Genomic DNA, 56,109 nt, shown 5'->3' on the forward strand with positions numbered 1-56,109 from the left:
CCCACCCCCTTCCCCCCCCCCCCCCCCCCCCCCCCCCCCCCCCCCCCCCCCCCCCCCTCCCCCCCCCCCCACCCCCCCCCCTCCCCCCCCCTCCCCCCCCCCCCCGCGGCCGTTTGTTTGTTTGTCTGTCTGTCACGGGACCGGCGCACCAGGCCGGTCCCCGCTCACGGTCCGTCAGCCGTTGCGCTTCCAGCGCGGCTTGTCCTCACGGCGGCCGAAGCCCGTACCACGGTGGTCGTCACGGCGGCCGTAGGGCCGCTCGTGACCGCCGGACCGGAAACCCGGACGGTCGTCGCGCCGGTCACGGTTGAACGGCCGGTCACTGCCCCGGTGCCCGCCCCGCTCGTCCCGGCGGAAACCACCCCGGTCGTCACGGCGCTCGAACCCACGGCTGCCACGGTCACGGTCCCGGTCGAACGGACGGCGCTCCTCGCGCCGCTCGAAACCACGACCGCCCCGCTCACCCCGGTCACCCCGGTCACCCCGGTCGTCACGGCGCTCGAACCCGCGGCTGCCACGGTCACGGTCCCGGTCGAACGGACGGCGCTCGTCGCGCCGCTCGAAACCACGGCCACCCCGCTCACCCCGGTCACCCCGGTCGTCACGGCGCTCGAACCCACGGTCCCGGTCACGGTCGCGGTCGAACGGACGGCGCTCCTCGCGGCGCTCGAAACCACGGCCACCCCGCTCACCCCGGTCGCCCCGGTCGTCACGGCGCTCGAAGCCCCGCCGCTCCCGGCGCTCGTACGACGCCGAACCCGCCGTACGCTCCTCGCGCTCGCGCACCACCGGCTCCGGCTCCGCGGCCACCGGCGCCTCCACCACGGCCTCCGCCGCGGCCGCCTGGGCCTCGGCCACCGCCGCCTCCGGGTCCTCACCGCGCTCACGCGCGACCCGGGCGACCAGCCGGTCCGCCTCCTCGCGCAGCTCGCCCGCCCGGCGCTGGGCACGCTCGAGCTGCTTGGTCAGCTGGGCGACCTCCCGCTCGGCCTGCTGGGCGGCGTTCGCCGCGGACTCGGCCTGCACCTCGGTCATGGACCGGGCACCGGTGATCTCGGCGACCTCCGGGTCGAAGGCAGCCCCGCCCTGGATGATGTGACGCGCGGCATCGACACCCGCGTCCTCCATCAGCCGGAAGATCTGCCGGCGCTGGTGCGGCAGCGACAGGGACACCACCGTGCCGGTACGGCCCGCACGCGCGGTACGGCCCGCCCGGTGCAGATAGTCCTTGTGGTCGCCCGCCGGGTCCACGTTCAGCACCAGGTCGATGCCGTCCACGTGGATGCCGCGCGCGGCCACGTCCGTCGCGACCAGGACGTTGACGTACCCGTCCTTGAAGTCGGCCAGCGTGCGCGTGCGCGCGCCCTGGGTCATGCCGCCGTGCAGCGCGTCCGCCTTCACACCCGCCTCACGCAGCTGCTCGGCGACCCGGTCGGCGCCGAGCTGGGTGCGGACGAAGATGATCGTGCGGCCCTTGCGGGACGCGATCGCGGCCGTGACCGGCGCCTTGTCCTTGGGCTTCACGATGAGGATGTGGTGCGACATGGTCGTCACCGCGCCCTGGGCCGCGTCCACCTCGTGGGAGACCGGGTTGTTCAGGTAGCGGTCGACGAGGGTCTGGATCTCGTTCTCCATCGTCGCGGAGAACAGCATCCGCTGACCGCCCGCCGGAACCTGGTCGAGCAGCTCGGTCACCTCGGGCAGGAAGCCCAGGTCCGACATCTGGTCGGCCTCGTCCAGAACGGTGATCTGCACGTCCTCCAGCGAGCACGCGCCGCGGTTGATGATGTCGCGCAGCCGGCCCGGCGTGGCGACGAGGATGTCGACGCCGCGCTCCAGGGCGTAGATCTGGTTGCCCATCGACGTACCGCCGCAGACGACCTTCATCCTCAGGCCGAGGACGTCACCGTAGGGCTGGAGGGCGTCGGCGACCTGCATGGCGAGCTCACGGGTCGGCGTGAGGATCACGGCGCGGGGCTTGTGCTTCTCGGTGCGGCCACCGGCCAGCGTGGTCAGCGTCGGCAGACCGAACGACAGGGTCTTGCCGGAGCCGGTGCGGCCACGGCCGAGGATGTCCTTGCCGCCCAGGGCGTCCGGGATGGTCGCGGCCTGGATCGGGAAGGGAACCGTCACACCGTTCTGCGCCAGCTTGCGCACGACGCCCTCGGGCAGACCGAGGTCGGCGAAGGTGATCTGGGGGGACTGGGGGGTGGTGTCAGCGGCCTCGAGGGCCTCGGTCGCCACGTCCACGAGTTCGTTCTCGTTCTCGGACACGACGATCTGATCAGTGCTGGACACGGACATGCGAATGCGAAACCTTCCGGAGTCTCGTCGGCACGCGCCCGTCAACTCCGTGATTCGCTCACGACCGCCTCAATGCGGTCCGCCACGGCAAGGGAGAGTACGCGCCACACGGCGCGCTCTGCGGTGGCGCCGGGCAAATGGGATCAAACGATCTACCACCATACGCACCCCCTGCCCCTCAACGCAAACCGACCCCATCACAGCAGGTCAGCGCCACCTCTGCTCAGGCAGGCACCCCCGCCGCAGGCGCCGGCTCCCGCTGGGCCAGCTGCGTCCCCGTCTCCTCGTGCGCCGAGGAGGACGGCTCCGCCGACGGGGGCGGCGGCGACGCCGGCGTCGGCTGCTCACTCGGTGTCGGCTGCGGCTCCACCGTCGGCGGCTCGGAAGGCGCCACCGTGCCCGGCGGACTGGGCGGCACCGGCTTTCCCGGCTTCCCCGGCTTCCCCGGCGCCGGCGACCCACTGGCCGCCGCGGACGGCGTCGCCGAGGCCGACGCCGACTTCCCGTGCTTCTTCTTCCCCCCGTGCCCGTGCTTGCCGCCCCCCGGCCCACCGCCGAACCCGAGACCACCGCCCGCGCCCCCCGGCCCCCCGTCCGGCGCCTCACCGCCCCGCTGCCCCACCGAGTGCGAGGGCCTGACCCGGCCGGCGTCGTCACCCACGCTCACACATCCCGCGGCGACGGACACCGCCAGCACCGTGACGGCCAGACGGACGGGTACGTACAAGGGGCGCACGGCGGCCACCTCCGGAGACAAGAAAGGGAGTCAACCTCCCCAACTCCCGCCGCACGCAAGAGGACACGCCCCGCGTTCGAATCAACACCCGACCGTTCACCCGCAGCGGGTCACCCGTACCCGAGAGCATGCAGCCGCGCATCGTCGATACCGAAATGGTGAGCGACCTCGTGCACCACCGTGACCTCCGTCTCCGCCACCACGTCCTCCCGGGTCTCGCACATCCGCAGCGTCGGACCCCGGTACACCGTGATCCGGTCCGGCAGCACCCCCGCGTACCACTCGCCGCGCTCCGTCAACGGCGTCCCCTCGTACAGCCCCAGCAACTCCGGATCATCCGCCGGCGGCTCGTCCTCCACGAACACCGCCACGTTGTCCATCAACCGCGCCAACTCCGGCGGAATCCGGTCGAGCGCCTCGGCAACCAGTTCCTCGAACTCCTCACGCGTCATCTCCAGCACAGGGTCATTGTCGGGTACGACACCGCCACAGCAGCCGTACGAGCGGTACCGGAACGGCGAGCCGTACGAGAGCGGCGAACCGTCGCATATCCACGCCGCCCCCTGGGCATACGGCCCCAATGGCCCGCGTCCCCGTCGCAGCCCTGAACCGCATGCTGAACCGGAACCACGACCGCACACACCTCCGCCGCGCCAAGGCGCCCGCGCTCCCCGACCTCGAACTCGCCACCCGACCCCACCCCTGGCTCCGCGCCCTCGGCCTCACCGCGGTGGTCCTCGTCGGTGCCTGGCTCGGCCTGCTCGTCGTGGGAAACGTCCGCGTCCCGGTCGGCCCCATGAACACGACGATGGCGCTACGCCCCTCCCTCACCGGCGGCACCAAGATCAACGTCTCCCCGCTCGGCGCCCTCACCCTCGACAGCCACGCCGCCCCCGTCCGCCTCGACGTCAACGTCGACCAGCTCGACCCGCTGCGCTCCCAGGCCCTCGTCGACCACCCCGAACGCATCTCCGGCCTCCAGGACGAAGTCGCCCACGACGTCGAACACGGCACCCTCGACCTCGCCGTGCGCTCCTGCGTCGCCGTCGTCACCGGCGCCACGGCCCTCGGCCTCGCCGTCTACCGCCGCCCCCGCCGCGCCCTCGCCGCAGGCGGGCTGGCCCTCACGCTCCTCGCCGCCTCCGGCGCCACCGCGTACGCCACCTGGAACCCCAAGTCCGTGCTGGAACCCAAGTTCTCCGGCCTGCTGTCCTCCGCGCCGTCCCTGGTCGGCAACGCCCGCAGCATCGTCACGGAATTCGACGTCTACCAGAAGGAGCTCGCACGCCTCGTCACGAACGTGACCAAGCTCTACGACGTCACGTCCACACTCCCGGCCTACCAGCCGGACCCCTCGACCCTCCGGGTCCTGCACGTCTCCGACATCCATCTCAACCCCGCCAGCTGGAAGATCATCGCCTCGCTGGTCAAGCAGTACAACGTGAACGTGATCGTCGACTCCGGCGACACCATGGACCACGGCACCGCGGCGGAGAACGGCTTCCTGGACCCGATCAGGGACCTGGGCGCCCCCTATGTCTGGGTCCGCGGCAACCACGACTCCGCGACCACCCAGCGCTACCTGCAGCGCATGAAGAACGTGCACGTGCTCGACGACGGTCACGCCGAGACCGTCGCCGGCCTGCGCTTCGCCGGCATCGGCGACCCTCAGTTCACCCCCGACCGCACCACCGTCCCGGGCGGCGACACCGCCGAAGAACAGGCGGGCGACCGACTCGCCGACGCCCTGCGCACCCAGCGGGCCGCCGGCACCCCGGTCGACGTCGCGATCGCCCACGAGCCCGCCGCCGCCCGGCGGACCGACGGCCAGGTGCCCCTGGTGCTCTGCGGCCACCTCCACCACGAGGACACGGAAGTGCTGAAGCACGGCACCCGGCTGCGCATGGAGGGCTCCACCGGCGGCAGCGGCCTGCGCGCGGTCGAGCACGACTACCCGGCCCCCATCGAGGCCTCGATCCTCTACTTCGACCGCGACACCCGCCGCCTCCAGGCCTGGGACGCGATCAAACTGGGCGGCCTGGGCCTGACAACAGCCGAGGTCAGCCGCCACCTCCCCGAGGACAACCTCCCCGGCGCCACGCCCACCCCGACGACACCGTCCCCCACCGCGCCATAAACCGTTTTGGCGATACTCCCCGCCATCCCATATGCTTCTCACGTCCCCGACGCGCTGAGAAGCGCCCAGGCGGGCCGATAGCCCTCATCGTCTAGCGGCCTAGGACGCCGCCCTTTCAAGGCGGTAGCACGGGTTCGAATCCCGTTGGGGGCACGCAAGATCGTGTGCGACACTGTTGCACACACAGCATGGTCCTGTGGAGCAGTTTGGAGTGCTCGCCACCCTGTCAAGGTGGAGGCCGCGGGTTCAAATCCCGTCAGGACCGCTGAGGTTTCACGTGAAACCTCGTGGCTGGGTAGCTCAGTTGGTACGAGCGTCCGCCTGAAAAGCGGAAGGTCGCCGGTTCGACCCCGGCCCCAGCCACAGCCAGAAGGCCCCGTTCGACGAACGGGGCCTTCGTCGTACGTGGCTGCGAGGACGGGGACGATGAGCCAGGGGGTCGCGGTGGCGCAGGAAACCGAGCTGGAGAAGGACCGGGCGCGGTACGGACTGCTCGCGGTCATCGTCAGCAATCTCGTCATCGCCGGGGTCGCGATCTTCGGCGTATGGCGGCTGGACGGCGACAAGTCCGTGATCGTCGGCATCCTGAGCGCCGCGTTCACCGCGGTCAGCGGCATGACGACCGCCTACCTGGGCATCAAGGCCGTCTCCAACACCGCGCGCTCACTCGCCCTCGGCAACGGGGCCTCCCGGCGGAACCCCGAACCCGCCCACTCGGAACCGCCCGCCCAGCGCACTTCCTAGCCCGGTCGGCCCGTCGGCGGCAGGAACGGGAAGGCGTGCCGGGGCCCGGTCAAATCGTTCGCGTGTTTTTCGGGCGGGGTGAGATCCTGGACCGCGTATGTCTACGCATCCAGCCCCTGTCCTTGGCGCCCTCGCCTCCCGTCTGACCGAGCTGTCGCTGCGCGATGCGCACCGGCTCGGGCGGCGGCTCGAGGGTGCGCGAAAGATCCGTAAGCCGGAGGCCCGCGCCGCCGTCCTCGCCGAGATCGAGGCGGAGGTCGGCAAGGCCGAGGCCGGCATGGCCGAACGGCGCGTTCGCGTGCCCGCCGTCACGTACCCCGAGCAGCTGCCCGTCAGCCAGAAGAAGGACGAGATCGCGGCCGCGATCCGCGATCACCAGGTGGTGATCGTCGCCGGTGAGACGGGGTCCGGCAAGACGACGCAGATTCCGAAGATCTGTCTGGAGCTGGGCCGGGGTGTGCGCGGGATGATCGGGCACACCCAGCCGCGTCGCATCGCGGCTCGTACGGTCGCCGAGCGGGTGGCGGACGAGCTGGGGACGCCGTTGGGTGAGGCGGTCGGCTGGAAGGTCCGGTTCACGGATCAGGTGAATCCGGAGGCCACCTTCGTCAAGCTGATGACGGACGGCATTCTGCTGGCGGAGATCCAGACGGACCGCGAGCTGCGCGCCTACGACACGATCATCATCGACGAGGCGCACGAGCGGTCTCTCAACATCGACTTCCTGCTGGGCTATCTGGCCCAGCTCCTGCCGCGCAGGCCGGATCTCAAGGTCGTCATCACGTCGGCGACGATCGATCCGGAGCGGTTCTCGCGGCACTTCGGGGATGCGCCGATCGTGGAGGTCAGCGGCCGGACGTATCCGGTGGAGGTGCGGTACCGGCCTCTGCTGGAGGAGGACTCCGAGGACGTCGACCGGGATCAGATCACGGCGATCACGGATGCCGTGGAGGAGCTGATGGGCGAGGGTCAGGGGGACATCCTCGTCTTTCTCTCCGGTGAGCGGGAGATCCGGGACACGGCGGACGCGCTGGAGAAGAAGAAGTACAGGTTCACCGAGGTGCTGCCGCTGTATGCGCGGTTGTCGCATGCCGAGCAGCATCGGGTGTTCCAGCCCCACACGGGGCGCAGGATCGTTCTGGCGACCAATGTGGCGGAGACGTCGCTGACGGTGCCGGGGATCAAGTACGTCATCGACCCGGGTTTCGCGCGTATCAGCCGGTACAGCCACCGTACGAAGGTGCAGCGGCTGCCGATCGAGCCGGTCTCGCAGGCCAGTGCGAACCAGCGCAAGGGCCGGTGCGGGCGGACGTCCGACGGCGTCTGTATCCGGCTGTACAGCGAGGAGGACTTCCTCGCGCGGCCGGAGTTCACGGATGCCGAGATCCTGCGGACGAACCTGGCGTCGGTCATTCTGCAGATGACCGCCGCCGGCCTGGGCGACATCGAGAAGTTCCCGTTCATCGATCCGCCGGATCACCGCAACATCCGGGACGGTGTGCAGCTGCTGCAGGAGCTGGGCGCGCTGGATCCGGCGCAGAAGGATCCGCGCAAGCGGCTCACGGACACCGGCCGGAAGCTGGCCCAGCTGCCGGTGGACCCGCGTCTGGCGCGAATGGTGCTGGAGGCGGACCGCAACGGCTGTGTCCGCGAGGTGATGGTGATCGCGGCGGCGCTGTCGATCCAGGATCCGCGGGAGCGCCCCGCGGAGAAGCAGGCGCAGGCGGATCAGCAGCACGCCCGGTTCAAGGACGAGACGAGCGACTTCCTGGCGTATCTCAACCTGTGGCGGTACGTACGTGAGCAGCAGAAGGAGCGGGGTTCCAGTTCCTTCCGGCGGATGTGCAAGCAGGAGTACCTGAATTTCCTGCGCATTCGCGAATGGCAGGACATCTATACGCAGCTGCGCACGGTGGCCAAGCAGATGGGCATCCATCTGAACGAGGAGGACGCTCCGGCCGACCGTGTGCACACCTCTCTCCTCGCCGGTCTCCTGTCCCACATCGGGATGAAGGACGTCAAGGACGGCAACAAGAACGAGTACCTGGGCGCGCGCGGCGCCAAGTTCGCGATCTTCCCGGGTTCGGCGCTGTTCCGGAAGCAGCCGAGGTTCGTGATGTCGGCGGAGCTGGTGGAGACGTCCAGGCTCTGGGCGCGGGTCAACGCGAGGATCGAGCCGGAGTGGGTCGAGCCGCTGGCCGGGCATCTGCTGAAACGGACGTACAGCGAGCCGCACTGGGAGAAGGACCAGGCGGCGGTGATGGCGTACGAGAAGGTGACGTTGTACGGCGTCCCGATCGTGGCGCAGCGGAAGGTGAACTACGGCCGGATCGACCCGGAGGTCTCCAGGGAGCTTTTCATCCGCAACGCGCTGGTGGAGGGTGACTGGCGCACGCATCACAAGTTCTTCGCCGACAACCGCCGGCTCCTCAGTGAGGTGGAGGAGTTGGAGCACCGGGCGCGGCGCCGGGACATCGTGGTGGACGACGAGACGCTGTTCGACTTCTACGACCAGCGGGTGCCGGAGCATGTCGTCTCGGGTGCGCACTTCGACTCCTGGTGGAAGCGGAAGCGGCATGAGCAGCCGGACTTCCTGGACTTCGAGCGGGAGATGCTGATCCGGGAGTCGGCGGAGGCGGTCACGAAGGCCGACTATCCGGACTCGTGGCGGCAGGGGCAGTTGAAGTTCCGGGTGACGTACCAGTTCGAGCCGGGTGCGGATGCGGACGGTGTGACGGTCCACATTCCGCTGCAGGTGCTCAACCAGGTGACGGACGAGGGCTTCGACTGGCAGATCCCGGGTCTGCGTGAGGAGGTGGTGACGGAGCTGATCCGTTCCCTTCCGAAGCCGATCCGCCGCAACTACGTGCCCGCGCCGAACTACGCGAAGGCGTTCCTGGAGAAGGCGGAGCCTGTGCGGGAGCCGCTGACCGCGGTAATGGCGCGGGAGCTGAAGCGGATGGTGGGGGTGCCGTTCGAGGCGGAGGACTTCGACTGGTCGAAGGTCCCGGACCATCTGAAGATCACGTTCAGGATCGTGGACGAGCGGCGCCGGAAGCTGGCGGAGGACAAGGATCTTCAGGCGCTGAAGCTGCGGTTGAAGCCGAAGGCGCGCAAGGCGCTGTCCCAGGCGGCGGCCGCGACGGCGTCCCGTGAGGGCGGGGAGTCCCTGGAGCGTTCGGGGCTGACGGACTGGACGATCGGCACGCTGTCGCGGGTGTTCGAGACGCGTCGGGCCGGGCAGCCCGTGAAGGCGTATCCGGCGCTGGTGGACGACGGTGACACGGTGTCGGTGCGGCTGTTCGACACGGAGGCGGAGCAGGCGGAGGCGATGTGGCGGGGCACGCGCCGGCTGATCCTGCGCAACATCCCCGTCAGTCCGGCGAAATACGCGAGCGATCGCCTGACGAACGCGCAGAAGCTGGGGCTGTCGGCGAATCCGCACGGGTCGGTCCAGGCGTTGTTCGACGACTGCGCGACGGCCGCGGCCGACAAGCTGATCGGGGACTTCGGGGGGCCGGCGTGGGACGAGGAGTCGTACCGGAAGCTGTACGACAAGGTGCGGGCGGAGATCGTCGACACGACGGTGCGTACGGTCGCCCAGGTGCAGCAGGTTCTCGCAGCCTGGCAGGCGTGTGAGCGGCGCCTGAAGGCGGTGTCCAGCCCGGCTCTGCTGGCGAACCTGACGGACGTCCGCAAGCAGTTGGACGCCCTGGTGAAGCCCGGGTTCGTGACGTGGGCGGGGATACGGCGGCTGCCGGACCTCATGCGGTACCTGGTGGCCGCGGACCGCCGTCTGCAGCAGATGCCGACGGGGGTCCAGCGGGACACCACCCGCATGGAGAAGGTGCACGAGATGCAGGACGAGTACGCCTGGCTGCTGGAGCAGCTGCCGCAGGGGCGGCCGGTGCCGCAGCAGGTGCTGGAGATCCGCTGGATGCTGGAGGAGTTGCGGGTCAGTTATTTCGCGCACGCGCTGGGCACGGCGTACCCCGTCTCCGACAAGCGGATCGTGAAGGCGATCGACGCGGCCGCACCGTAGCCGTTCGGACACAGGGGGTGAGTTCGACCAGGCGGCCCGCCTCCTGTACAGTCTCTTCTCGCAGCGCAACGCAGGAAAGCAAGCGCCGCGACACCTGGTCCTGTGGAGCAGTTTGGAGTGCTCGCCACCCTGTCAAGGTGGAGGCCGCGGGTTCAAATCCCGTCAGGACCGCAGAACGAAGGCCCTCATCCACCCGGATGGGGGCCTTCGCCATACCCCCACCGCCCAAGGCCGCGCCCGCGGCGGAGCCGCAACCAAACACAGGAAATCCCGTCAGGACCGCCGAAGCCAAGGCCCCCACCCATCCGGACAGGGGCCTTCGCCATACCCCCACCGCCCAAGGCCGCGCCCGCGGTCCGCAGTAGGCGCGCCGAACCCGTCAGGGTCCCCGTAACCGCCCCTCGAACGGAGCCGCCGGAGGGAACCCCCTTCTCTGCCCCAACACCGCGCTGTGCGGCCGCTGGTGGGGTTGACGGGGTCACATTCGGTCGGTACCCAGGGAGCAGGGCCCGTTCCCCTGTGAGGCCCCTGGAGGTGGCGTATGGCGGCATCGGCCAGGCACGAGACGCGGGCGCTGTTGAGGGCGCATCTGTCGGCCGCCTCGTCCTACCGGCATCTGACCCGCCACTGCCCCATCTGTCATCACCTGCTGCGCCTGGCGATGGACGCCGGCCCCCGCCCCCAGGAAGCGGCGGAGGAGGAGGCCGTGGAGGACGAGGTGCCCCACGCCGCCCACTAACCCACGCGCCCACATCCGGGCAAGCCGGTCAGGGTGTGACGGGAGTCACCGCATGAGTTTTTGAAAGTGCGGTACTTACCGCACTCCTACAACTGGTCAATTTAATATGTGCAATTGCACCAGCCCGGCGGGCCCACGCGCAGCGGTTCCGACACCCCTCCCCAGACTTCCACAAGCCCGCTCACGGCGGAGCACCCCCCAACACACGGATCGCGCTGGACCCGGCGGAGTCCAGCGCGATCGACGACGCACCCTGTGTCGCTGCCTACGGCGTTCTGTTCGGCTTGGGCGTGGGCCCTGTTGGGGCAGGTCCCGCGTCGCTTGGAGCTAGGGTTCCGGGCACTGCGGCGAGTTGGGGGACCAACCGTTTCGCCCGGTTATGCAGTTGTTCAGGCCTCGCTGCGCTGCTGCGGGATGCCCGCCAGCAGGGCGCGGACCTCGGCCTCGCGGTAGCGGCGATGCCCGCCGAGCGTACGGATGGACGTGAGCTTGCCGGCCTTCGCCCACCGCGTGACCGTCTTGGGGTCGACACGGAACATGGTGGCGACCTCAGCCGGGGTCAGCAGCGGCTCGGCATCAGGGGTGCGAGCGGTCATGAGCGGCCTCCTCGGGAGAACCGACGTTCTCGGTTCTTTCCTCTAAATTCTGCACCTTGACCCGCGTTGCCCGAAATGGCGGACGCGAGTCGAGTCGGTTATAGGACGAACGGCTTGTCCTCGGCACTACAACTACACCATCTGTCCAGCCGCGTCGGCCAAACCGATGGAATTGCCCTCCCAGGTAGTCATCAGCCGCGGAAGCCGATGGACCATGCCATAGCGGACAGTCACGCCACTGTGACGATCAGTCACAGGACGATCAGGAGTCACCAGACCCCCCAAAGCGTGCAATGCTGAGATTCCGCCCAGAGTGGAGCACAGTTGGGCGGAAGGAGCCCTCCCCGGACTCCTTGTCCTATTTTGGCACGAGGGGCGGCAACTAGGGCAAGACTCTTGTAAGTGCCGTCCATCACCCTTGAGACAAAAGCCCGGATCGGGACCAACGTCCCGTCAGGTGACCTAAGTGGGGTAGACCGTACGTCCTCCAGCGGCATTTGGGCCGTGACGTACGTCACTCAGTTCGCGGAACGCCGGTCCCGCACCGCCCGCCACCGCTCCACCAGCCGCCCATAGGCCTCGCCTGCGGCGCTCCCGTCGCCCCTGCGCAGCGCCTCGATGCCGTCGGCGACGTCCGCCGCGGAGTGGTCGTCCTCCAGCTCGCCGGCCGGCAGCGCGTGCACCAGGCCGCCGTAGTCCAGCTCGACCAGCGAACGCGGGTGGAACTCCTCCAGCCAGCGGCCGACGTCCACCAGGCCGTCGATGAGCGGCCCCTCCTCCAGGGTGTCCTTGAGGGTGCGCAGCGCCCGTGCGACCCGCCGCCGGGCCTGCACCATGGGCGTGCGGTAGCGCAGCATCGGGGGCACCTCGGCGGTGCCCTTGTCGTACCGGCGTTCCTCGTCGGAGACGAGCACGAACCAGTTCAGCGGGATCTGCCAGGTCGCGGTGCGGATCCAGGGCCGGGCGTCGGGGTTGCGGGCGAGCCAGCGCTCGTAGTCCTGGGCGGCCTGGAGGCGCACCAGGGGCGGCAGCACCGCGTCCAGCACCGGCGGGGGCAGCTCGGCGCCCAGGTCGCCGAGGGCCTGCCAGCCGCGCAGCCGGGTACGCCAGGGACACACGCACAGGACGCCGTCGGTCTCCAGCACGAAGGCGTCGGCGCTCTCGTGCACGGGCACCGGGATCGGCGGGGTGGGCAGCAGGTCGGCGAGCGAGCGGCGCAGTTCGTCCTGGTAGGTGGGGCGGTCGGGGCGGCGGGCGTAGCGGGCCCAGTGGGTGCGCTCGGGCTCCGGGAAGGCGGCCAGCGGCTCGTACACACGCAGGTACGCGGCATAGGGGACGACCACGGAGGACACCTTGGGCACGCCTGCTCCCTCCCCATCGGACCCGGCTCGAAACCACTGCAAATCGTGCCACGGTCATGCGTGCGCGCAGGGCTCGGAAGAGTGATCCTGAACACTGCGCGGATGGTGCGGTGACCGAGGCTCTACGCTCATGCCACGGCCCCGCCACCCGCACGGGGCCCGACCCCACTCGCCGCTACTTACACAGGAGTCACCACAGTGACCGACGTAACCGGCGCACCTGCTGATGTCCTGCACACCCTGTTCCACTCGGAGCAGGGGGGCCATGAGCAGGTCGTGCTCTGTCAGGACCGCGCGACCGGCCTGAAGGCCGTGATCGCCATCCACTCCACCGCCCTCGGCCCCGCGCTGGGCGGTACCCGCTTCTACCCGTATGCGAACGAGTCCGCGGCCGTCGCCGACGCCCTCAACCTCGCGCGCGGGATGTCGTACAAGAACGCCATGGCCGGGCTGGACCACGGCGGTGGCAAGGCCGTGATCATCGGTGACCCGGAGCGCGACAAGACCGAGGAGCTGCTGCTCGCCTACGGCCGGATGGTCGCCTCGCTCGGCGGCCGCTACGTCACCGCCTGCGACGTGGGCACGTACGTCGCCGACATGGACGTGGTGGCCCGCGAGTGCCGCTGGACCACCGGCCGCTCCCCGGAGAGCGGCGGCGCCGGCGACTCCTCCGTCCTCACCGCCTTCGGTGTCTACCAGGGCATGCGCGCCTCCGCCCAGCAGCTCTGGGGCGACCCTTCGCTGCGCGGGCGCCGGGTGGGCATCGCCGGAGTCGGCAAGGTCGGCCACCACCTGGTCCGGCATCTGCTGGACGAGGGCGCCGAGGTGGTGATCACGGACGTGCGCCCGGAGGCCGTGCGGCGGATCCTCGACCAGCAGCCCGAGGGGGTGACGGCCGTGGCCGACACCGAGACGCTGATCCGCGTGGAGGGGCTGGACATCTACGCCCCCTGCGCCCTCGGCGGCGCGCTGAACGACCAGTCCGTGCCGGTGCTCACCGCCCAGGTGGTGTGCGGCGCCGCCAACAACCAGCTCGCCCACCCGGGTGTGGAGAAGGACCTCGCCGACCGCGGGATCCTCTACGCGCCGGACTACGTGGTGAACGCGGGCGGGGTGATCCAGGTGGCCGACGAGCTGCACGGGTTCGATTTCGCGCGGTGCAAGGCGAAGGCGGCGAAGATCTTCGACACCACCCTCGCAATCTTTGCACGTGCGAAGGATGACGGGATCCCGCCGGCCGCCGCGGCCGACCGGATCGCCGAGCAGCGCATGGCGGACGCGCGCGCCGTCCGCTGAGCCCCGCACCCCGAAAGGCCGCGATCGGGTGTCCGATCGCACAAGTGAGCGGTACCCGCCGGCGGGAACTTCGAGAGAACTCTCACTTCCACCGGCGGGTCGTACCCCGATAAGTGGTTAAAATCGCCACTGACCAGCGAGGACAGGGCACCTCGAGGGTCCTGTGCACACGCGCGTGCTGCGGGCGACGTACCGTATGGGCGCGGGCTCAGGTACCGTGGAAGCCCTACGGACCGGCCTCTCTACGGAGAGTCCGTTCCGGATCATGAACGCGTGTCAGACTCTGGGGCCGTCGAGCCCCGTCGTTGAGGGGGTCGAGCCATGGGGCGCGGCCGGGCCAAGGCCAAGCAGACGAAGGTCGCCCGCCAGCTGAAGTACAACAGCGGTGGGACGGACCTCTCACGCCTGGCCGAGGAGCTGGGCGCATCGACGTCGAACCAGTCGCCGAACGGCGACCGCTTCGAGGACGATGAGCATGACGACGACGACCTGTACTCCCGTTACGCCGACCTCTACGAGGACGACGACGACGAGGACGAAGGTCCCTCACAGCACCGTCGAGGCGCGTAAGCCTGCGGCGCTGAGCCGCACTGTCCCGGTCCGGGGTGTCAAGCACCGGACCGGGTTTCGTGCTGCCGTGACCCCGGCTCGGCTCGTTGCCCGCCGCGACCCCCGCCGCCGGGCACCCGGCTGCTGCGGGGGCCGACTCGTGCTCGGGCCGGCCCGGCAGCTCTCCTCGGCCGCCTAGGCGTAGTCGCCCACCAGCTCGGCGCCGCTCTCCTTGTCGCCCCGGTCGGTGATCTCGCCGGCCACCCAGGCGTCGACCCCGCGGTCGGCCAGGGTCGCGAGGGCCACCTCGGTGGACTCCTCGGGCACGATGGCGATCATGCCGACGCCCATGTTGAGCGTCTTCTCCAGCTCCAGCCGCTCGACGCTGCCGGTCCGCCCGACCAGGTCGAAGACCGCGCCCGGGGTCCAGGTGGAGCGGTCGACGGTGGCGTGCAGCCCGTCGGGGATGACCCGGGCGAGGTTGGCCGCGAGGCCGCCGCCGGTGATGTGGCTGAAGGCGTGCACCTCGGTGGTGCGGGTCAGCGCCAGGCAGTCCAGCGAGTAGATCTTGGTGGGCTCCAGCAGCTCCTCGCCGAGGGTGCGGCCGAGCTCGGCGACCTCCGACTCCAGCGCCAGGCCCGCGCGGTCCAGCAGGACGTGGCGCACCAGGGAGTACCCGTTCGAGTGAAGCCCGGAGGACGCCATGGCGATCACCGCGTCACCCGTGCGGATGCGGTCCGCGCCCAGCAGCCGGTCGGCCTCCACGACGCCCGTACCGGCCCCGGCGACGTCGAAGTCGTCCTCGCCCAGCAGACCCGGGTGTTCGGCCGTCTCGCCGCCCACCAGGGCGCAGCCGGCCAGCACACAGCCCTCGGCGATGCCCTTGACGATGGCGGCGACCCGCTCGGGGTGCACCTTGCCGACGCAGATGTAGTCGGTCATGAACAGCGGCTCGGCGCCGCACACCACGATGTCGTCCATGACCATGGCGACCAGGTCGTGGCCGATGGTGTCGTACACGCCGAGCCGGCGCGCGATGTCCACCTTGGTGCCCACGCCGTCCGTGGCGGAGGCGAGCAGGGGCCGCTCGTAGCGCTTGAGGGCGGAGGCGTCGAAGAGGCCGGCGAAGCCGCCGAGGCCGCCCAGGACCTCGGGCCGCCGGGTCTTCTTGACCCACTCCTTCATCAGCTCGACGGCGCGGTCGCCCGCCTCGATGTCGACGCCCGCCGCTGCGTAGCTGGCACCAGTTGTCTCAGACATGACTGTGAGAGCTTTCGTGTCGTCCTGCGGGGTGTGCAGGGTGTTACGGGCGGCGGATCGCGTCGGTGGCGGCCGTCGCGGCCGGGCCGGCGGCCAGCTCGGTCTCCAGCAGCTGCTTGCCGAGCAGCTCGGGGTCCGGCAGCTCCATCGGGTACTCGCCGTCGAAGCAGGCGCGGCACAGGTTCGGCTTGGCGATGGTGGTCGCCTCGATCATGCCGTCGATGGAGATGTACGCCAGCGAGTCGGCGCCGAGCGAGGTGCCGATCTCTTCGATGCTCATGCCGTTGGCGATCAGCTCCGCGCGCGTGGCGAAGTCGATGCCGAAGAAGCAGGGCCACTTCACGGGCGGCGAGGAGATCCGGATGTGGACCTCGGCGGCGCCGGCCTCGCGCAACATCCGCACCAGGGCCCGCTGGGTGTTGCCGCGCACGATGGAGTCGTCCACGACGACCAGGCGCTTGCCCTTGATGACTTCCTTCAGCGGATTCAGCTTCAGCCGGATGCCGAGCTGGCGGATGGTCTGCGAGGGCTGGATGAAGGTCCGGCCGACGTAGGCGTTCTTCACCAGACCGGCACCGAAGGGGATGCCGGAGGCCTCCGCGTAGCCGATGGCGGCCGGGGTGCCGGACTCCGGGGTCGCTATGACCAGGTCGGCCTCGACCGGGGCCTCCTTGGCCAGGCGGCGGCCCATCTCCACCCGGGAGAGGTACACGTTCCGGCCGGCGATGTCGGTGTCCGGGCGGGCCAGGTACACGTACTCGAAGACACAGCCCTTGGGCTTCGCTTCCGCGAATCGGGAGGTGCGCAGGCCGTTCTCGTCGATGGCGACGAACTCGCCCGGCTCGATCTCCCGGACGAAGCTGGCGCCGGTGATGTCCAGGGCGGCGGTCTCGGAGGCGACCACCCAGCCGCGCTCCAGCCGGCCGAGGACCAGCGGGCGGATGCCCTGCGGGTCACGGGCTGCGTAGAGGGTGTGCTCGTCCATGAAGACGAGCGAGAAGGCGCCCTTGACCCGCGGGAGGACCTGGTGGGCGGCGTCCTCGATGGTCAGCGGCTTGCCGTCCTCGTCGACCTGGGCGGCCAGCAGGGCCGTCAGCAGGTCGGTGTCGTTGGTGGCCGCGACGCGGGAGGAGCGGCTGTTGTTGTCGTTCGGCAGGTCGGCGACCATCTCGGCGAGCTGGGCGGTGTTGACCAGGTTGCCGTTGTGGCCGAGCGCGATCGAGCCGTGCGCGGTGGCCCGGAACGTCGGCTGGGCGTTCTCCCACACGGAGGCGCCGGTGGTCGAGTAGCGGGCGTGTCCGACCGCGATGTGACCCTGGAGCGAACCGAGCGAGGTCTCGTCGAAGACCTGGGAGACCAGGCCCATGTCCTTGAAGACGAGGATCTGGGAGCCGTTGCTGACCGCGATTCCCGCGGATTCCTGACCCCGGTGCTGGAGGGCGTAGAGCCCGAAGTACGTGAGCTTTGCGACCTCTTCACCCGGAGCCCAGACACCGAAGACGCCGCAAGCGTCCTGGGGGCCCTTTTCGCCGGGAAGCAGATCGTGATTGAGTCGACCGTCACCACGTGGCACGCCACCGAGTGTAGGCGAGGTCGACCACTGGTCCGAATTGGGGAATGCCCGACCGGCCCCCCGGCGCCCGGGGACGGCGTGCCGATCACCTTGTCGGTTTCCTGGTTTCCGCAGGTCAGCAGGGTTTGCGTAGGTTGTCCGTCAGTGGCCCGGCAGCTGCCGGTCCGTTCTCACAAGACTGGTCGCCGCCTGCGTGAGTGAGGTGTCGCACATCATCCGGGTGCCCGGTGGCTGAGCTGCACGCGGTCGCCGTCGCCGTCCGTGAGGGTCAGTTTCCCGTCGGCGGAGCGGGCGGTGAGCGTGCCGGTGGTGAGGGTGCGGGCGAAGGCGCGTTCGAAGTCCATGCGCCGGGGGTCGCAGGCCATCTTGGTCGCCCGGATGTCCCCGAAGGTGATCCGGTCGCCGTGGACGGTGACCCGCGCGCTGAACTGGTTGCAGCCGAGGTTCCCGGCCGCCTTGCCGTCCGTGCCGATGCGCAGGTGCGCGGCGGCGGGCGCGTGCTGGGTCGTGCCGCCGACGGTGAGGCTGTCGACCCGCCAGTCGGTCCCGGTCAGGGGCTGCTGAACGCTCATGGCACCACTGTCCGCCCCCTGGCCTCCGCAGGCCACCATCAGCGGGACGAGCACGGCCAGCGCCCGCAGGGTCATGCGCTGCTTGTACCGGTTCATACCGGTTCGACGGGCGGAGCGTACTCCCGGTTCCCGACGGGTTCCCCACGGGATTTCCCGACGGGACTCCCGGCGGCTTCCCTAGGCCATGAGGGGGAGCAGCCCACCCAGGTCCGCTCGTTCGCCGCTGGCGCTGACCCGGGCGTCGGCCACGGCGTCCTTCCAGGTCAGACGCCCAGTGGCGAGCCGGACCCAGGTCAGCGGGTCGGTCTCCACGACGTTGGGCGGGGTGCCTCGGGTGTGCCGGGGCCCCTCCACGCACTGCACGACGGCGTACGGCGGCACGCGCACCTCGGTGGAGCCGCCGGGCGCCTTGACGGCGAGGGCGTCGGCGAGCAGCCGGGTGGCGGTGGCCAGGGCGTGCCGGTCGTACGGCACGTCCAGGCCCGGTACGGCGGCGTTGAGATCGTCGGTGTGGACGACGAGCTCGACGGTCCGGGTGACGAGGTAGTCGTCCAGGGGCAGCGCGCCCGCATTGGTCGCCAGGAGCCGGCTGCCGGGGTGCTGGTCGAGGAGTGCGCGCAGGGACTGCTCGACCTCGGCGAGGTAGGCGTCGAGGTCGGGGTGCGCCGCGGCGAGGTCGTGGGTGAACTCGGCGATCGCGGTGGCCTTGGCGGCGGTGGCGAAGGGCCACTCGACGGCCGTCACGTTCTGCTGGGGCGGGGCCGGCCGGGCCAGGGCGCGGTGCACGGCGGTGAGCGCCATGCCGTGGTGCGCGATCAGATCGCGTACGGTCCACGCGCCGAGCCGGGTGGGCAGGCCGAGCGGCTCGGGGCCTAGGCCGCGCACGGCCTCCCGGACGTTTGCGAACTGGGCGAGGACCGCGGCGCGGGTCCTGGCGGGGTCGTAGCTGCGGGCGCGCTTCTTGGCCGGTGGCATGGTGTGAGCCTATGCCTTCACGGCGTAGTCCCTGAGCCCTTTTTCGACCAGGTCGAAGGCCTGCCGGGCGCGCTCGGCGGCGTCGGCGGCGACCTGCTCGTGGCTCTCGCCCTCGGCGACACGGCGGTGGTGCTCCTCGATGAGCGCGTTGCGGGCGGCGTGTACGCCGGCTCCCTGGCCGCCCTGCGCGGCACGGCCCACACCGAGGGCGTGGCGGCGTACGTCTCCGCCATGGACACGGTGTTCCTGTGCGGGGCCGGGGTGATGGCCCTGTGCCTCCTGCTCGCCCTGCGCCTGCCGAAGGCTCCTCCCGTCACGGCCGAGCCGCCGGCGGAGCAGACCCTGGCCGCATGAGGAAGGCCCCGCCCGGAGTCCCGGACGGGGCCTTCACTCGGCGAAGTCACGCCAGCAGCGCCGGGATCGTCCCCTCGTGCGCCTCGCGCAGCTCCGCGAGGGACAGCGAGAACGCGCCCTGGATCTCCACAGCGTCGCCGTCCACGACACCGATACGGGTGGCCGGAAGCCCCCGCGCACCGCACATGTCGGTGAAGCGGACCTCCTCCGAGCGCGGCACCGCGACGATCGCGCGGCCGGCCGACTCGGACAGCAGGAAGGTGAAGGCGTCCAGCCCGTCCGGCACGACCAGACGCGCGCCCACGCCGCCGAGCAGCGCGGACTCCACGACCGCCTGGATCAGACCGCCGTCGGACAGGTCGTGCGCGGAGTCGATCATGCCGTCGCGGGAGGCGGAGATCAGGATGTCGGCCAGCAGCCGCTCACGCTCCAGGTCCACCTTGGGCGGCAGGCCGCCGAGGTGGTCGTGGACGACCTGCGACCAGGCCGAACCGCCGAACTCCTCACGCGTGTCGCCGAGGAGGTAGATCAGCTGGCCCTCCTCCTGGAAGGCGACCGGCGTGCGCCGGGCCACGTCGTCGATGACGCCGAGGACCGCGACGACCGGGGTCGGGTGGATGGCCACCTCGCCGGTCTGGTTGTACAGCGAGACGTTGCCGCCGGTCACCGGCGTGCCGAGCTGCCGGCAGCCGTCGGCGAGACCGCGGACGGCCTCCGCGAACTGCCACATCACCGCCGGGTCCTCGGGCGAGCCGAAGTTCAGGCAGTCGGAGACGGCGAGCGGCCTGGCACCCGTGGTGGCCACGTTGCGGTAGGCCTCCGCCAGCGCCAGCTGGGCGCCGGTGTACGGGTCCAGCTTCGCGTAGCGGCCGTTGCCGTCCGTGGCGATGGCGACGCCGAGGCCGGTCTCCTCGTCCACCCGGATCATGCCCGAGTCCTCGGGCTGGGCGAGGACGGTGTTGCCCTGCACGAAGTGGTCGTACTGCGAGGTGATCCACTTCTTCGACGCCTGGTTCGGCGACGCCACCAGCTTCAGGACCTGGTCCTTCAGCTCCTCGGCCGTGGCCGGGCGCGGCAGCTTGCCCGCGTCGTCGGCCTGGAGGGCGTCCTGCCACTCCGGGCGTGCGTACGGGCGCTCGTAGACCGGGCCCTCGTGCGCCACCGTGCGCGGGTCGACGTCGACGATCTTGCCGCCGTGCCAGTAGATCTCGAGGCGGTCGCCGTCGGTGACCTCACCGATGACGGTGGCGATGACGTCCCACTTCTCGCAGATCTCCAGGAACCGGTCGACCTTCTCCGGCTCCACGACCGCGCACATGCGCTCCTGCGACTCGCTCATGAGGATCTCCTCGGGGGAGAGCGTCGAGTCGCGCAGGGGTACGTCGTCGAGCGTCACCCGCATGCCGCCCGAGCCGTTCGACGCCAGCTCGGAGGTGGCGCAGGACAGGCCCGCCGCGCCCAGGTCCTGGATGCCGACGACCAGCTTCTCCCGGAAGGCCTCCAGGGTGCACTCGATGAGGAGCTTCTCCTGGAAGGGGTCGCCGACCTGCACGGCGGGGCGCTTCGACGGCTTGGCGTCGTCGAAGGTCTCGCTCGCCAGGATCGACGCGCCGCCGATGCCGTCGCCGCCCGTGCGGGCGCCGTACAGGACGACCTTGTTGCCCGCGCCGGAGGCCTTGGCGAGGTGGATGTCCTCGTGCCGCATCACGCCGATGGCACCGGCGTTGACCAGCGGATTGCCCTGGTAGCAGGCGTCGAAGACGACCTCGCCGCCGATGTTGGGCAGGCCCAGGCAGTTGCCGTAGCCGCCGATGCCGGCGACGACACCCGGGAGGACCCGCTTGGTGTCGGGGTGGTCGGCGGCGCCGAAGCGCAGCGGGTCCACGACGGCCACCGGGCGGGCGCCCATCGCGATGATGTCGCGCACGATGCCGCCGACGCCCGTGGCCGCGCCCTGGTAGGGCTCGACGTAGGACGGGTGGTTGTGCGACTCGACCTTGAAGGTCACGGCGTAGCCCTGGCCGACGTCCACCACGCCGGCGTTCTCGCCGATGCCGACGAGCAGCGCGTCGCTCTGCGGCGCCTTCTCGCCGAACTGGCGCAGGTGGACCTTGGAGGACTTGTACGAGCAGTGCTCGGACCACATGACCGAGTACATGGCGAGCTCGGCGCCGGTCGGGCGGCGGCCGAGGATCTCCACGATCCGCTCGTACTCGTCCTTCTTCAGGCCGAGTTCGGCCCAGGGCAGCTCGACGTCGGGGGTCGCGGCCGCGTGCTCGACCGTGTCCAGAGGCGTCCGGCTCATGCGTTGACCAGCTTCTTGAGGATCGAGGTGAAGAAGGGGAGGCCGTCGGTGCGGCCGGTGCCGATGAGCGGCTCCACGGCGTGCTCCGGGTGCGGCATGAGGCCCACGACGTTGCCGGCCTCGTTGGTGATGCCGGCGATGTCGTTGAGCGAGCCGTTCGGGTTGAAGTCGAGGTACCGGAAGGCGACGCGCCCCTCGGCCTCCAGCTTGTCCAGGGTGTACCGGTCGGCGACGTACCGGCCGTCCATGTTCTTCAGCGGAATGTGGATCTCCTGGCCCGCGCGGTAGTCGCTGGTCCATGAGGTCTCCGCGTTCTCCACCCGCAGTTTCTGGTCGCGGCAGATGAAGTGGAGGTGGTCGTTGCCGAGCATCCCGCCCGGGAGGAGGTGGGCCTCGGTGAGGATCTGGAAGCCGTTGCAGATACCGAGGACCGGGAGTCCGGCCCTGGCCTGCTCGATGACGGTGTCCATCACCGGCGAGAAGCGGGCGATGGCACCGGCCCGCAGGTAGTCGCCGTAGGAGAAACCGCCGCACAGGACCACGGCGTCGACCTGCTTGAGGTCCTTGTCCTTGTGCCACAGGGCGACGGGTTCCGCACCCGCGATACGGATCGCGCGCTGCGTGTCCCGGTCGTCGAGGCTGCCCGGGAAAGTGACGACGCCAATACGAGCGGTCACTTGGCCGCCTCCACGGCTTCCGCGGTGTCTTCCACCTTCACGGTGAAGTCCTCGATCACGGTGTTGGCGAGGAAGGATTCCGCAAGATCATGGATGCGGGCGAGCGCGGCCTCGTCGACCGGACCGTCAACTTCCAGTTCGAAACGCTTTCCCTGACGTACGTCCGAGATCCCGTCGAATCCCAGGCGCGGCAGCGCACGCTGGACCGCCTGGCCCTGGGGGTCGAGGATCTCCGGCTTGAGCATGACGTCGACTACGACGCGTGCCACTGGCACTCCCGGTGTGTGGTGCTGAGCAGGTCCCTTCAGACTACCCGCACAAAATTTCTACGCGCATAGAGTTGTAGGAAACTACGTGACTCGCATCACGATCGGGTGACGAGCGGGGGTCTCCGCGAAAAGTTCTGGGAAAGTTCCCCAGGTCCACCCGCGACAGGTATTGCACGGGGACACGCGGGCGGATTTAGTCGGGCTTCACTTTGCATTGCCGGGCACTGTACAAATGAATTGGCAATAGCCGATACTCGGCACGTCATCGCCGATGAGCTGTATCGACGTGCCGCACGAAGGGACCGATATTCGTGGCGCAAAAGGTCGTGGTCACTCTCTTTGACGACATCGACGGCTCGGAAGCGGCGGAAACGATCGCCTTCGGACTCGACGGCAAGTCGTACGAGATCGACCTGAACGAAACCAACGCCAAGAAGCTGCGCAAGGCGCTCGCGCCCTACGTGGAGGCCGGCCGCAAGCGGTCACGGTCCGGCAAGGCGTACAGGCAGACGGAGGTCGCCCCCGACCCGGCGGCCGTCCGCGCCTGGGCCCAGGCGAACAAGATGGACGTACCGGCGCGCGGACGCATCCCGAAGAAGGTCTACGAGGCGTTCAGCGCCGCGCAGTGAGCCCGCGAAGGGGCTGTCCTCAGGGCCCGTCAGCGGGCCCTGAGGGCCGTGCAGTTGCCCGTGCGGCCGGCTCCGCCCCGGGCCGGGGCGCCGGCCGGCGGGGGCCCTAAGGGAACCGACTTGCGCAACCCCCCTGCTGATCAGCTAATGTCTGGGACACGCCGAGGGGCGAGGCCGGAAGGCCGGATCCCACGGACCGTGCGGGTGTAGTTCAGTAGTAGAACATCCCCCTTCCAGGGGGAAGGCGCAGTGTGCAATTCCTGTCACCCGCTCCAGCGCCGGTCACGACCACTCTTGTGGATCAGGTAGGCTGGTGCTCGCACCGATCGGTGGGAGCCGGTCGGGAGCAGTGCGGACGTAGCTCAGTTGGTAGAGCGCAACCTTGCCAAGGTTGAGGTCGCGAGTTCGAGCCTCGTCGTCCGCTCGGGAAGAAGACCCCGGTCCAGTGGGCCGGGGTCTTCTCGTGTGCTCCGACTCCTTCTCGTGCGCTCCGGCCGGGTGCGAGAACGCTCACGCCGAGGGGTGTCTCCCCCGCCCGCGAGGTTGGGTATAGTTGCTCTCGCGCCACGGCGCAACGCGGACGTAGCTCAGTTGGTAGAGCGCAACCTTGCCAAGGTTGAGGTCGCGAGTTCGAGCCTCGTCGTCCGCTCCACACAGCAAGGCCCCCGGTTTCCCGGGGGCCTTTCGCGTTGCCCGGCGTTACGACGCCCAGCTCATGCCCGTCAGCCGCTCGTAGGCCTCCACGTACTTCGCCCGGGTGGCCGCCACGACGCTCTCCGGCAGCGCCGGCGGAGGCTGCTCGCTCTTGCGGTCCCAGCCCGACTCGGCCGAGGTCAGCCAGTCCCGGACGTACTGCTTGTCGTACGACGGCTGCGCCCGGCCCGGCGTCCACTGGTCGGCCGGCCAGAAGCGGGAGGAGTCCGGGGTGAGCACCTCGTCGGCGAGGACGAGCGTGTCGCCGTCGAAGCCGAACTCGAACTTCGTGTCGGCCAGGATGATCCCCCGGTCACGGGCGATGTCCCGGGCTCGCGAGTACACCGCCAGGGTCGCCTGGCGCAGCTGGGCCGCCGTCTCGGCGCCGACCTGGCGGGCGACCTCCTCGTAGGAGACGTTCTCGTCGTGCTCGCCGACCTCGGCCTTGGTGGCCGGGGTGAAGATCGGGGCGGGCAGCTCCGAGCCGTCGACGAGGCCTTCGGGGAGGGCGAGGCCGCAGACGGTCCGGGACTCGTTGTACTCCAGCAGGCCCGAGCCCGTGAGGTAGCCGCGGGCCACGCACTCGACCGGGACCATCCGCAGGGACTTGCAGACCAGCGTGCGGCCCGCCCAGTCGGCGGGGGCGCCCTCGGGGAGCTCGGTGCTGAGCACGTGGTGGGGGGCCAGGTCGCGCAGCTGGTCGAACCACCACAGGGAGAGCTGCGTGAGGACGCGGCCCTTGTCGGGGATCTCCGTGGGCAGCACCCAGTCGTAGGCGGACATGCGGTCGCTGGCGACCATCACGAGGTCGCCCGCCTCGTTCTGGTACAGCTCGCGCACCTTTCCGGTGTGCAGGTGCACCAAACCCGGAACCTGGATCGGCTCGGGCTTCTCTACGAATCCGGACACGGTTCCTCCCCGTGGTTCTGTCCAAGTGCCTCGATTCTCCCTTATGGGGGTGATCGGTTTCGGTCAGGGGTCAGTCGCGCTTGCAGATGCGGTCCAGGAGGTTCGCCGTGGCCCGCTGGATCCGGGGGTCCACATGGCCGGGGCGGTCCAGGGCCGGGGACCAGGCGAAGGTGCCGGAGGCGAACACCCAGGCGCCGGACGGCGCCCGGTACAGGGAGGTCTCCTGGTGGCGCAGGGCGCCGTCGCCGTCGGTGTACGGCGAATGGGCGAGCAGGATGCGCTCCTCGTGGTCGGGCAGCGGAGTGCGCGGGAAGTACCGGTCGGCCTCGCCGGCGACCAGGCCCTCGATCCGGTCCCCCTCGTGCGCGCCGGTCGCGTCCCACAGCCAGTGGCCGGCGTTGCGCACGATCAGCGGATGCGGCTCCGGCACCCGGCCCGCGTACTGGATGCCGACCAGTTGCTGCTCGGGCCGGTCGATCTCCCGCCACAGCACCGGCCTGCCGGGTCCCTTGCGCTTGCGGCAGGTCAGCAGCCGGTCGGGGACGCCGGACGGCGACGGGCCCAGCTCCACCTGCCAGTACATGGTGTTGGCGGAGAGGAAGACCAGCGAGGTGCCGTGGTCGCGGGCCTCCTCGACGGCTCGGCGCATCGGCACCGACCAGTACTCGTCGTGGCCCGGGAAGACCAGGCCCCGGTACCGCGCGGGGTCGACGCGGCCGGCGTGCAGGTCGCGGGCGTCGGCGTAGGCCAGGTCGTAGCCGTAGCGCTCGGCCCAGCGGATGAAGTCGTAGGCGTGCCCGACGTGCAGCGGCAGGCCCGCGCCGGCGTACGGCCGGTCGAAGGAGACCGTGGTCGCCGCGTCGGCCTCGCCGAGCAGCCGGCCCTTCTCGTCCCAGGCGTGGTAGAGGCTGGCACCCGTGCGGCCGTCCTCCGGATACAGGTTGTAGGCCTGCCAGGTGATGTCCGGCAGCAGCAGGAGCAGGTCGGCGGGACGGTCGTCGCGGACCGTGAAGGGCACGTGGGAGCGGTACCCGTCGGCGGTGGTGAGCACGGCCACATAGGCGCCGACGCTCCAGTGCGAGGGCACCTGCAGGCGCCAGGACAGCCACCAGTGGTGGCAGGAGACCGTGCGGTCGGCGGCCAGCGGCGGGGCCTGGACGATGCCCGACAGGCGGGGGCTGGTGGTGATCTTGGCCGCACCGTCACCGGCGTAGTGACCGATGCGGTAGATGTCCACGCTGAACTGCTGGGGTGGGTCGACCGTGATGTGGAAGTCGATCGCCTGCCCCGGGCTCACCGCTCCGGTGGAGGTGAAGCCCTTGATCTGGCGGTGCACGTCGTCCGCGGAGCGCGGACCTGCACCGGACGACCGCGGCGCCGGCACGCGCGGCCTCTCGCCGGCCGGTTGCTGCGGGCTCGGGTCGACGTACCAGGGCACGACGTGTCCCGTGTCGTCGAAGTAGGTCTCACTGCCGCGCAGCCAGGGGACGGGGCCCTGGCCGAAGGGGTCCGTGACGGCGTGCGCGAGTGCTCCGGACTCCCAGCGGCGGATGTGGTCCGAGGCCATGGTCGCTCCCCTCCCTCATGCCCCCGTTGGTGACGGTGGTGCTCGACGGTGCTCGGCTGTGCGTGGTGCTGTGCGGCTGATCGGCGGTGCTCGGTGGTGCTCTACGGCAGTGCTTGGCGGCGGTGCTTGGGCGCGCTGTCGTATGTCGTATGCGCTTGCCATGTGCGCGGTCGGTCCCAGCACATCACATTACGCACGGGGGCGGTCACTATTCGTTGCGAATTGACCTGAAGTGGAAGACGGAGCTCCGGTATGACGGGGGCGTGGTACGCGCCTGCGGGGGTCTCGGGCGAGCGGCGTCAGACGAGCCGGACCGGCTTCTCCGGGCGTATGCCCGATGCGGCCAGCCAGTCGCGCAGCGGGCCCGGGTCTCCCTCCTCGATCAGGGTGAGGACCTTCGGCGCGAGGTCGGCGGCTCTCTCCCCGCCCACCAGCAGGGCGGGACCGTCGAGCCAGTCGAGGGCCGGAGCCGCGCCCGCCGTGTCTATGGCCGCGCAGCACACCATCGCCGTGACGTGGTCGGCGAGGACCTCACGGGCCGTGCGCGGGGGCTGGAGCGGGACCAGCGGCAACGCGCCGTCGTCCCACAGCGCACTGTCCAGAACCTGCCCGCCGGCACTCGCCCCTCCCGGCGCCCCGCCCTCCTCCCGGGCCAGCGCGGCGGTGAGCCCGGCGGCGAGAGCGGCACTGCGCTCGGTACCGGGGGCGGCGTCCTCGTCGGCGTCCTCGTCGGGGTAGGTGGCGGCGGAGGGCTGGGCGTCGTAGTCGTCCGGGGCTGCCGGGGCGTCGACCGGGGTGGGTGGGGCGTCGACCGTGCCTGCTTGGGCCGCTGCGTGCTCTCGGGAGTCACGGTCGGCCCGGGCTCCTGGGGCGGGCGCCTGCTCGCCGTCGGCATCCGTGGCCGTGACAGGCGCGGCGGGATCGTCCACGCCCCTCGTCCCCGCACCGGAGGCGACAGCCCCACCGGCGGCACTCCCCGCCGCCCCCGTCCGGCCGGAAGGTGGCTGCTCGGTCAGGTGGTCGAGGACTCGGGAGAGGGTGGGGCCGCCGGGGCCGGGGGCGCCCGGGTCGAGGGTGGGGCGGACGCCGAGGGAGTCCAGGACGCGGTGCAGGCGGGCCGCGTCGGCGCGCCAGGTGCGGTCCACGACCTCCTCCGGGTACGCCTGCCAGTCCACCGGCGTCCAGTCCCGTCCGCACTCCGCCGGGCCGCCGTGGAAGAGGCGGGCGGCGAGCAGGGACGCCGCCTCGTCGACCGCGCCGGGCTCCTCCAGCAGATCGCAGGCGGGCCGCTCACCGAGCCGGGACGCGAAGCCCTCCGCCAGGCGGTCGCGCCGGGACAACTCGGTGAGTGCCGCCACGACGCCCGCGTCCAGCCGGGAGGGCCAGCGGCCCATGCGCCAGGCGGGCAGCGCGACCCTGGTGAGCAGCCGGTCCCAGCCCGCATAGGCGAGGCCGACCTGCTCCTGGGCGACGATCCGCAGCCCGTAGTCCACGGCCTGCGCGCGCTCGGCGGCCGCCGCCGCGACCCCCCGCTCCATCAGCGCCGCGTGCTCTCGGCAGCCGCGCAGCAGCAGCCGGGCGACCCAGCCGAGCACCGCGCACACGCCCCGGGTCAGCGGACAGCGGCCCGGGGTCGAGGCGACGGCCACGGCCGCGTCCAGGCCCCGCACGAAGCGCCGGGCGGCGGCTATGTCCGGGTGCGCCGAGGGCCCCGTACCGGCGACGACCGGGGCGAGGACCGCCCGCAGCTCGCCGACGCGCATCCACCACAGGAACGGGGAGCCGATGACCAGGACGGGAGCCGTCATGGCCCGCCGGTGCCCGCCGATGCCGAGCCCCGGGCCGCCTCCGGATGCGGGCCCGGCCGCGGACCGCGAGCCGGCGCCGGACCCGGATGCGTGGCCGAGGGCCTCGGACACCTGCTCGACGCCGGTCCCCTCCCGCTCCGGCTCCCGCTCCGTCCCACGAGGCGGGCCGTGAGCCGGATGGGTGCGGTCCTCCAGCCAGCTGTCGCAGTCCGGGGTGAGCGCTATGGCCGAGGGCACCGGCACGTCGAGCCGGTCGGCCAGATCACGCACCAGCCGGTACAGGTCCGGGGCGGAGGCCTCCGGGATCGGGACCGTGGGGCTCACGGCGGGACGGGCGCGGGCCACGACCAGGGCGACGCCGGCGGCGGCCAGCAGGACCAGCACGGCCGGTACGCCCACGGCCCAGCGGGCGGCGTCCCAGCCCGGACCGGTGAGACGGCCGGTGGAGCCGCCGGTCAGCAGGATCACCTCGGCGGCGGCGGGCAGCAGGGCCACACCCAGCGCCCGGCCCCGGACGCGCAGCACGGCCAGGGCCCGCGAGCGCGCCGCCTGCGCACCCAGCTCCACCCCGATTCCGGTCATGAGCGGACCTCACCCCCTCCCTGCCGATCCCCCGCTGTCCTGGCGTTGCTCACTCCCCCACTGTGGCACCCGCCACTGACATCGCAATGCCGGTGGGCCAAGTGCCGGAACGCTTGCGCCGCACCCTAGTTGGGGCCTCGGGCCCCGTCAGCCGGATGGGGGATTGCTCACTCGATGGAATGGCTTTGGTCAGAGCTGGGCGACAGACAGCAATGATCAGGCCCCGGATTTGCGTCCGGGGCCTGGGCGGAGTGAGGGGCAGGTCAGGCGCCTGCGGCCCGCGCCGCGATGTCCGTGCGGTGCTGCGAGCCCTCGAGGCCGATACGGCCCACCGCCCGGTACGCCCGCTCGCGCGCCTCGGCGAGGTCCTTGCCGGTCGCGGTGACGGACAGCACGCGCCCGCCCGCGCTGACGACGGCGTCCCCGTCCCGCTTCGTCCCGGCGTGCAGGACGTAGGCGTGCGGGGCGTCCTCGGCGGCCACCTCGTCCAGACCGGTGATCGGGTCGCCGGTGCGCGGGGTGCCGGGGTAGTTGTGCGAGGCGACGACGACGGTGACGGCCGCGTCCTCGCTCCAGCGCAGCGGCTCGAGGTCGGCGAGGGTGCCGCTTGCCGCGGCCAGCAGGAGACCGCCGAGCGGGGTCTTCAGGCGGGCCAGCACCACCTGGGTCTCGGGGTCGCCGAAGCGGGCGTTGAACTCGATGACGCGCACGCCGCGCGAGGTGATCGCGAGACCGGCGTAGAGCAGCCCGGAGAAGGGCGTGCCCCGGCGGCGCATCTCGTCCACGGTCGGCTGCAGCACCGTCCGCAGCACCTCGTCGACGAGGTGGGGATCGGCCCACGGCAGCGGCGTGTACGCGCCCATGCCGCCCGTGTTCGGCCCCTCGTCGCCGTCCAGGGCGCGCTTGAAGTCCTGGGCGGGCTGGAGCGGTACGACGGTCTGCCCGTCGGTGACGGCGAAGAGGGAGACCTCGGGGCCGTCGAGGAACTCCTCGATGACGACTCGTTCGCAGGCGGCCGCGTGCTCCTTGGCGGCGTCGAGGTCGGAGGTGACCACGACGCCCTTGCCGGCGGCGAGGCCGTCGTCCTTGACGACGTAGGGGGCGCCGAACGCGTCGAGGGCCTCGGCCACCTCGTCCGCCGTCGTGCAGACGTACGACCGCGCGGTCGGTACCCCGGCCGCCGCCATGACGTCCTTGGCGAAGGCCTTGGACCCTTCGAGCTGCGCCGCCTCCTGGGAAGGGCCGAACACCGGGATGCCCGCCTCGCGCACGGCGTCGGCCACACCGGCGACCAGCGGGGCCTCCGGGCCGACGACGACGAGGTCGGCACCGAGGTCGCCGGCCAGCGCGGCCACGGCCTTGCCGTCGAGCGCGTCGACCTGGTGCAGCTCGGCGACCTCGGCGATGCCGGCGTTGCCGGGTGCGCAGTACAGCGCGGTGACGTCGGGGTCGAGGGACAGGGAGCGGCACAGGGCGTGTTCGCGGGCGCCGCTGCCGATGACGAGGACCTTCACGGGGCTCAGCCTACTGGCAAGGTCGCCGAAGCCCGGGGGCCGGGCTTCCTGTGTATTCCTACAAGGCGCGGGGCACGCGGGTGTGCCGTTCCGAGGCGCCCGCCCGCGGCGCCTACTCGTTCGAGAACTCCTCGACCACCGTCGCGCCCAGCTCCCGCACGATCAGCTCGTGTCCCGACAGGGCCGACTCGTCGAGGTCGGGGTCGTCGTCCTCGGGGATGTCGTCCTCGGGGGCCACCGGCGCCGGCTCGGGCGCGGGGGCCGGTTGCCGAGAAGGTGTGGCCGGGGCCGGGGCGCCGCCGTGGGGTGCGCTGGGCGCGGGCGCGGTCGGCTGCGACGCTGCCGTTGCCGGGCGGGGAGCGGCGGGGGCGCCGTATCCGCCACCGGCCGGTGCGCCGCCGTAGCCGCCGCCGCCCGAACCGCTGTAGCCCGTTGCGCCGCCTCCGCCGTAGCCCGGCGAGCCGCCGGTGGGCGGGGGCGCGGAACCGCCCGAGGGATCGACGATCGCCTCGATCTTCCACTGCACGTTGAACTGCTCGGCCAGCGCCTGGCGCAGTACGTCCTCGCTGCCGCTGCTCGCGAAGTTGTCCCGGGCGCCGGCGTTGACGAAGCCGATCTGGAGCGTGGTGCCGTCGAAGCCGGCCACCTGGGCGTTCTGGCTGAGCAGGATCCAGGTGAAGCGGCGACGGTTCTTCACGGCCTCCAGGATGTTCGGCCAGAGCATGCGCGGGTCGAGACCGCCGGCCGGCGGCGCGTACGCGTCGGGCGCCGGCGGCGGGGCGGCCGGGGCGGCGGGACGTGACCCGGCGGGTCCACCCGGGCCGGCGGATCCACCGGGACCGGCCGGACTCCCCGCACCGGCCGGACTGCCCGCGCCGGACGCCGGAGCCGGCCGGCCACTGCCACCGGCGGGCGCGGCCGTGGGCCAGCCACCGGGCCGCCGGCCGCCCCCCGCGGGAGCGGCGGTGGGCCAGGCACCGGGGGCCTGCCCGGCACCGGTCGCCGGAGCGGAGGCGGCGGCAGGGGCGGGAGCTGACGCGGGAGCCTCACCGGCCGCCGGAGCCGCGGCGGCCGCAGGCGCCGACGCAGGCACGGGCGCGGGCGGAGAAGCACCAGCCCCAGCGGGGCCAGGACTGCTCGGCGCACTCGGTCCACTCGGCGCACTCGGTCCGCTCGGAGCCCCCTGCCCCCGCACGGCCGCCCGAGCCGCCGCGGCGCCGCCGCCCGGCGGAAGGGAGGCAGCCCCGGCGCCGCCGCCCGGCGGAACCGGCGCACCGCCGCCCTGGCCGGGGGCCCCGTGAGCCTCGGGCCCGGGCACGTACCCCATGGCGGGCGCGCCACCACCGCCCGTGAAGCTGATGCCGCGCTCCAGCCGGTCGAGGCGGGCCATGACGGAGCGCTCGTCGCCGTAGGCGGCGGGGAGCAGCACGCGCGCGCAGATGAGCTCGAGCTGAAGACGGGGCGAGGTGGCGCCGCGCATCTCCGTGAGGCCCTCGTTGACGAGGTCGGCGGCGCGGCTCAGTTCGGCGGCGCCGAAGGTGGAGGCCTGGGCCTGCATGCGCTCCAGGACGTCGGCCGGGGCGTCGAGGAGGCCCTTGTCCACCGCGTCGGGCACGGCGGCGAGGATCACCAGGTCCCGCAGCCGCTCCAGCAGGTCGGCGACGAAGCGGCGGGGATCGTTGCCCCCCTCGATGACGCGGTCGACGACCTCGAAGGCGGCGGCCCCGTCACCGGTGGCGAAGGCCTCCACGACGGAGTCGAGGAGGGAGCCGTCGGTGTACCCGAGGAGGGAGGTGGCCATGGCATACGTCACACCCTCCTCCCGGGCACCGGCGAGGAGCTGGTCCATGACGGACATGGAGTCACGCACGGATCCGGCACCGGCGCGGACGACGAGCGGGAGCACGCCCTCCTCGACCGGGATGTTCTCCCGCCCGCACACCTCGGCGAGGTAGTCCCGGAGCGTGCCGGGCGGCACGAGCCGGAAGGGGTAGTGGTGGGTCCTCGACCGAATGGTTCCGATGACCTTCTCGGGCTCGGTCGTGGCGAAGATGAACTTGAGGTGCTCCGGCGGCTCCTCGACGACCTTCAGCAGCGCGTTGAAGCCGGCCGACGTGACCATGTGGGCCTCGTCGATGATGTAGATCTTGTACCGGCTGCTCGCGGGCCCGAAGAAAGCCTTTTCGCGCAGCTCACGGGCGTCGTCCACGCCACCGTGGGAGGCGGCGTCGATCTCGATGACGTCGATGGAGCCCGGGCCGTTCCTGGCCAGGTCCTGGCAGGACTGGCACTCGCCGCAGGGCGTCGGCGTGGGACCCTGCTCACAGTTCAGACAGCGGGCCAGGATGCGCGCGCTGGTCGTCTTGCCACACCCGCGCGGTCCGCTGAACAGGTACGCGTGATTGACCCGGTTGTTCCGCAGCGCCTGCTGCAGCGGGTCGGTGACATGCTCCTGCCCGATGACCTCGGCAAAGGTCTCCGGGCGATAGCGGCGGTACAGCGCGAGAGACGACACGCATACGAGGTTATAGGCGCCCACTGACAACCCGGCCCGCCCGCAAACACAAGGGCCCCCCACGCACCCGCCAGAGCCGACCTACCCTTGCTGCCTTCCGGCCCTGGGGGAGTTCAGTCAGATAGCGCCGCGTGAGGGGCTGCGCACAGAGTACCCGATGCGTGCCTGCCTGAACGAGTTCGCGAGCACTCCCCTCGGTCATGTAATGTTTCCGGCGGAGGATTCGCCTAGAGGCCTAGGGCGCACGCTTGGAAAGCGTGTTGGGGGCAACCCCTCACGAGTTCGAATCTCGTATCCTCCGCCAGTGCCTCACCGGGCACGATGTCGAAGGGCCCCACCGCTTGCGGTGGGGCCCTTCGACGTTGTCCGTCTCAGTTTCCGTCTCGGTTGGCTTTTTCCTCGGAGCCGGGCGGCGTCCAGAGCGCGTCACCGACCTGCTGGGCGACCTTGCGGAGCATGACCCCCGTCACGTGCATGTACATCGCCCGCATGCGAGCCGCTCCCCCGGGCTCCCAGCCCATGATCGAGTCGATCACGACCGGCGGTGTGCCGAGCGTCGTGCAGGCGGCCGTCCCGGACACCAGCGTCTCGAAGCAGGCGCTTCCAGACGTGGAAGTCGGTGTTCGGACTCAGCTGCCCGCCGGTCGGCGAGGCGAAGACGTATCCCTTGCCTTCCCAGTCGGCGCCGACCGCGATCTGCTCCCGCTCCTGAGCTTCCTGGTGCTGTCGCAAAATCTTGATCAGCGGGTCGGGCAGGCCGATGGTGCGCCGTCCGGCCCGGGACTTGGTGGACTTGTGCTCACGCCGTGTCTGCTCCCGCTTGGGGCAGTAGCCCGCCTTTCGGCCGCACAGGTCGGCACCGCAGCCGTGCGCACCCAGTGCAACCCGAGCGCTTCACGTTGCCGCAGCCCGAGAGCGGGGGCGACGACCCACCGCACGCTGTTGCGGAGCTTGGCTGCTTCGACGAGCAGGCTCTGAACCTCTTCGAGCCGCGGGGCCTTGGCGATCTCCGCCGCGTTCGTCGGGACGTGTCCGCGCCGCACCGCCTCACCGAGGGCGACCCGGATCGTCCGGTGGACGTGATGGGCGGTGCCGGCGGAGCTCCCGGAGTCCTGCCTCTTCCGGTAGAAGCGCTCCAAGTGCTCGGGCTCCAGGCGGTCGAGCTGTGGGCACCGAGGCCGGGCACCAGGTGCACGCGTACGTCGACCTCGTACCCGTCGTACGTGTTCTCGGAGACGTACGGCTTGGCGATGTTCTCGACCCAGTGCTCCAGCCAGGCCTGGAGCGTCCAGCTCTGCCCCGGCTTCCGTCACCCGGCCTGCTCGGTTGGGATCGCAACCCCGAGCTACCAGGAGGCCCAGAACCGTGTTCGACTGATCAAGCCCGCCCAGCGGTGCGCGGATGGCGTCTTTTAGCGCATCGCCTTCATGATGGCGTCATAGGCGAGCTTGTGGGTTCCGTCGGCGCGGATGATCCCGAAGGAGTCGTCACCCCTGTCCTGCAGGAGGTAGTACAAGATCACCGCCGGTGCCCCCTTCTTCAGCGAGGCGATGACCCGTGGCATGTAGATGCGCTGATCCATCTCGGAGTTGCAGCCCCGGCAGGTCGGAAGGCCGATTTCCCCGATGCTGACCGGCATGTTGTAGCGCGCCTGCAAAGTGGCGATGCGGGAACCGAGCTTGTCGATCTCAACGCTATTCGTGTCCGGGTAGACGTCGACGGTCACCATGTCCAGCACCGGTGCCAGAACGTCGAAGTAGCGGAACCAGTCGGCTTGTTCCGCGTCGTTCATGGGGTAGCCGCTGGCGTTGGTGGTGACCTTGATGTGCGGGTTGGCCCGGTGGATCACGGCGCCCGCGGTCTCGATGAGCACTTTCAGCTGGTCCAGGTAGGAGGAGGACAGCCCATTCACACCCAACGGCTTGAACTGGCGGAAGTCGCTGCCGTCGGCCTCGTTGAACACCTGCCAGACGTTTACGTCGTCCCGGTAGCGCTGAGCCAGGAAGGTCCAGTAGTCCCTCGACACCTTCACGTAGTCCGCGAAAGAGAAGTTCTGCGCCCAGTCGGGGGCGCCGCTGGTCACCAGAAAAACGTGCAGGCCCTTACTACGGGCGTATGACAGGGCCTGGTCGTAGGCGGCCAGCCCCTGATCGGACCACGTGATTTTGTCGACGCTCCCCCCGTTGGAGACCACCCAGCTGGCGATCCCGATGCGGAGCCAGGTCTGGCCGTTCGCAACCAGGTCGTCCACATTGGCCTTGAACCGTCCGACATCACTGATCGAGTGGCTGTCCCGGAGGCCGGCGTTGAAGCCGAATTCCGTTGCCCTGTTCGGCGAGGGAGATTCCGTTGGCCTGCCCGGCGAGGGAGATTCCGTTGGTCTGCCCGGCGAGTAAGCCGGAGGCCTCGCCTCGGCGCCGCGGAGGACGTGGACCGCGACCACGGCGGTGAGGACCACCAGGACGAGCCCGCTCCCCAGGAGGGCACATGTGCGGATCAACGCGGCCACGGGGCGCCCTTTGTCTTTGCTGTCGCTTTCCTGAACCCTCAAGGTCCCCTCACGTCCCTGGACGACTCTGTCCGAGAAGGGGGCGACCTCGCTGCGCGTCGCCGCCCTCCACGCCGTCGCCGAAACCAGTCTCCTGGCGCGCGGCGGGCAGGGCCCGGGCCGGCTCGGCGGCGGCGCTCCCGTCGGCCCCGGCGCCGTGCGGGCCTCGGCCCGGGGGCGTGAAGGTCGTGACGACGCCGAGGATCCGGGCGCGGGCACGGTCCAAGAGCTCCCGGCTGCGGGTGATCTGCGGCGAGGTGGTCGCCCCCCAGCGCGTGCACAGCAGTACTCCGCCGGCGAGCCCCGCCAGATTGGCGGTGTCGGCGAACCGCAACAGTGCTGGGGAGTCGAGGACGACGACCTCGTACTGGTTCACCAGCTCGGCGAGCAACTCGGCCATGACCGGCCCGGACAGCAGCTGGGTGGGGTTGGGCGGCGGAGTACCCGCGCCCAGGACGGCAAAGTGGCCGTCAGCGCTCTGCAGTGCCTGCTCGACCGGCATCTGGCCGGCGAGGACCTGGGCCAGTCCACGGTCCTCGGCCAGCCGGAGGAGGGGGGCCACACCGGGTGAGCGCAGGTTGGCGTCCACGACAAGCACCCGGCGTCCGGACTCGGCGAGGGCGTGGGCCACGCTGAGCGCGGTGGTCGTCGTCCCCTCCCCCAGGTTGGGGCTGGTGACCAGCAGCGCGCCGGGGGAGGCGTCGACCATCACGAAGCGCAGGTTGCTGGCCACCACCTGCACCGCCTCGGCGAACCGGGAATGCGCCAGCGGACCGAGTGGACGGCGCGCCGCTTCTGCGTCCTTCGGGATCAGGCCCAGCACGGGGGCCCCCGCAGCCGTGGCCGCGGCCACATCATTGTGCACTCGCTTGTCGAGGCGGTCCCGCATCACCGCGAGGATCATGGCCACCACCAGGCCGACCAGTGCACCGATCTCCAAGGAGAGTGGCAGATTGGGCGAGGACGGGACGGTAGGGAGCGTAGGAGTCTCGGTGACGGTGATCCTGACCGGGGCACGGCTCTTGGAAGTGACCCCCTCCACCTGCCGCAGCAGTGCGTTGAACTGCCGGTCGATACCCTGGGCGATGCGCAGCGCCCGATGGGGGGACGCGTCCGTGACCGTGACGTTGATGATCGGGGTGCTCGCCACCACCAAGGGGGCGATCTCCTTCGAAACCTGCTGCGGGGTCAGGTCCAGGCCCAGCGAGTGGGTCAGCCGCGCGGCGAACTCCTGCGAGGTCAGCAGTTCCACGTAAGCCGTGGTCCGGGCCAGCGACAACGTGTTGCCGGCCGCGGCTGTGGTGACGTCGGCGGCCGCTCCGCTGCTGCTGATGAACAGCTGGGTGGTGGCCGTGTACTGAGGAGGGCTTGCCTTGGCCACCCCTGCCCCGACCCCGGCGCCGAGCAGCAGCCCCACAAGCAGGACGATCCAGTTCCGGACGAAGCTGCGCATGTAGTCGATCAAAGTCACGGTTCCCTCTCACATCCCACAGCGACGCTCTCGGTCGCCACCGGCATCGATCAATCCCACGCCAGGGCCTTTAATCGGCGCTCGCCGCGCGCTCGCTGCGACGGGTGAGTCCTCCCTGTGGGCCGGCGGCTCTGGGGCGGACAGCGGACGGTGTCCGCCCGCCCAGAGCCGCCCGGCCGGGATGGTCGGAGGAAGGGCGATCCCGGCCATCCCAACGCCGCTGTGATCACCAGCGGTAGAACCGGCGACAGGTGCTTGAGATAGGAGCCGTAATCAGGCTCGAAGTAGCTTTGCGTGGTCAGGAACGCGATCGCCAGCATCGCGCAACGGATCGCTCGGTCGTCAGGGGGCGCGTCTGCATGGCGGCAGAGCAGGCGGTCCCGCGGGCCGAGGACGGCGATGCCAAAGCACAGCCAGATGCACGCGATGAGCACCAGGCAGACCAGGTAGACCGGGGAGGCTTGGGCAGCCAGGGGCGTCGGCACCACGAGCTGCGCGAGCGTGACAAGATTCTCTGCGCTGTCCGCCACGGGCCCGGAGCCGAGAGACACCGGGGGGACCGCGGTGACCGCGTCCGCCGAGCCGGATCTGCCGAGGTTGACCGTGGTCCGCACGGACTGCAGGGGCGCACCGAGCACCAGCGGGGCCACGGTCGTGGCTGCCACCGTGAAGACCACCACCGTGAGCAGCACCAAGCGCCGGTCGGTGCGCCATCTCATCAGCAGCCGAAGTACCAGCCAAAGCCCAAGGACGAGGAACCAGTACTGCCGGAGGAACACGGCGTAGAGCAAGCCGGCGCCCACGACCAGCAGGTCGCCGCGCCAGCCGGCCGGAGCGAGCAGGACGACGAGCGTGACCGGCAGCACCCATACGTCCTTGGAAAACTGGCTGAGGTAGACACTGGCCAATCCGACGTAGATCACTACGAGGAAGACAGCGCCGAGGGTGAGCCGTCCGCGGGCACGTCGCAGTGACGCCCACAGTCCCAGCATCGCCAGGACCAGGCCGAACGCACCGGCAGCGAACGCGGAGCGGGCCATTCCCAGTGCCTTGTAGAGTCGGCCCACGTAAAGGAAGCTGGTGTCGTCCAGCGGCGCGTACTGCCCTGTCGCGATGCTCTGCAGGGTCATACTGTCGTAGAAGTACTTGGGCAGGAGCAGCTGGTGCGCGAGAAGCGCGAGCGGCACCATCGCCAGGCAGCCCAGCGCGCAGAGGTCCGTCAGGCGCCCGTCCGAGTGCGTGGGAAGTGAGTCGCGCAGGTCACGCAGCTTCAGCAGCACAGAATTCGTCATCCGTGCTCACCACGCTCCCCGAGTACCCCGGGCGCGCCTCCATGCCGCTTCCGCGCTGGCGCGCAGCCATCCATTCCACGCGGAGGAGGGCGCGAGGCTGCCGGCTCGGACATGGGCACAATGACCATCACCACCTCGTTGTAACAGGCGGAGTGCCCGACCAGGTCGCAGGTCACGAGTGGCTTGCGGAGAAATCACCCGTAGAGCTCGTAACAGGATCTCGTTGAAGTGCCCTGGCCGGACGTAACTGTTGTGACGATCCGACGGTTCGACAGGGTGTGACGACTCAGCCGTGGGTCGTGGACGACGAATGTGGGTGCTGATCGAGCCGCTGCTGCCACCGTGGCCAGAGCGGTCACCTGCGCCGAAACCGGTGGCGCACCGGCCCAGCGGTAAGCGGATGGCGTCTCACCGGCAGCCTGGCCCAGCTTGCGGAGGAACTTGGCTCGGTCGAGTCCGCTCATCCCGAGAAAGATTCGGAGCCTCGTATCCTCCGCCAGTGCCTCACCGGGCACGATGTCGAAGGGCCCCACCGTTCGCGGTGGGGCCCTTCGACGTTGTCCGTCTCAGTTTCCGTCTCCGTTGGCTTTTTCCTCGGAGCCGGGAGGCGTCCAGAGCGCTTCGCCGACCTGCTGGGCGACTTTGCGGAGCATGATCCCCGTCGGGAACGAAAACCCATCGCGGCGCGATCAAGGCACTCTCACCGAAGCCGGTCTCGGTCGGGGGCGGCCGTTCGAGTCGCGCGAGACGTCTGCCACTGAGCGCAGCCGCACGGTGGCGTCCAGTCCGGCACCCGGAGCGATGTGCAGGGTGATGTCGCCGCCAGAGGCTTGGACAAGGTGGCGGACGATGGGCAGCCCAAGGCCGGTTCCGTCGTGGTGAGAGTCAGAGGCTCGCCAGAAGCGGTCGAAGGCGCGGGCTCGGTCGGTCTCGGTCATGCCGGGGCCTTGGTCGATGATGTGGAGTTCGGCGCCGGGCGTGCGGTGCAGCGTGATGGTGGTGCCGGGCGGGGAGACGCGCAGGGCGTTGGCGACCAGGTTGTCGATGACCTGCTCCAGGGCTCCTGGGAGTGCCCACACCCGGCCGGCGCGGTGTCCGGTCACGGTGAGCGCCACGTACTGCTCGGCGGCCAGTGGTTCCCAGATGGCGACTCGGTCGGCGATGACGGTGTCGAGGTCCACCGGTTCCGGGGTGGTGGCGCTGTTCTCCAGGCGGGCCAGGGCGAGCAGGCCCTGCACCATGCGGTTGAGGCGTTCCACCTCGCCGATGGCCTCCTCCAGGCTGCCGTGCGCCCGGGGCGCGAGGTAGGGCTCGAAGTTCTCCAGGCGCAGGCGCAGCGCGGTCAGCGGGGTCTTGAGCTGGTGGGAGGCTTCGGAGGCGAACGCCTGCTGCGCCTTGAGGAGTTGTTGCAGGCGGGCGGCTGTGTGGGTGAAGGAGGCGGCGAGGCTGCGCAGTTCGGGCGGCCCCGTGGTGGCGTCCGGTGGGTCGGTGAGCCGGCCCTCGGCGAGCTGGGCGGTGGCGGCTTCCAGGGCGCGCAGGGGGCGGGTGATCCAGCGGGCGAGGGTGAAGGCTGCCAGCGCCACGGCGGCCAGGATGCAGGCGCCGGCCAGGGCGAGGGCGCCCCAGATCCGGTGCACCCGGGCGTTGACCTCGGCCATGGGGTAGGTCAGGCGCAGGGCACCCCTGATGGTGGTGCCGGAGGATCCGGGCATCGTGGCTGACAGCGTCTCGCTGCCGGTGGCAACCGTCGGCTGGTTGTGCAGGGCTCGGGCGATGTCCGGCTCGGCGGCGATGCTGGTGCCAGTGCGGCCGGACGGGTCGGAGTCGGCCAGAACGATGCCCTGCCGGTCGGTGACGACGACGCGGCCGCCGGTGCGCGTGGCGTAGTCGCCCACGACGTCGGGCAGGGCGTCCAGGTTGCCCTCCTCGATGTTCTCCTCGGTGACCTCGGCGAGCATCGAGGCGTCGCGTTCCACGCTCTGGGAGGCGCGTGAGATCTCGGCGCGTGCGTATATCCAGCCGAGCGGGAGCTCCAGCCCGGCCAGGACGAGGATCGCCAGACCGAGGTAGCTGAGCAGCAGGCGCCGGGTCATCCGGCCGCCCCGGGTTCCCCGTCGGTGCCGGGGACGGTGAGGCGGAAGCCGACACCGCGGGCCGTGGTGATCCAGGCCGGGTCGCCGAGCTTGCGGCGCAGCGCGGCGACGTGGGCGTCGAGGGTCTTGGTGGGGCCGAAGAAGTGGGGGTCCCACACTGTGTCCATGATCTGCTGCCGCGAGTGGACCGTTCCGGGGTCCTCGGCGAGGTGGGCGAGCAAGTCGAATTCGCGGGGCGTGAGAGGTATCTCCTGCCCGCTCAGACGAACCTGCCGAGTGCGGCGGTTGATCTCCAGGGCTCCGAGAAGCTGCGATCCGTGAGTCTCGGGTGTCGCCCGGTGGGCCGGCGCGGGATAGGTCAGTGCGCCGCTGGTGCGGCGGGCGACGGCACGGATGCGGGCCACCAGCTCCCGTACGCCGAAGGGCTTGGCGAGGTAGTCGTCGGCGCCCAGTTCCAAACCGACGATGCGGTCGGCTTCCTCTCCCCGCGCGGTGATCATGATGATCGGTACGGCGGAGCGGGCGCGCAGGCTGCGGCAGACGTCCAGGCCGTCCATGTCGGGCAGACCGAGGTCGAGCAGGACCAGGTCGGGTGAACCCTCAGTGCCGACGAGTCCGTCGGCACCGGTGCGGACATGGTCCACGGTGAAGCCGTACCGCCCGAGCCCTTCGGTGAGTGGGCCGGCGATTCGGTCGTCGTCTTCGATGAGCAGGAGCCGCATGGCGCCAGGCTCGCACAGCCGTGCCAGGGGAGTTGGAGTGTTCACGAGAAGCCGCCTGGGACCGGGGGCATGGAGGTGGGCGGAGGCGTGGGTGTCTCCGCCCGGCCGATCGGCACGGGATGTGGGATCGGCCGGGCGGCGGGAGCGAGGTCGTGACGACGCCGGCCGTGGGGAGTCAGTCGTCGGCGTGATCGTCATCCTCGCGTCCCCGCTCCTCCTCCCCGTGGTCGTCACCGCGGTCGTCACCGCGGTCGTCACCACGGTCACCGATGACGGATGGCACGGCGGTCCCGGCCGGCGCGGACGCCGTGCCGACTCCGGTACCGGACGGTTCGACGGGGAGCGTCGCGTCCGGCGGAAGGGACGGCGAGTCGGGTGGTGTGGGCGCGGAGACCTGGGCGGTGCCGCCCTGGCCCGGGGTGGAGGTGACCGTGTCGCTGACAGCAGACAGCGCCAGGCCGAAACCACCGAGGAGGGCGAGAGCGGCGAGAGTCGTCACCGCAGACCGGTGCCGTACCACCGTCCGGCGCCACCGGCCCTCGTCCCGGACCCGACCCCTCCGGCTTCCGCTCGCCCCGTTCCCCGACTCCGACTGCCACTCCGACTCCGAGACCGTGGTCTTGGTGGAGTCCACCCCGGGGGTCTCGGTGGACCAGCCATGGGCGGGGGAAGGCGTCGGGTAGTCGCAGGCCTCCTCCTCGAAGCGGTCGCCATGGCCGCCTCCGGCAGAGCCGGGGACCGAAGAGGCCGAGATCGCCGTCACCTCGGCATCCGACAGCGGCGCGTCTGCGGTGGCACGCTTGTTCGGCACCTGTGTCTCCCTTCCGGCCGGTGGACCCGCGGGTCTCAGCCGTCGTTCTCCGTCTCCTCCGTGCCTTCCTGCTTCGTGCCAGTGACCTTGAAGGACTTGTCCAGGTACACCTCGACCGTGGTGCCGTCCTTCTTCTTCACCTCCACCGCGTACATGCCGGGTTTCTCCGCGTCCTCCTCCGACTTCAGCACCGTGCCCGGGTACGCGGCGACGGCCGCTGCCTCGGCCTTCTGCTTCACATCGCCCGTCAGCGGCGGTTCCTTCTTGTCGTCGGTGTCCCCGGCGGCCTCCCCCGCCGCATCAGCACCCCCCGTGGTCTGCGCGGCCTGCTGGGTGTCCGACTTGGAACTGCCGGAGCTGTCGTCGGAACCACCACCGCAGGCGGTGAGGGCGAACATCAGCACGGCGGCAGGTGCGGCGAGGAGGGCACGACGGGGCAGGGCACGCATGAGCTGTCTCCAGACTCCGGGGATCGGTGATCCGGGAACCGGACCACCGGGGGACGAGAACGACCGTAGAAAGCCCGTGTCGAGAGCCCGTCCAGCAAACGGAGAGCAGCAGCCCAGCAGATGCCCAAAGTTTCACCACCGATGACAGCAGCCAGGCCGTCCGTCGTCGCTCGCAACGGCCATTGGCCCGTCCGAATGCCGTTCACACACGAGGAGCCCCTACCGGCGGCCCACAGGTCCCCGCAGGTCTAGCACTCACGGGCCGTCCGCTCATCGGTCCGCAGCCCGAACCCGCACCATGGCGTCGGCCCACCTCGACGGGCACATCAGCCAGGTCTTCCACGGCGTACCGCGCCCTGCCGACGCCCGCTGGCCGTCGCCGTCAGCCGCTCCACCCCGGCCGTCAGTGCCGCCACCACCGGGGGTGGGGGTGTGTCAGGGGTGCCCGGCAGCCGCTGGGGGTGCTGCGTCCGGGCCGCGAGAGGGAGTTCGAGCTGGACCCCGCCCGCCGGGGTCAGGTTGACCGGGTTGCGGGGGTGGAGGCCGCGCAGACCCGGGGGGATGTCGTCGAGGTCGGTCACGGGGGTGAAGGCGGGGGCCAGTCGGGTGAGGGCGTCGGCCAGGGTCCGGGCCGCCTCGCGGTGGGTGCCGCCGAGGAAGACGGAGTGGGTCGCCGTGGGACGCAGGTGGCCGTGGAGGGAGACCGTCAGGGTCACGTGGGAGAGGAAGGACCGCAGGGTCCGGCAGTGGGGGACCGCCATCCGGGGTGAGGGGATGTGCACCGGCGGGCCGGCCGGCTGGGTGAAGACCAGGGCCGTCGCGCCGGTGCGGGCCGCCACCTCCTGGGCCAGTTCCGCCGTGCCGCCCTCCGTGCTGCCGTGCAGGGCCAGCAGCCCGATCTCCGACCGGAGGGTCAGGGACGCCAGGTACTCCGCGCCCTCGATCGTCACCCGCTCGGTCGTCGCCGCCCCGCTCGTCTCGTCGCGCGCCATTCCGCCCTCTCCCGGGCGCCGTCGCGGCAGCGCGCCGCCGACGCGGCGCCCGTGCTGCTACCGCTCCACCCGTACCGTCCTGGAGACGGTCACCTGGTCCACGTCCGACACCCGTACCGTCGCCTTCATGGTCCACCTCCCCGCCATCGGCAGGTTGAAGGTGTTCGCCGCCCAGTAGCCGCCCCGGTCGGTGACCCTGGTGTCCAGGGGGCCGATCCGCTGGGCGGGCAGGGTGAAGGTGATGTGCAGTTCGGGGATGGCGGACAGGCCGCCGTCGGGGCCGTAGACCACCGCCTGGACGGAGTTCACGCCGACCCGGCCGGGGTCCAGGGTGATCTGTACCTTGCCGTGGCCGCCTGGGGTGCCGACGTCGAAGGGGATCGTGGTCACCGAGGCGGTCTGGATGCCGACGGGTGCCGAGCCGGTCTCGGCCGCCTCGGCCGCCTCGGCCGCCGCCCGGCCCGGCAGCGTGTTCGTCAGGAGCGTCGTCAGGACCAGGACGACGGCGCCCACCGCAACCTCCGCCAGCACCGAGCGGCGCAGGCGGTCCGGCGGAGGAGGGGTCGGGTCGGGGGTCTCGGCGGAGGGCGGCAGGGGCGGGCCGCCGACCGGTTCGGGGACGCGGTCCGGGAGCGGCACCGGGACGGGGCTCGCCAGGCGGGCCGTCCAGTGGCGGGAGCGGGACGCCGCCATGAGGAGCAGGGTCACCGCCGCCAGCTTGGCCAGCAGGGTGCGGCCGTACGTCGTGTCGGTGAGCGCCTGCCAGGATCCGAGGCCCCGCCAGGACTGGTAGACGCCGGTCACCACCAGGACCGTCACCGAGGCGGAGGCCAGGCGGGAGAAGCGGGTCACCACTGCGGCCAGGTCCCCCGAGGTGTGGCGCAGAGTCGTCAGCAGGGCGACCAGACCGCCGAGCCAGGCCGCCATCGCCAGCAGGTGGAGCGTGGCCGAGGTGATGGCCACGGGGACCTGGAGGCCCGCCGAGGCGTGCTCCGCGGCCGCCCAGGTGAGAGTGAGGGCGAGGGCAAGGGCCGCGGCTGCGGCGAGGGTGGCGGCGCGGGGGAGCCGCCGGAGCCATCGGCGCAGGTACACGGCGCAGGCGGCCGACAGGAGCAGCAGGGCCAGGCGGACCAGGAGGAGTTCGCCGGGGCGGGTCGTCGCCGTGCGGGTGAGGGAGGAGAGGGCGAAGGCCTGGGTGGGGGAGGTGCCCTCCTCGTAGGGGCCGCGCAGGATGGACAGGGCGACCGTCGAGGCGAACAGGACCCACCAGGCGGCCAGGGCCGGGGTGCGCAGATGGGCCCGGGCGGGCGGGCGGCAGTACGCCACGAACGCGGCCGTGCCGAGGAGGAGGGCGACGGACAGGTAGGCGAGGTAGCGGGCGATGTTGTAGAGGCCCGTGGTGGCCGGGTTCTCCGTACGGTCCGGAGTCACGCTGATCGTCGTCACCGAGCGCTTGCCCACCGAGAAGGTGATCGCTCCGGACACCGGGTGGCTGTCCGCCGAGACGACGCGCCAGGCCACCGTGTACGTGCCCTTGCCCAGCTTGGCCGGCAGCCGGACGCGGGCGGTGTCGGAGCGGCCGGGGGCGTGGTCGGCCTCACCGGTGCGCAGGCGGTGGTTCTTGGGGTCGTACACGCGGAAGGAGTCGGTCAGCAGGCCGACCGACTCCGTGAAGGTCAGGGTGACGTGCCGGGGGGCCGACTTCACGACGCTTCCGTCGGCCGGGTCGGTCCCGCGCAGGGCCGCGTGGGCGGAGGCGGGGGCCGCCGTGCCGAGGAGGAGCAGGAACAGCCCCGTGCAGAGGGAGATCACCCGTCGCAGCCACCGGTTCTCGTCGCGCACCTCACCCCTCCGTCCCCTGCTGCACCGCTCCTCGCATACGTACGGAGAGAGCGGCCGCTGCGCTCACCGCCGGGTCCGCTGCGTGCGGGAGAACGGCCGGCTGTGCTGCCCGGATGCCTACGGCGAGTTCGCCGGCCGCACGCGCCGCCGCACGGCAGTGCCGGTCTGTCCCTCGAGCAGGCTCATGGACGGCACAGTTCCGCGATCCGGGCGGCCTCGGACGGGTAATGCGCCGTGAGGTCCCGCGCGTTCCCGTGCTCGTACCCCTCGTAGGTGAATCCGGGGGCCATCGTGCAGCCGAAGAACGTCCACGCGCCCCCGGGTGCCACCCGCGCCCCCATCCAGGTGCGGGCGGGCACGGTGAGCTGGAGGTGCTGGCCGGCGCGCAGGTCGGGACCGAGGACGGGGGTCCGGGTCGTGCCGTCGGGGGCGAGGAGCAGCAGGTGGAGGGGGTCACCGAGGTAGAAGTGCCAGATCTCGTCGGCCGGCAAACGGTGCAGGGCGCTGAAGTCGTCCGCGGTGAGCAGGGCCACGATGGCGGTGCCCTCCGGCCGGCCGTCCGGCCGCTCGGGCCCCGCCCAGGTCTGCCGGAACAGGCCGCCCTCGCGGGGGATCGGCTCCAGGCCGTAGTGGGCGATCAGCTCCTCGGGCGTGGTCACCGGGGCAGGCTACCGCTGCCGTGACGGTCGGTCGGCACCCGGCAGCGCCGGGGACCCGGCCGGCCCGTGCCCGTACGGTCGGCCGCCCGGCTGCGTCCTTCCCGCAACGGCGCGATCATGGCCGTATGGACGTCACCCTGCACCTCGCCCAGGACCCCGAGGCCGACGCGCTGCTCGGGCGCAGTCCGCTCGCCGCGCTGACCGGGATGCTGCTGGACCAGCAGATTCCGATGGAGTGGGCGTTCAAGGGGCCGGCGACCATCGCCCGGCGGATGGGCGCCGACGACCTGGACGCCGGGGAGATCGCGGCGATGGACCCGGAGGCGTTCGCCGCGCTGCTCTCCGAGAAGCCGGCCGTCCACCGCTACCCGGGGTCGATGGCCAAGCGGATCCAGCAGCTGTGCCAGTACCTGGCCGAGCACTACGACGGGGACGCCGAGCGGGTCTGGAAGGGCGTCGGGAACGGGCAGGAGCTGCTGAAGCGGCTGCAGGACCTGCCGGGCTTCGGCAAGCAGAAGGCGCAGATCTTCCTGGCCCTGCTCGGCAAGCAGCTGGGCGTGCGGCCCGAGGGGTGGCGGGAGGCCGCCGGGGCCTACGGCGAGGAGAAGTCCTTCCGCTCCGTCGCCGACATCACCGGACCCGAGTCACTGGCCAAGGTCCGCGCCCACAAGCAGGAGATGAAGGCGGCAGCCAAGGCGGCCAAGGGCAAGTGAGGGGAGCGGGGGGCTTGGCCGCGGTCGGGAGCGGTGGAGACGGTCGGGCGGTGGAGGCGGTCGGGGCGGGTGAGGGCGGCCAGGGAACGGGGCGAGGCCGCCGGACGTGGGTGAGAACGGCCCGGGGGCAGGTGACGGCAGCCGGAAAACGGATGCAGACAGCCGGGGAAACAGCTGGAGGCGACCGGGGCAAGGTGGCGGCAGCCGGGCGACAGGCGGAAGCAGCCGCAGGCAGGTGACGGCAGCCGGGGAACGCATGCAGGCAGCCGGGCAACAGGCGGAAGCAGCCGGAGGCAGGTGGCGGCGGCCGGGGAACGGCTGGAGATGGCCGGAGGCAGGTCACGGTGGTCGGGGCGGGTGACGTGTACGCCGGGTGGCTCACCCGGGTGGCACGGAACTGGTGTCCGTCCTGAGCTTGGAGCATGACCGAGGCACCCAGCGGCGGCCCCTCCTGGGGTCGCGAGTACGACGACCGCTTCGTCCACGCGGGCCACCCGCCCCAGGGGCACCACGAACCCGAGCCGCCGTTCGAGGGCCCGCTGCACGCCCTGTCCCGGGCCGCCTGGCAGGTGGTCCTGGTCACCGGTGTCGCGTCCCTGATCCTGGGCATCCTGGTGCTGATCTGGCCGGGCCCCTCCCTGCTCGTCGTGGGCGTCCTGTTCGGCCTCTACCTGGTCATCGGCGGCGTCTTCCAGCTGGTGTCCGCCTTCGGCACCCACAAGACGACCTCGCTGCGCGTGCTCGCCTTCATCAGCGGCGCCCTGTCGATCCTGCTGGGCCTGTTCTGCTTCCGCGGGCCCATGCAGTCGATCCTGCTGCTCGCCCTGTGGATCGGCATCGGCTGGCTGATCCGCGGCATCACCCAGACCCTGGCCGCCCTGCACGACTCCCGCATGCCCGCGCGGGGCTGGCAGATCTTCCTCGGGATCGTCACGTTCGTCGCCGGGATCGTGCTGATCGACTCGCCGTTCAAGTCGGTCGCCGTGCTGACCCTGGTCGGCGGCTGGTGGCTGGTGGTGGTCGGCGTGGTGGAGGTCGTCACGGCGTTCGGCATCCGCGGCCGCGCCCGGCAGGTCCCGCACACCGTCTGACCGGCGTCAACCACACGCCCCTCCCGTCCCCCGAGCGAGCGGTTCTCCCGGGCGGGGCGATGCGCACCGCACCCGACCTGGGGAGGGGAACGACGTGAGCACCGCACCGCGCCGCCCGCCGCGCCACCGCGCGTGGTTGCGGCTGCTCGTGCTGCTGCTCGCCCTGCTGGTGCCCGGCGCCCATGTCCAGGCTCAGGCGGCGCCCGGGCCGGCCCTCGTCGCCGGGGCGGCCGAGCACGAGCACGAGGTCCTCGACACGGTCGTACGGCCCTCCGTCCACGCCGCCCACCGGGTGGACGTACCCCGGCGCCCCGCGCCCCTGCCCGCACCGGCGCCCAGGCGGGCGGACGGGCGCCCGTGTCCCGGCGTGCCGCGGCCGCCGCACGCCGTGTCCCTGCTGCGCACCGTGGTGCTGCGCTGCTGACCGAGCCCGCTCCGCAACGAGAAGGCCCGTCAGCACGACGCAAGGAACACAGCCATGCCCTCAGACCCGTACGCCGTCCTGCGCGCCCTGCTGCGCGCGGAGGCGCGACGCAGCGCGGCCCACGAGCCGCAGAACCGGAAACCGGAACCGCAGCGGTCCCCGCAGGAACGGAACCGGAACAGCTGAAGCCCGAGCAACGGCCGCCCGGCAGAAGCGGGGGCCGCTGCCCAACTCCCGGCGGAGGCAGCCCCACCGCCTCCGCCGGGCCGTGAGGAACTCCGTGCGGGCGGTGGTCCGGCCAGGAGGAGGCGGTGGGCAGGGTTCGTTCGGGGGTGGCGGGTCAAGCCCGGCGAGAGGGGTCGGTCCCGCCGGCGGTGGTCCCGGCCCACGCCCCCGTGCCGGGCCCGACCTGCCGCCCCCGGCGAAACTTCACCCCGGTCCCCTCGCCGCCCTACCGCCTTCGTCGGGCCGTGCCGAACAGGGAGCGGGTGATCTCGCGGCCGAGTTGGGTGCCGACCGAGCGGGCCAGGGACTTGAACATGCCGCTGCCGACGACCTGTTCCACCAGGGACTGCTCGTCCCGGTGCTGTTCCCGGCCCGCCTCCGGGGCCTTCTCGGGCGGCTGCTGTTCCTGGGCGGCGCTCAGCTTCTCGTACGCCGACTCGCGGTCCACAGCCTGTGCATAACGTTCGAAGAGCCCCGAGCCCCGCACCGCCCCGTCCAGCCCGGCCGCGTCCACCGGGCCCAGCTGCCGGGTCTTGGTCTTGCCGGTGCCGGTGGCGCCCGCGACCAGGCCGTGCCGGTTGAGCACGGGCAGCGGGATGCGGACCGGCGCGTCCGGGTGGCAGTGGCCGTCCCAGAGCAGGGCGCCGAGGTCGAGGGCGGGACCGGTGAAGGCGTACCCGGCGGCGATCTCCCGCGCCTCGGCGGGGAGCGTCACGCTGTCACTCATGTCCGTCCCCTCTCCCCGGCTGATCCTGGTATCCACCCATTCGCCACGGCTTTTCCAGCGTCGCACTGCGGCGCCATGGCTGCGCCCGGAACGTCTCGACCGGTAGGCTTTCCGTGTGATCTTCAAGCGCATCGGAAACGGCCGGCCGTACCCCGACCACGGCCGGGAGAGCACCCGGCAGTGGGCGGACGTCGCGCCGCGCCCGGTCCGCCTCGATCAGCTCGTGACGACCAAGGGGCAGCTCGATCTGGAGACCCTGCTGGCCGAGGACTCGACGTTCTACGGCGACCTCTTCGCGCACGTCGTGAAGTGGCAGGGCGACCTGTACCTGGAGGACGGCCTCCACCGCGCGGTCCGCGCCGCCCTCCAGCAGCGGCAGGTGCTGCACGCGCGCGTGCTCGAGCTCGACTGACACCGGCGCGGCGGGTCCGTTTGCCCCTTTCGGGTTCCGCTGAGCCGCACCGACTGATCATCGGATAGGCATCGCCGCTCGGTGCGCACTACGCTGCGTTCATGAGCATGCTGACTCCTCCGGGCATGGGTGGCCAGTACCGGATCACGGGGGACAAATACCCCCGGATGCGTCCGCCCCGGCGGCGCGGCAGGCTCGTCCTGGCCGCGGTGGCGTCCGTCGCCGTGCTGGGCCTGACCGGCTGGGGCACGCTGCAGCTCATCGACGTGTTCACCGGGGGCGGCAAGAAGTCCTCGGCGGCCGGGGGCAGGACGGAGTGCCGTACGAAGGCCGGTTCCGCCGTGGCGCACAAGGCCCTGCCGAAGCCGGGCCTGATCACCGTGAACGTCTACAACGCCACCACGCGCAGCGGGCTCGCCAAGACCACCGCGGACGCGCTGAAGAAGCGCGGCTTCAAGATCGGCACGGTGGGGAACGCGTCCAAGCAGTACGACAAGAAGGTCAAGGGCGCAGGGGTGCTGCTCGGCCCCGCCACCGCGCTGAACACCTCGCTGCCGGTGCTCGCCACCCAGTTGGACGGCGCCGAGCGCCGCACCGACGCCCGCAAGGGCACCGACCTCGACCTGATCCTGGGCGACGGCTTCAAGAGCCTCACCCAACAGGCGGCCGCCGACCGGGCCCTGACCAAGCTGACCACGCCCGAGCGGACGCCCGCGACAACGAAGAAGGACTGCTGAACGGGCGAAGGAGTGCGCCGGACCGCCCGCCTCCGGCCGGCGGGCGGTGCTCGGCGGAGCTGCTGGGCGGGAACTACTCCGCCGCGCCGTACAGGCGGTCGCCCGCGTCTCCCAGGCCGGGGACGATGTAGCCGTGTTCGTTGAGGTGGTCGTCGACGGCTGCCGTCACCACCGTCACCGGGGTGCCCGCCAGCTCGCGCTCCATGAGCTCGACGCCCTCCGGGGCGGCCAGCAGCACCACGGCGGTCACGTCGTCGGCGCCGCGCTTGATCAGCTCCTGGATGGCCGCGACCAGAGTGCCGCCCGTGGCCAGCATCGGGTCCAGCACGTAGACCTGGCGGCCCGACAGGTCCTCCGGCATGCGCGAGGCGTAGGTGGACGCCTCCAGCGTCTCCTCGTTGCGGATCATGCCCAGGAAGCCCACCTCCGCCGTCGGCAGCAGCCGGACCATGCCGTCCAGCATGCCGAGCCCGGCCCGCAGGATCGGCACGACCAGCGGGCGGGGGCGGGCGAGCTTGACACCGGTCGTCCGCGCCACCGGGGTCTGGATGTCGACGGCCTCGGTGCGCACGTCCCGCGTGGCCTCGTAGGCGAGCAGGGTGACCAGTTCGTCGGCGAGCCGGCGGAAGGTCGCGGAGTCGGTGCGCTGGTCGCGCAGCGCGGTGAGCTTGTGGGCGACCAAGGGGTGGTCGACGACGTGGAGACGCATGTCCTTAACAGTAACCGCGTCCGCGCGCCGCTCGCTCTGGCATCAAACGGCCCGTACGAGGGAAGGTGGGAGGGACGGACCCAGGGTGGTGTTGACCTGTGCCTGACCTGCCTGACCATGAGAGCGACGCTGCCGCGCGCAAGCGGCTCGACCAGCCGGACCAGCCGGAGACCGACGCCGAGCGGCGTCGCCGCCGCGCCCGGTTCCTGCGCGAGCTCGCCGAGGCCAGGGCGCTGCGCGAGCGCGTCCAGCCCCGGCGCGCCAAGGCGGCCCGGCTGCGCCACGCCATGCGCATGCGGACCTTCCGCTGGTAGCCGACCGGGCCCGTCGGACGTGATCCCGGCGGCGCGGACCGGCGCCCGCGCCGCGTCGAGGTGGTGGGGCATGCGTGAGCGCAGGGAAAACCCGCGTACGATCCGCAGGTGGCGGCAACGAGCGCGCTGGTGGGTCGGTCACGGATCCACGATCGAAAAGGCCAGACACAGGGAGCCGAAGACGTCCCCTGAACGCCTTGTTTCTGCCACGATTCCGAGTGGGTGGGGCTCGGAGCCCTGAGCTCTCTCCACCCGAGAACCTCCGCCGGGGGAACCCCCAACCGGCACGCCTATGACCAGTGGGAGAGTCACGGTGTACTTCGCCGCACTGCTCGCGCGCACCGAAGACGGGTGGGAAGCGAGCGACACAGAGCTCGACGATGTGGAGACCCTGTCGGATCTGGCCGACCTGGCCCGGGAAGCCTCTCCCGACGAGGACACGGTGCTCGTGCTGATCGAGCAGGAGGACGCCTGGTTCGGTGTCGTCCGCGTGGACGGCGAGGACGACCCTCGCATCTACGTCTCGGACGCGGCCGCCGCCGCCCGCAGCGCGTACGGCGAGCTGCTGCTCACCGACGAGCTGCTCGGCCGGGAGCCCGGCACGGACGACGGCCCCGACCTGGACGCCCTCGACCTCGACGGCACCGAGGACGGGGAGTCCGAGGAGGACGACGAGGACGGTCCCGCCGCCGACGCGGTGCCGCACAGCCCGGTGGGCGACAGCGAGATCCTCGACGACCTGGGCATCGGCGAGAAGGAGCTGCGCGCCCTGGACGCCGAGGACGCCCTCAGCGCGATCGCCGAGGCCCTGGGCGCCTCGGAGGTGCTGGAGACCGTCCGCTGACCGCGCCGCAGGAGACGTCAGGACCACCGGATCCGGTACGGGACCGCTGGCGGCCCGCGATGCGTCTCGCCCTGGACGAGGCCGGTCTGGCCGTCCGGGGCGGGGACGTACCGGTCGGCGCGGTCGTGCTGGCCCCGGACGGGACCACGCTGCTCGCGGCCGGGCACAACGAGCGCGAGGCGACCGGCGACCCCACGGCGCACGCCGAGGTGCTCGCGATCCGGCGGGCGGCGGCGAAGCTCGGGCAGTGGCGGCTGAGCGGCTGCACGCTGGTGGTCACCCTGGAGCCCTGCACGATGTGCGCGGGCGCGCTCGTGCAGTCCCGGGTGGACCGGGTCGTCTACGGCGCCCGGGACGACAAGGCGGGCGCGGCCGGCTCCCTGTGGGACGTCGTACGGGACCGGCGGCTCAATCACCGCCCCGAGGTCGTGGAAGGCGTCCTGGCCGAGGACTGCGCCCGGATGCTCACGGACTTCTTCCGGGACCGCTGAATACCGATTTCAAACCATGCCCCACCTTGCTGTAGGGTCTCCCTCGGTAGCGTGTCCGAGCGGCCGAAGGAGCTCGCCTCGAAAGCGAGTGTGGCGCAAGTCACCGAGGGTTCAAATCCCTCCGCTACCGCTGGAGAAGGGCCCCGTCGCGAGACGGGGCCCTTCGTGCATGCCGCGGAACGACCCTGCCGTGCGCGGAACGACCCCGCGGTGCGGCGGAACGGCCCTGCGACATGAGTTCATTGGTCGTACAAGAAGACGAAACGGCTACACTCGCCGCCGGCAGCAGGGGCCCATGGGGCACACAGGTACAGGGGAGGCCGCGGTGGCGGTGAACGCCAAGAAGATCGCCGTGTACGCGCTCGTGGTCTTCGCGCTGTACGTGATCATCACGGACCCGGCCAAGGCGGCCGACTACGTCCAGATAGGCTTCGAGGGCATATCGGACGCGGCCAAGGCGATCGGCGACTTCATGACCTGGCTCGCCAACGGCGCGAAGAACTGACGAGCTGAGGGAACGCCCATGATCCGCCACCTGGTCCTCTTCAGGCTCAACGAGGGCGTCGAGCGCGACGATCCGCGGGTCGTCGCGGGTGTCGAGGCCTTCCGGGCGCTCGGCGGGCAGATCGAGGAGCTGCGTTTCTGGGAGTGCGGCTGGAACGTCAGCGACCGGCCCATCGCCTACGACTTCGCGATCAACTCGGCGGTCGAGGACCAGGACGCCCTCAAGCGCTACCTCGAGCATCCGGCCCATCAGGCCGGCGTCGCGATGTGGCGTGAATTCGCCACGTGGGTGATCGCCGACTACGCATTCTGAGTCTCTTTTCCGAGCCTCGCACCCGGGAAGCCCTCCGCCGGAACGGCGGGGGGCTTTCATGCGTGCAAGGCCCCAACTTGTCGCTGTTTTACCACAACACGGCGTTATGCGGTGCTTGCACACAGTGCACATGTCTTGTGATGCTATGACCGCTTTTGACGGATGATTGATCGATGAAGAGGTGGCGTTGACCGTGTCGGCCAGTACTGCGCCGCCCCAGGAGGAGGCACCCGCTCCGGAGAAGCGCCGCGGCGCCGACACCCGCGCGCTGACCCAGGTGCTCTTCGCCGAGCTGAAGGAACTCGAGCCGGGCAGCCCGGAGCACAACCGCGTGCGCGGGGCGCTGATCGAGGCCAACCTCCCGCTCGTGCGCTACGCCGCCGCCCGCTTCCGCTCCCGCAACGAGCCCATGGAGGACGTCGTCCAGGTCGGCACCATCGGCCTGATCAACGCCATCGACCGCTTCGACCCGGACCGGGGCGTGCAGTTCCCGACGTTCGCCATGCCCACCGTCGTCGGCGAGATCAAGCGCTACTTCCGCGACAACGTCCGCACCGTCCACGTGCCGCGCCGGCTGCACGAGCTGTGGGTCCAGGTGAACAGCGCGACCGAGGACCTCACCACCGCCTTCGGGCGCTCGCCCTCCACCGCCGAGATCGCCGAGCGGCTCCGGATCAGCGAGGAGGAGGTGCTGTCCTGCATCGAGGCGGGACGGTCGTACCACGCCACCTCCCTGGAGGCCGCGCAGGAGGGCGACGGGCTGCCGGGACTGCTGGACCGGATCGGCTACGAGGACCCCGCCCTGGACGGTGTGGAACACCGGGACCTGGTCCGCCATCTCCTCGTCCAACTCCCCGAGCGCGAACAGAGAATCCTTCTGCTGCGCTACTACAGCAATCTCACCCAGTCCCAGATCAGCGCGGAACTCGGTGTGTCCCAGATGCACGTCTCCCGGCTACTCGCGCGTAGCTTCCAGCGACTGCGTTCCGCGAATCGGATCGAGGCATAACCGGCGCACGGGAGCACGTTCCCGAACACACCAGACCACGGCGGATCGCAAACATGAGCGAGCCGTAACCGGCGCGAGCGAATCGCTCACCTGCGCTCTTACCGACAGTTGTGCCCCGAAAAACCGTCAGACCCCTTCTTTCCAGGGCCGATTCGCGTCTCGCATGTCGACATGTCACTACAGCGTGTTGCCGACATGTGACATTCTTCCGGCAGCGCGTTTGCCGGGCCTCCGGCGCCGGTATTCAGGTGAAGGCTGCGTTGCTCGAAAGACAGCGCCGCCGCGACCGTCCCGCGACCCAAAGGGGGTGGCATGTCCGCAGACCAGGGCAGCTCGAAGGTGCTCACGCCCACGAGCGAGGCAGCGCCCAAGGAGCTCGACGCTCTCGACGTCCTCGACGGCATCGAGGGCGTCACGGCTCTCGACGCCGTGCCGTCCCCGGCCGACCCGGCCGCCGCCCCTGCCCCGGCCCTGCCGGCCGCGGCGGACATCGACACCCGAACCCTGTCCCGATCCCTGTTCCTGCGGCTCGCCGCCCTCGACGAGGACAGCCCCGAGCGCGCCTACGTGCGGGACACCCTGATCGAGCTGAACCTCCCGCTCGTGCGGTATGCGGCGGCGCGCTTCCGCTCGCGCAACGAGCCGATGGAGGACATCGTCCAGGTCGGCACCATCGGCCTGATCAAGGCGATCGACCGCTTCGACTGCGAACGCGGCGTGGAGTTCCCGACGTTCGCGATGCCGACGGTCGTGGGCGAGATCAAGCGGTTCTTCCGCGACACCTCGTGGTCGGTGCGCGTCCCGCGCCGGCTGCAGGAGCTGCGCCTGGCCCTCACCAAGGCCAGCGACGAGCTGTCGCAGAAGCTGGACCGCTCCCCTACGGTGACGGAACTGGCCGCGGTCCTCGGCGTCTCCGAGGAGGACGTGGTCGACGGCCTCGCGGTCGGCAACGCCTACACCGCCTCCTCCCTCGACTCCCCGGCCCCCGAGGACGACGGCGGGGAGGGCTCCCTGGCCGACCGCCTCGGCTACGAGGACAGCGCGCTGGAGGGCGTGGAGTACCGCGAGTCCCTCAAGCCGCTGCTGGCCAAACTCCCGCCCCGGGAGCGCCGGATCATCATGCTGCGCTTCTTCGCCAACATGACCCAGTCCCAGATCGGCGAGGAGGTCGGCATCTCCCAGATGCACGTCTCCCGCCTGCTGACCCGGACGCTGGCCCAGCTCCGCGAGGGGCTCATCTCGGACTGAGGGTTCCGGGGTCCGCCTGTTCCGTTCTGACGCCCCGTCAGCCACACTGGCCCGATGCTTCGGGCGACAGGGACTGCACGGGCGGCACGGGCGAGCAGGGCCGTAGGCACGGGACCGGTGACCGGCCCGGCCTGGACGCGTGGCCGCCGAGGCGCCGTTACGGCAGCGTCGGCGGCCGTCGTCTGTCTGGGCGGGGTACTGGCCGCGTGCGGGGGCGGCGGCGCGGGCGGCGGTTACGTGGCGGTCGGCGCCGCGGGCGGATCACCTCAGGGGGATCCGACGGCCACAGCGCCCACGGGCTCGGTGACACTGGTACCGCTCGACGGGCCGAGCAGGGATACGAAGCGCCGCGACACCGACTCGTCTCCAGGCGCCGACGCCAGTGCCGACGCCAACGCGGATGCGAACAGGCCCAGTTCGACGTCCACCGATGCCCCGGCCGACGGGGCGCCGCCGGCCGTCGCCTCCCCCGCCCCGGCCACGACGGCCCCGGAGTCCGGCAGCGGCGGCACCCCCGGTCACGCGACCACGGCTCCGCCCTCACCCACCCCCTCGCCGACCACCCCCGCAGTCCTCACCTGGGGCACCCCTGCCCGTGTGCCCACGGACCGGCGCTGGTGCGAGCAGGTGACCGTCGGCTTCCACAACTCTGGCGGCACGGCGGTGCGTTCCGGCACGGTGACGTTCGGGACGCACATCATCGGTGCGCTCGACATCGACTGGGGCACGGTGGAGTCGGTCGTGGACCTGCCCGTGCCGATCC

At 71.2% G+C, this 56,109-nt stretch carries 50 protein-coding genes, 9 tRNA genes, 1 other RNA gene and 1 pseudogene (1 of these 61 cut by a window edge); 31 read left to right on the forward strand and 30 right to left on the reverse strand.

The window, feature by feature from the left end; translation table 11 throughout:
* Nucleotides 1-174: 174 nt before the first annotated feature.
* Together ACZ404_RS23045 and ACZ404_RS23050 are read right to left on the reverse strand one after the other, a co-directional pair.
* Nucleotides 175-2,304 carry a DEAD/DEAH box helicase gene (locus tag ACZ404_RS23045; RefSeq protein WP_468442767.1) on the reverse strand — a complete coding sequence of 710 codons (2,130 nt, stop codon included), beginning with the start codon at nucleotides 2,302-2,304 and terminating at the stop codon, nucleotides 175-177.
* Between the two features lie 846 nt (nucleotides 2,305-3,150).
* Nucleotides 3,151-3,501 (reverse strand): metallopeptidase family protein, encoded by a 351-nt coding sequence (locus ACZ404_RS23050; RefSeq protein WP_468442769.1) that lies wholly within the window; start codon nucleotides 3,499-3,501, stop codon nucleotides 3,151-3,153.
* 119 nt (nucleotides 3,502-3,620) lie between these two features.
* Between ACZ404_RS23050 and ACZ404_RS23055 the strand changes: the two genes are divergently transcribed.
* The 8 genes from ACZ404_RS23055 to ACZ404_RS23090 all read left to right on the forward strand — a co-directional run bounded on the left by ACZ404_RS23055 (nucleotide 3,621) and on the right by ACZ404_RS23090 (nucleotide 10,702).
* A complete protein-coding gene (locus tag ACZ404_RS23055) occupies nucleotides 3,621-5,177 on the forward strand; it encodes a metallophosphoesterase family protein (protein WP_468442771.1) in 1,557 nt (518 codons plus the stop codon).
* An 80-nt stretch (nucleotides 5,178-5,257) separates the two neighbouring features.
* A tRNA-Glu gene (locus ACZ404_RS23060) sits at nucleotides 5,258-5,330 on the forward strand.
* Nucleotides 5,331-5,367: 37 nt separating this feature from the next.
* Nucleotides 5,368-5,442: transfer RNA gene (locus ACZ404_RS23065), tRNA-Asp, on the forward strand.
* A 24-nt stretch (nucleotides 5,443-5,466) separates the two neighbouring features.
* Nucleotides 5,467-5,540: transfer RNA gene (locus ACZ404_RS23070), tRNA-Phe, on the forward strand.
* Between the two features lie 63 nt (nucleotides 5,541-5,603).
* On the forward strand, nucleotides 5,604-5,921 hold the full coding sequence (locus ACZ404_RS23075; RefSeq protein WP_468442773.1) for a hypothetical protein: 318 nt from the start codon (nucleotides 5,604-5,606) through the stop codon (nucleotides 5,919-5,921).
* 97 nt (nucleotides 5,922-6,018) lie between these two features.
* Nucleotides 6,019-9,963, forward strand: coding sequence for an ATP-dependent RNA helicase HrpA (gene hrpA, locus ACZ404_RS23080; protein WP_468442775.1), 3,945 nt, complete (start codon nucleotides 6,019-6,021; stop codon nucleotides 9,961-9,963).
* A gap of 96 nt (nucleotides 9,964-10,059) precedes the next feature.
* A tRNA-Asp gene (locus ACZ404_RS23085) sits at nucleotides 10,060-10,134 on the forward strand.
* A gap of 370 nt (nucleotides 10,135-10,504) precedes the next feature.
* Complete coding sequence (locus ACZ404_RS23090; protein WP_468442777.1) at nucleotides 10,505-10,702, forward strand: DUF6274 family protein; 198 nt, start codon at nucleotides 10,505-10,507, stop codon at nucleotides 10,700-10,702.
* 389 nt (nucleotides 10,703-11,091) lie between these two features.
* Here the strand turns inward: ACZ404_RS23090 and bldC are convergent, their stop codons facing one another.
* Nucleotides 11,092-11,298: a developmental transcriptional regulator BldC gene (gene bldC, locus ACZ404_RS23095; protein ID WP_003949541.1), complete on the reverse strand. Its 207-nt coding sequence runs from the start codon at nucleotides 11,296-11,298 to the stop codon at nucleotides 11,092-11,094.
* A 518-nt stretch (nucleotides 11,299-11,816) separates the two neighbouring features.
* Nucleotides 11,817-12,659, reverse strand: coding sequence for a DUF8083 family protein (locus ACZ404_RS23100; RefSeq protein ID WP_468442779.1), 843 nt, complete (start codon nucleotides 12,657-12,659; stop codon nucleotides 11,817-11,819).
* A gap of 198 nt (nucleotides 12,660-12,857) precedes the next feature.
* Between ACZ404_RS23100 and ACZ404_RS23105 the strand changes: the two genes are divergently transcribed.
* Nucleotides 12,858-13,955 (forward strand): Leu/Phe/Val dehydrogenase, encoded by a 1,098-nt coding sequence (locus tag ACZ404_RS23105; protein ID WP_468442781.1) that lies wholly within the window; start codon nucleotides 12,858-12,860, stop codon nucleotides 13,953-13,955.
* Nucleotides 13,956-14,276: 321 nt separating this feature from the next.
* Nucleotides 14,277-14,525, forward strand: a complete 249-nt coding sequence (locus ACZ404_RS23110; RefSeq protein ID WP_468442783.1) for a DUF3073 domain-containing protein — start codon at nucleotides 14,277-14,279, stop codon at nucleotides 14,523-14,525.
* 174 nt (nucleotides 14,526-14,699) lie between these two features.
* Here ACZ404_RS23110 and purM read toward each other — a convergent pair whose 3' ends face one another.
* The 4 genes from purM to ACZ404_RS23130 form a co-directional block, all read right to left on the reverse strand.
* Entirely contained in the window at nucleotides 14,700-15,764 is a 1,065-nt protein-coding gene (gene purM, locus ACZ404_RS23115) for a phosphoribosylformylglycinamidine cyclo-ligase (RefSeq protein ID WP_468442785.1), read from the reverse strand.
* 43 nt (nucleotides 15,765-15,807) lie between these two features.
* A complete protein-coding gene (gene purF / locus ACZ404_RS23120; protein ID WP_468442787.1) occupies nucleotides 15,808-17,337 on the reverse strand; it encodes an amidophosphoribosyltransferase in 1,530 nt (509 codons plus the stop codon).
* Nucleotides 17,338-17,549: 212 nt separating this feature from the next.
* Complete coding sequence (locus tag ACZ404_RS23125; RefSeq protein ID WP_468442789.1) at nucleotides 17,550-17,984, reverse strand: META domain-containing protein; 435 nt, start codon at nucleotides 17,982-17,984, stop codon at nucleotides 17,550-17,552.
* A gap of 102 nt (nucleotides 17,985-18,086) precedes the next feature.
* Entirely contained in the window at nucleotides 18,087-18,884 is a 798-nt protein-coding gene (locus ACZ404_RS23130; RefSeq protein ID WP_468442791.1) for a maleylpyruvate isomerase family mycothiol-dependent enzyme, read from the reverse strand.
* A gap of 3 nt (nucleotides 18,885-18,887) precedes the next feature.
* On the opposite strand from ACZ404_RS23130, the gene ACZ404_RS23135 reads away from it, so the two are divergent.
* Nucleotides 18,888-19,238, forward strand: a complete 351-nt coding sequence (locus ACZ404_RS23135) for a hypothetical protein (RefSeq protein WP_468442793.1) — start codon at nucleotides 18,888-18,890, stop codon at nucleotides 19,236-19,238.
* A gap of 46 nt (nucleotides 19,239-19,284) precedes the next feature.
* Here the strand turns inward: ACZ404_RS23135 and purL are convergent, their stop codons facing one another.
* From purL to purS, 3 genes are read right to left on the reverse strand one after another with little or no spacing between them, the layout of a single operon-like run.
* Nucleotides 19,285-21,543 carry a phosphoribosylformylglycinamidine synthase subunit PurL gene (gene purL / locus ACZ404_RS23140; RefSeq protein ID WP_468442795.1) on the reverse strand — a complete coding sequence of 753 codons (2,259 nt, stop codon included), beginning with the start codon at nucleotides 21,541-21,543 and terminating at the stop codon, nucleotides 19,285-19,287.
* On the reverse strand, nucleotides 21,540-22,220 hold the full coding sequence (purQ, locus tag ACZ404_RS23145; RefSeq protein ID WP_468442797.1) for a phosphoribosylformylglycinamidine synthase subunit PurQ: 681 nt from the start codon (nucleotides 22,218-22,220) through the stop codon (nucleotides 21,540-21,542). The genes purL and purQ overlap by 4 nt, the downstream gene beginning before the upstream one ends.
* Nucleotides 22,217-22,489, reverse strand: coding sequence for a phosphoribosylformylglycinamidine synthase subunit PurS (gene purS, locus ACZ404_RS23150; protein ID WP_468442799.1), 273 nt, complete (start codon nucleotides 22,487-22,489; stop codon nucleotides 22,217-22,219). Before purS ends, purQ begins: the two co-directional genes overlap by 4 nt.
* A gap of 311 nt (nucleotides 22,490-22,800) precedes the next feature.
* On the opposite strand from purS, the gene ACZ404_RS23155 reads away from it, so the two are divergent.
* The 4 genes from ACZ404_RS23155 (at nucleotide 22,801) to ACZ404_RS23170 (ending at nucleotide 23,770) form a co-directional block, all read left to right on the forward strand.
* Entirely contained in the window at nucleotides 22,801-23,118 is a 318-nt protein-coding gene (locus ACZ404_RS23155; protein ID WP_351208694.1) for a histone-like nucleoid-structuring protein Lsr2, read from the forward strand.
* A 200-nt stretch (nucleotides 23,119-23,318) separates the two neighbouring features.
* A tRNA-Gly gene (locus ACZ404_RS23160) sits at nucleotides 23,319-23,393 on the forward strand.
* A gap of 76 nt (nucleotides 23,394-23,469) precedes the next feature.
* Nucleotides 23,470-23,542, forward strand: a tRNA-Gly gene (locus ACZ404_RS23165).
* A gap of 152 nt (nucleotides 23,543-23,694) precedes the next feature.
* Nucleotides 23,695-23,770: transfer RNA gene (locus ACZ404_RS23170), tRNA-Gly, on the forward strand.
* A gap of 47 nt (nucleotides 23,771-23,817) precedes the next feature.
* Here ACZ404_RS23170 and ACZ404_RS23175 read toward each other — a convergent pair.
* From ACZ404_RS23175 to ffs, 6 genes are all read right to left on the reverse strand, one after another.
* Nucleotides 23,818-24,720 (reverse strand): phosphoribosylaminoimidazolesuccinocarboxamide synthase, encoded by a 903-nt coding sequence (locus ACZ404_RS23175; protein ID WP_468442802.1) that lies wholly within the window; start codon nucleotides 24,718-24,720, stop codon nucleotides 23,818-23,820.
* A 70-nt stretch (nucleotides 24,721-24,790) separates the two neighbouring features.
* On the reverse strand, nucleotides 24,791-26,287 hold the full coding sequence (locus ACZ404_RS23180) for a N,N-dimethylformamidase beta subunit family domain-containing protein (RefSeq protein WP_468442804.1): 1,497 nt from the start codon (nucleotides 26,285-26,287) through the stop codon (nucleotides 24,791-24,793).
* A 299-nt stretch (nucleotides 26,288-26,586) separates the two neighbouring features.
* Nucleotides 26,587-28,677: a hypothetical protein gene (locus tag ACZ404_RS23185; protein ID WP_468442806.1), complete on the reverse strand. Its 2,091-nt coding sequence runs from the start codon at nucleotides 28,675-28,677 to the stop codon at nucleotides 26,587-26,589.
* Between the two features lie 263 nt (nucleotides 28,678-28,940).
* On the reverse strand, nucleotides 28,941-30,191 hold the full coding sequence (gene purD / locus ACZ404_RS23190; protein ID WP_468442808.1) for a phosphoribosylamine--glycine ligase: 1,251 nt from the start codon (nucleotides 30,189-30,191) through the stop codon (nucleotides 28,941-28,943).
* Nucleotides 30,192-30,303: 112 nt separating this feature from the next.
* A complete protein-coding gene (locus ACZ404_RS23195) occupies nucleotides 30,304-32,706 on the reverse strand; it encodes a DNA polymerase III subunit gamma and tau (protein ID WP_468442810.1) in 2,403 nt (800 codons plus the stop codon).
* A gap of 48 nt (nucleotides 32,707-32,754) precedes the next feature.
* Nucleotides 32,755-32,849, reverse strand: an RNA gene (gene ffs, locus ACZ404_RS23200) — signal recognition particle sRNA small type.
* Nucleotides 32,850-32,922: 73 nt separating this feature from the next.
* Here ffs and ACZ404_RS23205 point away from each other — a divergent pair.
* Nucleotides 32,923-33,010, forward strand: a tRNA-Ser gene (locus ACZ404_RS23205).
* 67 nt (nucleotides 33,011-33,077) lie between these two features.
* Here the strand turns inward: ACZ404_RS23205 and ACZ404_RS23210 are convergent.
* The 11 genes and pseudogenes from ACZ404_RS23210 to ACZ404_RS23260 form a co-directional block, all read right to left on the reverse strand.
* Nucleotides 33,078-34,015: pseudogene (locus tag ACZ404_RS23210) on the reverse strand (tyrosine-type recombinase/integrase); the annotation flags it as partial.
* 102 nt (nucleotides 34,016-34,117) lie between these two features.
* Nucleotides 34,118-35,215 carry a cellulase family glycosylhydrolase gene (locus ACZ404_RS23215; RefSeq protein WP_468442812.1) on the reverse strand — a complete coding sequence of 366 codons (1,098 nt, stop codon included), beginning with the start codon at nucleotides 35,213-35,215 and terminating at the stop codon, nucleotides 34,118-34,120.
* A gap of 49 nt (nucleotides 35,216-35,264) precedes the next feature.
* On the reverse strand, nucleotides 35,265-36,725 hold the full coding sequence (locus ACZ404_RS23220; RefSeq protein WP_468442814.1) for a tyrosine-protein kinase domain-containing protein: 1,461 nt from the start codon (nucleotides 36,723-36,725) through the stop codon (nucleotides 35,265-35,267).
* Nucleotides 36,726-36,775: 50 nt separating this feature from the next.
* Nucleotides 36,776-38,005 (reverse strand): hypothetical protein, encoded by a 1,230-nt coding sequence (locus tag ACZ404_RS23225; protein WP_468442816.1) that lies wholly within the window; start codon nucleotides 38,003-38,005, stop codon nucleotides 36,776-36,778.
* A 701-nt stretch (nucleotides 38,006-38,706) separates the two neighbouring features.
* Nucleotides 38,707-40,110 (reverse strand): sensor histidine kinase, encoded by a 1,404-nt coding sequence (locus ACZ404_RS23230; RefSeq protein WP_468442818.1) that lies wholly within the window; start codon nucleotides 40,108-40,110, stop codon nucleotides 38,707-38,709.
* Nucleotides 40,107-40,832 carry a response regulator transcription factor gene (locus ACZ404_RS23235; protein ID WP_468442820.1) on the reverse strand — a complete coding sequence of 242 codons (726 nt, stop codon included), beginning with the start codon at nucleotides 40,830-40,832 and terminating at the stop codon, nucleotides 40,107-40,109. The genes ACZ404_RS23230 and ACZ404_RS23235 overlap by 4 nt, the downstream gene beginning before the upstream one ends.
* 175 nt (nucleotides 40,833-41,007) lie before the next feature.
* Nucleotides 41,008-41,643 (reverse strand): hypothetical protein, encoded by a 636-nt coding sequence (locus ACZ404_RS23240; protein ID WP_468442822.1) that lies wholly within the window; start codon nucleotides 41,641-41,643, stop codon nucleotides 41,008-41,010.
* Between the two features lie 35 nt (nucleotides 41,644-41,678).
* Nucleotides 41,679-42,092, reverse strand: a complete 414-nt coding sequence (locus ACZ404_RS23245; protein WP_468442824.1) for a PepSY domain-containing protein — start codon at nucleotides 42,090-42,092, stop codon at nucleotides 41,679-41,681.
* A gap of 326 nt (nucleotides 42,093-42,418) precedes the next feature.
* Complete coding sequence (locus tag ACZ404_RS23250) at nucleotides 42,419-43,084, reverse strand: poly-gamma-glutamate hydrolase family protein (RefSeq protein ID WP_468442826.1); 666 nt, start codon at nucleotides 43,082-43,084, stop codon at nucleotides 42,419-42,421.
* Between the two features lie 57 nt (nucleotides 43,085-43,141).
* The gene (locus ACZ404_RS23255) at nucleotides 43,142-44,893 is read right to left on the reverse strand and encodes a copper resistance CopC/CopD family protein (RefSeq protein WP_468443189.1); all 1,752 of its coding nucleotides are present in this window, start codon (nucleotides 44,891-44,893) and stop codon (nucleotides 43,142-43,144) included.
* A gap of 215 nt (nucleotides 44,894-45,108) precedes the next feature.
* Nucleotides 45,109-45,585 carry a cupin domain-containing protein gene (locus ACZ404_RS23260; protein WP_468442828.1) on the reverse strand — a complete coding sequence of 159 codons (477 nt, stop codon included), beginning with the start codon at nucleotides 45,583-45,585 and terminating at the stop codon, nucleotides 45,109-45,111.
* Between the two features lie 125 nt (nucleotides 45,586-45,710).
* On the opposite strand from ACZ404_RS23260, the gene ACZ404_RS23265 reads away from it, so the two are divergent.
* The 4 genes from ACZ404_RS23265 (at nucleotide 45,711) to ACZ404_RS23280 (ending at nucleotide 47,999) form a co-directional block, all read left to right on the forward strand.
* Nucleotides 45,711-46,298 carry an HhH-GPD-type base excision DNA repair protein gene (locus ACZ404_RS23265; protein ID WP_468442830.1) on the forward strand — a complete coding sequence of 196 codons (588 nt, stop codon included), beginning with the start codon at nucleotides 45,711-45,713 and terminating at the stop codon, nucleotides 46,296-46,298.
* 422 nt (nucleotides 46,299-46,720) lie between these two features.
* Nucleotides 46,721-47,389 carry an HdeD family acid-resistance protein gene (locus ACZ404_RS23270; protein ID WP_468442832.1) on the forward strand — a complete coding sequence of 223 codons (669 nt, stop codon included), beginning with the start codon at nucleotides 46,721-46,723 and terminating at the stop codon, nucleotides 47,387-47,389.
* Nucleotides 47,390-47,483: 94 nt separating this feature from the next.
* Complete coding sequence (locus ACZ404_RS23275) at nucleotides 47,484-47,813, forward strand: hypothetical protein (protein WP_468442834.1); 330 nt, start codon at nucleotides 47,484-47,486, stop codon at nucleotides 47,811-47,813.
* A 54-nt stretch (nucleotides 47,814-47,867) separates the two neighbouring features.
* Entirely contained in the window at nucleotides 47,868-47,999 is a 132-nt protein-coding gene (locus ACZ404_RS23280; protein ID WP_468442836.1) for a hypothetical protein, read from the forward strand.
* 265 nt (nucleotides 48,000-48,264) lie between these two features.
* Here ACZ404_RS23280 and ACZ404_RS23285 read toward each other — a convergent pair whose 3' ends face one another.
* On the reverse strand, nucleotides 48,265-48,765 hold the full coding sequence (locus ACZ404_RS23285) for a helicase HerA-like domain-containing protein (protein WP_468442838.1): 501 nt from the start codon (nucleotides 48,763-48,765) through the stop codon (nucleotides 48,265-48,267).
* A 115-nt stretch (nucleotides 48,766-48,880) separates the two neighbouring features.
* Between ACZ404_RS23285 and ACZ404_RS23290 the strand changes: the two genes are divergently transcribed.
* Entirely contained in the window at nucleotides 48,881-49,177 is a 297-nt protein-coding gene (locus ACZ404_RS23290; protein ID WP_003999914.1) for a type II toxin-antitoxin system VapB family antitoxin, read from the forward strand.
* 101 nt (nucleotides 49,178-49,278) lie between these two features.
* Nucleotides 49,279-49,914 (forward strand): LytR C-terminal domain-containing protein, encoded by a 636-nt coding sequence (locus ACZ404_RS23295; protein WP_468442840.1) that lies wholly within the window; start codon nucleotides 49,279-49,281, stop codon nucleotides 49,912-49,914.
* 73 nt (nucleotides 49,915-49,987) lie between these two features.
* Here ACZ404_RS23295 and upp read toward each other — a convergent pair whose 3' ends face one another.
* Nucleotides 49,988-50,623 (reverse strand): uracil phosphoribosyltransferase, encoded by a 636-nt coding sequence (upp, locus tag ACZ404_RS23300; RefSeq protein WP_468442842.1) that lies wholly within the window; start codon nucleotides 50,621-50,623, stop codon nucleotides 49,988-49,990.
* 107 nt (nucleotides 50,624-50,730) lie between these two features.
* Between upp and ACZ404_RS23305 the strand changes: the two genes are divergently transcribed.
* From ACZ404_RS23305 to ACZ404_RS23345, 9 genes are all read left to right on the forward strand, one after another.
* Complete coding sequence (locus ACZ404_RS23305) at nucleotides 50,731-50,937, forward strand: hypothetical protein (RefSeq protein WP_468443191.1); 207 nt, start codon at nucleotides 50,731-50,733, stop codon at nucleotides 50,935-50,937.
* Nucleotides 50,938-51,250: 313 nt separating this feature from the next.
* Entirely contained in the window at nucleotides 51,251-51,781 is a 531-nt protein-coding gene (locus ACZ404_RS23310) for a tRNA adenosine deaminase-associated protein (RefSeq protein ID WP_468443193.1), read from the forward strand.
* 59 nt (nucleotides 51,782-51,840) lie between these two features.
* Nucleotides 51,841-52,272 (forward strand): tRNA adenosine(34) deaminase TadA, encoded by a 432-nt coding sequence (gene tadA, locus ACZ404_RS23315; RefSeq protein WP_468442844.1) that lies wholly within the window; start codon nucleotides 51,841-51,843, stop codon nucleotides 52,270-52,272.
* Nucleotides 52,273-52,317: 45 nt separating this feature from the next.
* Nucleotides 52,318-52,402, forward strand: a tRNA-Ser gene (locus ACZ404_RS23320).
* A gap of 195 nt (nucleotides 52,403-52,597) precedes the next feature.
* Complete coding sequence (locus tag ACZ404_RS23325; protein ID WP_468443195.1) at nucleotides 52,598-52,777, forward strand: hypothetical protein; 180 nt, start codon at nucleotides 52,598-52,600, stop codon at nucleotides 52,775-52,777.
* 18 nt (nucleotides 52,778-52,795) lie between these two features.
* Nucleotides 52,796-53,089, forward strand: coding sequence for a Dabb family protein (locus tag ACZ404_RS23330; protein ID WP_468442846.1), 294 nt, complete (start codon nucleotides 52,796-52,798; stop codon nucleotides 53,087-53,089).
* Nucleotides 53,090-53,258: 169 nt separating this feature from the next.
* Nucleotides 53,259-54,098: an RNA polymerase sigma factor SigF gene (locus ACZ404_RS23335; protein WP_468443197.1), complete on the forward strand. Its 840-nt coding sequence runs from the start codon at nucleotides 53,259-53,261 to the stop codon at nucleotides 54,096-54,098.
* Between the two features lie 312 nt (nucleotides 54,099-54,410).
* Complete coding sequence (locus ACZ404_RS23340; RefSeq protein ID WP_468442848.1) at nucleotides 54,411-55,346, forward strand: RNA polymerase sigma factor SigF; 936 nt, start codon at nucleotides 54,411-54,413, stop codon at nucleotides 55,344-55,346.
* A gap of 303 nt (nucleotides 55,347-55,649) precedes the next feature.
* Nucleotides 55,650-56,109, forward strand: partial view of a hypothetical protein gene (locus tag ACZ404_RS23345; protein WP_468442850.1) — the 5' portion only. It continues 107 nt past the right edge of the window; only the first 460 of its 567 coding nucleotides appear in the window; its start codon is at nucleotides 55,650-55,652; its stop codon lies off the right edge, out of view.

The sequence above is a fragment of the Streptomyces sp. NPDC030798 genome, assembly GCF_055572275.1.

What these genes read in the sequence shown, in the direction of transcription:
- ACZ404_RS23045 (WP_468442767.1), bottom strand. Translation starts at nt 2,304, where the DNA reads ATGTCCGTGTCCAGCACTGATCAGATCGTCGTGTCCGAGAACGAGAAC.
- ACZ404_RS23055 (WP_468442771.1), top strand. Translation starts at nt 3,621, where the DNA reads ATGGCCCGCGTCCCCGTCGCAGCCCTGAACCGCATGCTGAACCGGAAC.
- ACZ404_RS23075 (WP_468442773.1), top strand. Translation starts at nt 5,604, where the DNA reads ATGAGCCAGGGGGTCGCGGTGGCGCAGGAAACCGAGCTGGAGAAGGAC.
- hrpA (WP_468442775.1), top strand. Translation starts at nt 6,019, where the DNA reads ATGTCTACGCATCCAGCCCCTGTCCTTGGCGCCCTCGCCTCCCGTCTG.
- ACZ404_RS23090 (WP_468442777.1), top strand. Translation starts at nt 10,505, where the DNA reads ATGGCGGCATCGGCCAGGCACGAGACGCGGGCGCTGTTGAGGGCGCAT.
- bldC (WP_003949541.1), bottom strand. Translation starts at nt 11,298, where the DNA reads ATGACCGCTCGCACCCCTGATGCCGAGCCGCTGCTGACCCCGGCTGAG.
- ACZ404_RS23110 (WP_468442783.1), top strand. Translation starts at nt 14,277, where the DNA reads ATGGGGCGCGGCCGGGCCAAGGCCAAGCAGACGAAGGTCGCCCGCCAG.
- purM (WP_468442785.1), bottom strand. Translation starts at nt 15,764, where the DNA reads ATGTCTGAGACAACTGGTGCCAGCTACGCAGCGGCGGGCGTCGACATC.
- ACZ404_RS23125 (WP_468442789.1), bottom strand. Translation starts at nt 17,984, where the DNA reads ATGACCCTGCGGGCGCTGGCCGTGCTCGTCCCGCTGATGGTGGCCTGC.
- ACZ404_RS23130 (WP_468442791.1), bottom strand. Translation starts at nt 18,884, where the DNA reads ATGCCACCGGCCAAGAAGCGCGCCCGCAGCTACGACCCCGCCAGGACC.
- purL (WP_468442795.1), bottom strand. Translation starts at nt 21,543, where the DNA reads ATGAGCCGGACGCCTCTGGACACGGTCGAGCACGCGGCCGCGACCCCC.
- ACZ404_RS23180 (WP_468442804.1), bottom strand. Translation starts at nt 26,287, where the DNA reads ATGGCCTCGGACCACATCCGCCGCTGGGAGTCCGGAGCACTCGCGCAC.
- ACZ404_RS23185 (WP_468442806.1), bottom strand. Translation starts at nt 28,677, where the DNA reads ATGACCGGAATCGGGGTGGAGCTGGGTGCGCAGGCGGCGCGCTCGCGG.
- ACZ404_RS23230 (WP_468442818.1), bottom strand. Translation starts at nt 40,110, where the DNA reads ATGACCCGGCGCCTGCTGCTCAGCTACCTCGGTCTGGCGATCCTCGTC.
- ACZ404_RS23235 (WP_468442820.1), bottom strand. Translation starts at nt 40,832, where the DNA reads ATGCGGCTCCTGCTCATCGAAGACGACGACCGAATCGCCGGCCCACTC.
- ACZ404_RS23245 (WP_468442824.1), bottom strand. Translation starts at nt 42,092, where the DNA reads ATGCGTGCCCTGCCCCGTCGTGCCCTCCTCGCCGCACCTGCCGCCGTG.
- ACZ404_RS23250 (WP_468442826.1), bottom strand. Translation starts at nt 43,084, where the DNA reads ATGGCGCGCGACGAGACGAGCGGGGCGGCGACGACCGAGCGGGTGACG.
- ACZ404_RS23265 (WP_468442830.1), top strand. Translation starts at nt 45,711, where the DNA reads ATGGACGTCACCCTGCACCTCGCCCAGGACCCCGAGGCCGACGCGCTG.
- ACZ404_RS23270 (WP_468442832.1), top strand. Translation starts at nt 46,721, where the DNA reads ATGACCGAGGCACCCAGCGGCGGCCCCTCCTGGGGTCGCGAGTACGAC.
- ACZ404_RS23280 (WP_468442836.1), top strand. Translation starts at nt 47,868, where the DNA reads ATGCCCTCAGACCCGTACGCCGTCCTGCGCGCCCTGCTGCGCGCGGAG.
- ACZ404_RS23285 (WP_468442838.1), bottom strand. Translation starts at nt 48,765, where the DNA reads ATGAGTGACAGCGTGACGCTCCCCGCCGAGGCGCGGGAGATCGCCGCC.
- ACZ404_RS23295 (WP_468442840.1), top strand. Translation starts at nt 49,279, where the DNA reads ATGAGCATGCTGACTCCTCCGGGCATGGGTGGCCAGTACCGGATCACG.
- upp (WP_468442842.1), bottom strand. Translation starts at nt 50,623, where the DNA reads ATGCGTCTCCACGTCGTCGACCACCCCTTGGTCGCCCACAAGCTCACC.
- tadA (WP_468442844.1), top strand. Translation starts at nt 51,841, where the DNA reads ATGCGTCTCGCCCTGGACGAGGCCGGTCTGGCCGTCCGGGGCGGGGAC.
- ACZ404_RS23330 (WP_468442846.1), top strand. Translation starts at nt 52,796, where the DNA reads ATGATCCGCCACCTGGTCCTCTTCAGGCTCAACGAGGGCGTCGAGCGC.
- ACZ404_RS23340 (WP_468442848.1), top strand. Translation starts at nt 54,411, where the DNA reads ATGTCCGCAGACCAGGGCAGCTCGAAGGTGCTCACGCCCACGAGCGAG.